The organism is Enterobacter cloacae complex sp. 2024EL-00214 (genome assembly GCF_043945575.1).
Taxonomy (GTDB): Bacteria; Pseudomonadota; Gammaproteobacteria; order Enterobacterales; family Enterobacteriaceae; genus Enterobacter; species Enterobacter cloacae_P.
Window position 1 is genome coordinate 57,180 of the sequence record NZ_JBIMRC010000019.1, and the last position, 42,521, is coordinate 99,700.

A 42,521-nucleotide genomic window follows, 5' to 3' on the forward strand; every position below is an offset into this window, starting at 1 on the left:
CGGCGGAGCTGGCTGACAGTTATCTGCTGATGTCGCGTGGCACCATTATTCAGCGAGGCCGTGGTGAAAATATGGCGCAGGAGGGGGTACGCGGGCTGGTTGCGATTTGAAATGTTATACTATAACATCTATCACTCTTATAAAACGGAGTGAGGGTTTTGTTTTGGTTGCACATATTGGAAAATTTGCCATGACTCTGGGGGCGCTGCTGGCCAGCGGTCAGCTGTTCGCCCATTCGCACGGACATCAGATGACGGCTGCGGAGCAGCAGGCAGCAAACGGTGTGTTTGAGGATAAAGACGTGGAGGACCGGGCGTTGTCTGACTGGGATGGTGTCTGGCAATCCGTTTATCCGTTTTTGCTTGATGGTTCCCTGGATCCGGTCTTTAAAAAGAAAGCGGAGAAGGATGAACATCAATCTTTTGATCAGGTGAAAGCCTATTACCGCACGGGCTATGCGACGGATGTCGATTCTGTCGGCATTGAAAATAACGTCATGGAGTTCCATAAAGGCAACGTGACCAGCCGCTGCCACTACAGCTATAGCGGCTACAAAATCCTGACCTATGCCTCAGGCAAAAAAGGTGTTCGCTACCTGTTCGAGTGTAAGGATGCTGGCAGTAAAGCGCCGAAGTTTGTCCAGTTCAGCGACCATATCATCGGGCCGAAAACCTCCTCGCACTTCCATATCTTTATGGGCAATACCTCCCAGGAGGTGTTGCTGAAAGAGATGAATAACTGGCCGACGTATTATCCGAACGAGATGTACAAAGAGCAGGTGGTGGAAGAGATGTTGCACCATTGACAGGCTTGCTTTTGCCGGGTCAGGCGTAACCGCCACCCGGCACGCAACGCTTACGCCACTTTCGGTTCCTCACACCACGCTTTCACGCTCATTCCACGCAAAATCATCAGCCAGGCAATCACAATGGCGACCATCATGATCACAAACAGCGACCAGTGCGGTAAGTTGGTCAGAATGATACCGGTGATCATCGGGTTGGCCGCAGCCCCCAGCCAGCCCAGCGCCTGTGCTGAGAAATAGCTTGCTTTCATTCCCGGTGGGGCGATGTTGTCAATCAGCATATATTCGCCGGGCGCATAAATAATCTCCCCCAGCGTAAACACGGCTGCCGCGATCCCCCAGTAAATCAGGTTTTCCCCGGAGAACATAAAACCACCCAACCCCAGTATGAAGAAGAGGGTCGCAACGGTCATTAACGGACGGATGTTGGCAGCGGAGATCCTGCGTCCGATTGCGTATTGCAGCGTCACCACCACAGCGGCGTTGACGGGCAGCACCACGGCCACGACTTTTTCGGCAAAATCGCTACCCGCATTCGCCGCCAGGACATATTGCGAAATACAGCTGGCGAACGACCCCCCCACGTATGACGCAAGCAGGCCAGACAGGGTGTACCAGAACAATGCGCGGTCTTTGAGCAAGACCGAAGGTTGCCACGTCGATTTTCCCTCTGCGGTGTCCAGCGCCACGCTTTTCTGGACGAAGAAATGGATAAACCCCAGCGGCAGCGCGGCACAGAAGGCCGCCAGCCAGAACGGCAGTTGCAGGCTGTACATCACCAGCAGCGTGCCGATGGGAGGCCCGACCGTCCAGCCAATGTTCAAAAAACTGTAGTTAAGCGAAAAGACGCGCGCTTTTTCAGTGGGGGTTAAGACGTCAGCAAACCAGGCCTTCAGTACCGTCGAAAAAACGGAATAGGCACAGTTGATCAGGGCAAAGAACAGCACCACCAGCGTCACGTTGTTCACCAGCGGGATGGCGACAAAACCAGCGATAAAAGCCAGAATCGCGATCAGCATGTAGCGCTTCTTATCGAACTTATCGGCCAGGATCCCGAACCCCAGACTGAACACCACGCCAATGGTCAGTGCCACGGTCAGGGCGTAACCAATATTCTCTACGCTCATGTCGTAAACGCGCGTGAGATAGATGGTCATAAACGGCAGCGTTGCCCCGCGACCAATGGTTAACAACAATGACGATGCCAGCAGCGCCGCAGTGGAGCGCCTGATAGATGGTTTCATATTCCTGCCCGACGATGGCTTATGCATTTTTAATGGTGTTCTTTCAGAAGTATCACGACATAAGGGGCTTGTATAGCGCCTGATTTATCCGTAAGTGCTTCGCCTGACTGCCATAATTAATGATCTTCTCGTGGTGCTGTTTTTTCTGTTACCTTGAAGTGTTTACAAAATGTTAATAATTCAGGGGCTGGATATGACGCGTAAAGACGGGCTGCTGGCGCTGCTGGTGGTCGTGGTATGGGGACTGAATTTTGTGGTCATCAAGGTGGGGTTGCACAATATGCCTCCGCTGATGTTGGCCGGTTTACGGTTCTTGCTGGTGGCGTTCCCGGCACTCTTTTTTGTCTCCCGCCCGAATATCCCGTTTAAATGGTTGCTTGGCTACGGCCTGACCATCAGTTTCGGTCAGTTTGCGTTTCTGTTTTGCGCCATCAAGTTCGGTATGCCTGCCGGTCTGGCCTCGCTGGTGTTACAGGCGCAGGCGTTCTTTACCATTATTCTCGGGGCATTTGTCTTTGGTGAGCGGTTGCAGGGCAAACAGCTGGCCGGGATTACGCTTGCGGTGTTTGGCGTGCTGGTGCTGGTTGAAGCCAGCCTGAATGGGCAGCATGTGGCGTTGCTGGGCTTTATGCTGACGCTGGCGGCAGGGCTGAGCTGGGCATGTGGGAACATCTTCAACAAACTGATTATGCAGCATGAGGCGCGTCCGGCGGTGATGTCGCTGGTGGTCTGGAGTGCGTTAATCCCCATCGTGCCGTTTATGGCTGCATCGCTTATCCTGGATGGGCCAGATGTCATGCTGAATAGCCTGGTTAACATCGACCTTACCACCATTTTGTCGCTTATCTATCTGGCGTTTGTGGCTACCATTATTGGTTATGGAATTTGGGGTTCGCTGCTGGGGCGCTATGAAACCTGGCGCGTTGCGCCGCTCTCCCTGCTGGTACCGGTCGTCGGGCTGGCGAGTGCGGCCGTTCTGCTGGATGAAAAACTGAGTGTACTGCAGTTGCTGGGAGCGGTACTGATCATGGCCGGGCTGTATATCAACGTTTTTGGTTTGCGCATGCGTCGGGCGATGCGGGTGAAAGGATAAGGCAGAAAAAAGCCCCACATCGGCGGGGCAAAAAGTGAATCAGAGGCTGTGTTGATTATAATACGGCACGCCCAATTCGTCGGATTTGTCGCTGCCTGAACCCATGTGGTTGAAATCAAACGGCGACTGGTCATGTGCAGACGGCAGGATCATCGCGTCACGATTGTTTTGCTGCGTTGCTCTGGGTGTTTGCTCCGCGAAGGCCTGGCTGGAAAATAGCGCCAGCAAGGCGAGGGCGGCGGAGGCGGTAACGTTCATGAGTTCCTCGGTACGTCTTTAAAGGCGTTGTTTAGCTACAGTGTTTTAACGGATACAGATAACGGGATTCGCCCGGCATGCTGGTGATACGGTACTTATGAGGCGGCACATCGAAATAGTTCTTGAACGTACGCGTCAGGGTTTGTTGCGACTCAAACCCGTACCGCTCCGCCAGATAAAGGATCGGTTCATTGCTTTCTTTCAGTTTCTGGGCAATTTCCGTCAGCTTACGGCTGCGAATATATTGACCTAATGAATGGCCGGTCTCTTTTTTGAACATCCGTTGCAGGTGCCATTTTGAGTAACCTGAACGCTCTGATACTTTTTCAAGGGAGAGCGGCGATTCCAGGTTATCTTCGATCCAGTCCAAAATGCTATGAATGGTGATAGCGTCAGTATTGCGTCTGGACATCGTCATACCTCTTTTTCTGTTTACGGCAGTATTTTCTTAAGCAAAAGCTCAAGCGTTGCCACTTCATCTGCCGTTAAGTTTTTTGTGAGTTCCTGGTGCAGTGTTTGTCCTACTAATTGATGACATTGCTCACACATGGCTGCGCCGTCGCGGGTCAGTTTCACCAGAACACCGCGTTTGTCATTCGGGTTAGGGCTTCGTTCAATCCATCCTTTACAGACGAGACGATCCAGCATGCGGGTTAACGCACCGAGATCGACAGAGAGCACCTTTTTCAGCTCAACCGGTGTGATACACGCTTCGCAGCGGATGGAACACAGCACTTTGAACTGTGTTGCGGTGATATCCAGCGGTGACAGGTAGTCATTGAGCAGGCGATCTTTTTTTTGATTGACCATGTGAATAAGACGACCCAGTGGAATTATGTCGTTAAAGAGATCACTGGTGCTTTTCACGATGATTGCCCTGGCAAGTAGTTTAGTTACGGCAGATATTATTGCTCAGGCAAGTATAAGTCAACTGAATGAATTGGCCGATGCCACGAATTGCTAAAACGTTTCATGCACTTCATTTTGTTGCTTTCAAATCATAAAGATAACGAAGCGTTATCGTTTAGGCGTGAAATAATCATTGTTTTGTACCGATGGCTGAAATGTACGGTTTACCCCTATAATTGCGGTGTTGAATACGGATAAGGACGACGACGCATTATGTTGGAATTGATTAAAGCAATAGGTCTTGGGCTGGTGGTGCTGTTGCCGTTGGCTAACCCATTAACGACGGTTGCGCTCTTTCTGGGGCTGGCAGGGAATATGAACAGCGCGGAGCGTAATCATCAGTCGATGATGGCCTCCGTGTATGTTTTTGCCATCATGATGGTGGCGTATTACGCCGGGCAGCTGGTGATGAATACCTTCGGAATTTCGATTCCTGGCCTGCGTATCGCCGGGGGGCTGATTGTCGCCTTTATCGGTTTTCGCATGCTGTTCCCTGCGCAAAAGGCCCATGAATCGCCGGAAGCGAAAAGTAAATCCGAAGAGCTGGAAAGTGAACCGACTGCGAATATTGCCTTTGTACCGTTAGCCATGCCGAGCACGGCGGGGCCAGGGACGATAGCGATGATTATCAGTTCCGCGTCAACGGTACGCGATGGCTCGACGTTCCCGGACTGGGTTGTGACCGTGGCACCGCCGATCATCTTCGCCCTGATCGGTATTATCGTGTGGGCATCATTGCGCAGTTCAGGGGCCATTATGCGCTGGGTAGGCAAAGGTGGGATTGAAGCCATCTCTCGTCTGATGGGCTTCCTGCTGGTCTGTATGGGCGTGCAGTTTATTATTAACGGTGTGCTGGAAATTATTAAAACCTACCACTAAAACAGTGCCCGGCGGCGCGATGCGTGTACGGGCTATTAACGGAATAACAGGTGGTCAGACAATGCAGGAGATTGATTTTTATCTGGTTGATGCGTTTAGCTCAACCTCGTTTGGCGGAAACCCGGCGGCAGTTTGCCCGCTGAAGGCGTGGCTGCCGGATGAGACATTACTCAGGATGGCGCAACAGCATAATCAGTCGGAAACCGCGTTTTTTGTCTGCAGCCACGGCGGCATTGAATTACGCTGGTTTACCACGCTCACCGAAGTCAATCTCTGCGGCCACGCCACGCTTGCTGCCGCATATGTCCTGTTCAATGAACTGAATTACCCGGATCCCCGGATCCACTTTGATACCGCTTCCGGCAGGCTTACCGTCAGTCGTGAGGGGGACTGGATGACGCTGGATTTCCCGGCCTGTCCGACGCAGGAACAAATCCCGCCACCGGAGATGCTTTCTGCACTGGGTATCCGTCACTATGTTGAAGCCCGTAAAGGGCGTGCCTGGGTAGTGGTACTGGAAAACCGCCAGCAGGTTGAGGCCATCACGCCGAACATTTCGGCGATGACGCCCGGTGAACATAAGGTTGCCGTTACGGCGCGTGGAGACGGGGACTATGATTTTGTCAGTCGCTTTTTCTCACCGGGTGTTGCCGTCTGGGAAGATCCGGTCACCGGCTCCGCGCACACGATGTTGATCCCTTACTGGAGCGAAAAACTGGGGAAAACGGCGATGTTCGCCCGTCAGGTGTCAGCCCGTGGGGGAGACGTGCGTTGCGAGCTGAAGGGGAGCCGCGTTCTGATGAGTGGGCAGGCATCACTTTATTTGAAAGGCACAGTATTTCTGCGCTAAATACTTATAACAACAGAGGAAGAGACTATGCAGGAAATTGACTTTTATCTGGTAGATGCCTTCAGCGACAGAGCGTTTGGCGGTAACGCTGCGGCGGTGTGTCCGCTGGAAGAGTGGCTGCCGGATGAAACATTGCTCAAAATGGCGCAACAGCATAACCAGTCGGAAACGGCGTTTTTTGTTCGTACGGACAGCGGGTTTGAGCTGCGCTGGTTCACCACTCTGGGTGAAATTAATCTGTGCGGCCATGCAACGCTGGCAACGTCCCATGTCATCTTCGAATATCTTGATTACCCGCATACCGAAATCACTTTTTCAACACGCTTCGTGGGCGATTTGACGGTAAAACGCAGTGGCGACTGGCTGACGCTGAATTTCCCGGCGTGGTCGACGGAGGCGGTCGACAATCCACCGGCGTTGCTGTTTAGCGCGCTGGGGATCAGTGAAGCCAAAGAGGTTCGCGTCGGGCGGGATTACATGGTGGTGCTGGAAAGTCAGCAGCAGGTGGAAGCGTTAACCCCGGATATCGCGGCGATGCTGCCGCTGGATAAAATGGTCTGCATCACGGCACCGGGTGAGCAGTACGATTTTGTCAGCCGTTTCTTCTGCCCGGGTGAAGGGGTACCGGAAGATCCGGTGACGGGATCGGCACACAGCATGTTGATTCCCTACTGGGGTGAAAAACTGGGCAAAACGCAGATGAATGCCCGCCAGGTGTCAGCCCGTGGCGGGGATTTACGCTGTGAGCTGAAGGGCGACCGCGTGCTGATTGGCGGACAGGCTACGTTGTATCTGAAAGGGCGTATCTTTCTGCGCTAACGGATATCGGCGTGTGGGAGGCTCCAGGTGCTCCCACACATTCGCCGTGATGCCATGCTCAGGCCCGTCACGGCAGGCGGGCAATGTTATTTTTAATCACGTCAACCGAGTGGCGGAATTTGACCCGTTCCTCTTCCGCCAGTTGTAACTCGATAATTTGCTGAACCCCGCCTTGTGCCAGCACGGCGGGCACGCCGATGGCCACGCCATCAACGCCGTATTCACCGTCCAGGATGCAGGAAATGGCCAGCGCACGGTGGCTGCCGGTAAAGATATTACGGCAAATCTCCGCGATGGTTCCTGCGATGCCGTATTCGGTGCAGCCTTTACGGTTGTAGATTTCAAACCCCAGCTTGCGCACTTTCTCAGCCAGCGCTTCCCGATCCAGCGCCTGCCCGGTATGCCGCAGGTACACTTCACCAATGGGTGAACCGTACACCGACGAATGCGACCACACCGGGAACTGGGTATCACCATGTTCACCGAGGATAAAGGCATCGATGCTCTGCGCACCGATGTCCAGCACCTGTGCCAGCGTGCGGCGCAGACGGGTGGTGTCCAGCCAGACGCCGGTACCAATGACCTGGTGACGTGGCAGACCAGAGAGTTTCCACACCTGCCAGGTGATGATGTCGCACGGGTTGGTGGCTATCAGAAAAATGCCCTTAAATCCGTTCTCCATCATTTGTGGCACAATGCTTTTGACAATACGCGCCGTGTTGGTCAGTTCATCCAGTCGGGTTTGCCCGGGTTTTAGCGCACCGCCTGATACGGTAATGACCGCGATATCCACATCGGCACACTCACTGACCTCGCGGGTTGAAATGGTCATCATGCCCGGCATATACGCGGCTGCGTCGCTGAGATCCTGCGCATGGCCTTCTGCGCGTTCGCGGTTGAGATCGACAAGGAGGATCTCTTCACAAATATTTTGATTCAGCAGGGCGTAAGCCGCAGATGCGCCAACGTTGCCTGCGCCAATGATCATCACTTTACGGGCTTTGGTATTCATCGTTATTCCATGAGGTTTACGGCCAACGCCAACAAAATTACTGCCGGGCGCGGTTGCGCGCAACTGATGACGGAAAGCATAAGTTAATACTATGAAGCGCTGTGACATGGCTGCACGATGTTGACGACCCGTTAAGCCCGTTTATGGAGAAGGCACCGGGTGAAGACGTTCGTTTAGCAGCGCGATAAAAGCTTCAAGTTGACGGGTCATTGCCCCGCGACGCCATACCAGCCAGGTGGTCAGCCAGCGCCAGTTTTCTGCCAGTGGCCAGGCTTCAACCTGGTGATGACCGGGCATACTTTCCAGCATGGAACGTGGCATCAGCGCAATGCCTGCGCCAGCAATGACGCAGGCCAGCATCCCGTGATACGACTCCATTTCGTGAATGCGCCCGGGCGTTGCCCGGTCTGCATGAAACCAGCTCTCCAGATGTCGGCGATAAGAACAGTTGGCGCGAAAGGCATACACATCGCTGCCGCTCACCTGCATGGCCCGCGTCACGTTCGCGTGCCCGGCGGGTGTGACCAGCATCATCTCTTCCCGGTAGACCGGCATTCCTTCCAGTTCCGGGTGCGACAGCGGTCCGTCGACAAATGCAGCGCTTAAGGTTCCCTCCAGTACGCCGTCGATCATCGTCCCGGATGGGCCGGTTGAGAGAGCGAACTGAATACGCGGATAGCGCTGGTTAAACTGCGCCAGACTTTCAGGAATGCGCACGGCGGCGGTACTCTCCAGTGCGCCGAGGGCGAATAACCCCTGAGGTTCATCTCCGGCAACGACCATCCGCGCCTCGTCAACCAGCGCCAGGATCTGCTTGCTGTAGCGCAGGAAGTTGTGCCCGGCTGGCGATAAACGCAGGCGCTGGTTCTCGCGAATAAACAGCTCCACGCCGAGATCGGCTTCAAGCTGGCGGATGCGGGTCGTCAGGTTTGACGGAACACGATGCACTTTTTGCGCGGCCTGGGTGATGCTGCCGGTGAGCGCAACGGCGTTAAACATTTCAAGCTGAGTTAAGTCCATAGCATTCTCGATTCGTGAATAAGGTGGTTAGTATTATTCATTTTTAAGAAATAGCAGAGTGCGCCACAATGAATCAACTGTTATTGCGTGGAGATAACCATGACATATTCCTCTGTTACACATGCTCTGTCTGTTAACCCGGCGACGGGCGTTACGCTGGCCGCTTATCCGTGGGCGACTGCCGAAGAAGTTGAACGCGCGGTTGCGCAGGCCGATGCCGGTTTTCGTCAGTGGCGAAATGAAAGCGTTTCGTACCGGGCGCAGAAACTGCGCGATCTCGGTGCAGCGCTACGTAACCGCGCAGAAGAGATGGCGCAGGAGATGTCCCGTGAGATGGGCAAACCTGTTCTGCAGGCGCGTGCGGAAGTGACGAAATCTGCCAGCCTGTGCGACTGGTATGCCGAACACGGCCCGGCGATGCTGCACGCAGAAGCAACCCTGGTGGAAAACCACAATGCGGTCATCGAGTACCGACCGCTGGGGCCAATTCTGGCGGTCATGCCGTGGAACTTCCCGCTCTGGCAGGTGCTGCGTGGTGCAGTACCCATTCTACTGGCCGGGAACAGCTATCTGCTCAAGCATGCACCAAACGTTCTCGGCTCGGCGGAACTTATCGCGCAGGTTTTTGCGGATGCGGGTTTCCCGCAAGGCGTCTTTGGCTGGGTTAATGCGACAAACGAGGGTGTCAGTCAGGCGATTAACGATCGCCGTATTGCTGCGGTTACCGTGACCGGCAGCGTGCGTGCCGGGGCGGCAATTGGTGCGCAGGCGGGCGCAGCGCTGAAAAAATGCGTGCTGGAACTGGGCGGTTCCGATCCCTTTATCGTTCTGAACGATGCCTCTCTGGAGCTGGCCGTGAAAGCGGCAGTGGCCGGGCGTTACCAGAACACCGGGCAAGTGTGCGCGGCAGCAAAACGTTTCATCGTAGAAGAGGGGATTGCTGATGCCTTCACCCAGCGTTTTGTCGCGGCGGTTGCGGCGCTGAAAATGGGCGAACCCGATCGGGAAGAGAACTATATTGGCCCTATGGCACGTTTTGACCTGCGTGATGAGCTGCATCAGCAGGTGCAGGCCACGCTGGCGGAAGGGGCGACGTTGCTGTTGGGTGGAGAGAAAATTGCCGGTGACGGTAACTATTACGCACCAACCGTGCTGGGTAATGTCACCCCTGATATGACGGCATTTCGTCAGGAGCTGTTTGGCCCGGTGGCGGCCATTACGGTTGCCAGAGATGCAGAGCATGCGTTGCAGCTGGCTAATGATAGTGACTTTGGCCTTTCTGCCACGGTCTTTACTGCGGATACAACGCTTGCGGAGAAATTCTCCCGCGAACTGGAGTGCGGCGGGGTGTTTATCAATGGCTATAGCGCCAGCGATGCGCGGGTGGCTTTTGGTGGCGTGAAGAAGAGCGGCTTTGGTCGTGAACTTTCTCACTTCGGTTTGCACGAATTCTGTAATGTGCAGACGGTGTGGAAAGACCGGGTGTAATTCTCCACCTGGCGGTGCTGCACTTACACGGGCCGACGGTTTTGTCGGCCGGGTAAAATGAAGTCACCACCCGGTAAAGAAGGCCTTCAACACGAAGGCCTTTGTCATTTTTATGCAATGGTTCTGTCATTTTCGTTTCGTAGACTCGCTCGCGTCTAACGTATTGTTACAGAAGAAAATTATGAACCTAACGCAAATTTTTTGCCGTATTGCGCAGCGTATCATCCCACGTCAGTTTGGTCTGCTGGTCGGTATTTTTTGTATTATTGGACTTTTCTCCGCACTGCAACTTTCCTCCTCATTTTTGCTGACCGGCTCCCTGAAAGAAGCTCAACGCAATGAACAACATAATCAACTGGCCTATCAGCAGCAGGGCAAGCTGGATTTGGCGCGTGTTTCCCTGCTGGCGGCCAGCGATTTGCTAAACCGCTCCGGTGTTTATTTTATGCAGGATAAAGAGACCGGCTCTGAGGGGAGCTGGCATAGCCTGATGGACGAGGCGCAAAAAGCCCTGGATGCCTCTCAGCAAGCGTGGAATGCCTGGCTGGCTCTCCATCCACCGAAAGACGATGCGCTGGTAAATAGTTATCAGCTTTTCTACGATGCCATTAAAGAGCAGGCGGAAGGGCTTACCAAAAACAACTCCATTGACACCTTTTTTGCCGTACCCGCTCAGGCCTTTCAGACTGACTTTAACGACAACTATGCGCGGTATCAGCAGCTCAGCGAGAAGCAGGCAATAAAAGGGCGACAGTCGTTACTGGAACAGCTTTCAGGTCTGCAAACGTTATTCCTGTTTGCACCGGTTGTGCTGCTGGCAATTGCCATTATGGTCTGGTTCGGGATGGCAAAATGGGTGATTACACCGCTGCGTCGGTTGATTGCACATATTAACCTGCTGGCTGCAGGCGATCTCTCCGCTACGCCGCCAGGGGTGATGCGCTTTAACCGGGAAATTGGGCAGCTCAGCGCCAGTATTACCACCATGCAGCACGGGTTACAGCAGCTGGTGACGCAGGTCAGCGATGCCACGACCTCGATGGTCGAGAATATTGGTTCTCTCGCGCAGGGTAATCAAAAACTGTATCAGCAGTCGGCACGGCAGGCGAAAGAGCTGGAAGAGGTCACGGCACATATTGCGTCGCTGGAAACCCACGTTGAGGGCAATACCGGTTATGCGAAGCTTGCCAGTTCGCGCGCAGATGAAGCCCGCCAGGCTGCGGCGGGCGGTGACCAGATGATGTCTACCGTGAATGCCTCCATGCAGGCGATCGTTGACCGATCCTCAGAGATGCGTGGGATCGTGGCGATGATCGACAGCGTGGCATTTCAGACCAACATTCTGGCGCTGAATGCGGCAATTGAAGCGGCACACGCGGGGAGCCAGGGGCGCGGGTTTGCCGTCGTCGCCCGGGAAGTCGGTCTGCTTGCCAGAAAGAGCAGTCATTCGACACAGACCATTCAGGAGCTGATTAACCATTCCCTGCAGGGTATTGAAGACGGTTCAAAAGCGGTTAATCGCCTGGAGGATAACCTGCAACAGGTGACCGGGCTGGTGGGTAATTTAAGCAGTTTGCTGAATGATATCTCAACGGCCACCCTGAGCCAGGGCGAGAGCATTCATCAGATGACGCGCCAGCTCCAGGCGTTAAATCAGGTGTCCCGTCAGACCGATGCGCTGGTTTCTGACGCGTCGGATGCGTCTGAACGTCTGCATAAAGAGTCCGATCTTTTGTTGCAGGCTGTTTCGCGTTTTCGCCTTACCGCCTGACGCAACATATAAGCATCTGTTATACTCGCAGCCCGTTTTAGCCTGAGGGCAAGGAGCAAAGTGTGGCTGCGGTCATCCATAATGAGATGCTGGACGAGATTCTGGCGCAGGTTCGTCCATTACTCGGAAAAGGGAAGGTTGCCGACTATATTCCGGCCCTGGCCTCTGTCAGCGGTAATAAGCTGGGCATTGCCATCTGTACGGTAGACGGGCAGCGTTACCAGGCCGGTGACGCGACCGAACGTTTTTCTATTCAGTCCATTTCGAAAGTGCTGAGTCTGGTTGCGGCGATGCGCCAGTATCAGGAAGACGAGATCTGGCTGCGCGTGGGCAAAGATCCCTCCGGTCAGCCATTTAACTCGCTGCTTCAGCTCGAAATGGAGCAGGGTAAACCGCGTAACCCCTTTATCAATGCCGGGGCGCTGGTGGTGTGCGATATGCTGCAAAGCCGTCTCAGCGCTCCTCGTCAGAGAATGCTCGAAATTGTGCGCCAGCTTTCGGGCGTTGCGGATATTGCTTACGATACCGTTGTGGCTCGCTCGGAATTTGAACATTCTGCCCGCAATGCGGCCATCGCGTGGCTGATGAAATCTTTTGGCAATTTCCATAACGATGTCGCGACCGTGTTGCAAAACTACTTCCATTACTGCGCGCTGAAAATGAGCTGTGTTGAACTGGCGCAGACCTTTTTGTTCCTGGCGCATCAGGGGTATGCTCCGCATCTCGGTCAGGAAGTCGTCTCTCCCCTGCAGGCTCGCCAGGTGAATGCCCTGATGGCAACCAGCGGGATGTATCAGAACGCCGGGGAGTTTGCCTGGCGCGTTGGCCTGCCCGCCAAATCGGGCGTCGGTGGTGGAGTGGTTGCGATTGTGCCGCATGAAATGGCGATTGCCGTCTGGAGCCCGGAGCTGGATGAAACGGGAAATTCGCTGGCCGGTGTGACGGTGCTGGAGCAACTGACCCAGCGTCTGGGACGCTCCGTCTACTGATGTCGGCTCTGGAAGCGCTATTTTCCCGCCTGGCACGCTCGACCTTTCGCTCGCGGTTTCGCTTAGGGCACAAGGAACGGCAATACTGCTGGGATAAAGGGGCGGAAACCATTGACCAGCACGCCGCCGATTTTATTGCTCAGCGTCTTGCTCCTGCGCATCCGGCGAATGACGGGAAACAGACACCGATGCGCGGTCACCCGGTATTTATCGCCCAGCATGCCACCGCCACCTGCTGTCGTGGCTGTCTGGCTAAATGGCACAATATCCCGCAGGGCGTCCCGCTCAGTGCACAGCAACAGCATTACATCGTTGGGGTGATCCATCACTGGCTGGTGCTGCAAATGAACACCCAAAATTGATGAGTTATGATCCTGTTGTCAATGTGTTATATATGCATGCTAAATTACGTACATTCACGCTGATGACCGCAAATAATTACCATAAGTAATTATATGGATTGATATTTAATGCGTTCTGCTATCTCTGCCATCAAGCTTTTCCAGCCAGAAAGTCCGCTACGGAATGCGGCGGGTATTTTTCTCCTCACCACCTTGTTTTATTTTGTCGGTGCTGAATTACGGCTGGTGGAAGCGCTGTCTCTCTTCTGGCCGCTGAATGGCGTGATGGCCGGGGTATTTGCCCGTTATGCTTATCTGAATCGTCTGCATTACTATGCCACGTCGTATGTCGCCATGCTGATGTACGACGCGGTCACCACCAGTTGGGGAATAGCCTCGCTGGTCATTAATCTGTCAAATATGGTCTTCATCGTCACTGTCGCGCTACTGGTTTTGCGTGACAAGCGGCGAATGGAAAAGCCCGATCCCCTTAACGCGCTGCGTCTGTTTAATTACTGCCTGATGGCGGCATTGCTGTGTGCGTTGCTGGGGGCGCTGGGCTCGGTGGGTATTGATAACCACACCTTCTGGCCCCTGTTTGCCGACTGGTTTGGCGAGCAGTTCTCGACCGGGGTACTGATTGTGCCGTGTATGCTGACGGTGAGGATGCCCGTGCGGCAAATTACGCTACACCTGGAGCGCCTCTTGCCGATTGCGGCGCTGATTATTTCGGTGGCGGCATCAGTCGTGATTGGCGGGGCGGGGAGCCTGGCATTCCCTCTGCCCGCGCTCATCTGGTGTGCGGTGCGTTATTCCTTGCCTGCGACCTGCCTGTTGACGTTTGTCACCGGGGCCACGGAGATCATCCTGGTTGCTAATTCCATTATTAATATTGCCGTGGCCACGCCTTTGTCGACACCGATGATGTTCTCTGCGCGTCTTGGGATCGCCACAATGGCCATTTGCCCGGTGATGGTGTCCGTGAGTGTGGCGGCAATAAATTCGCTGATCCGCCAGGTTTCATTGCGGGCGGATTATGACTTTCTGACCCATGTCTATTCGCGCTCAGGGCTTTATGAAGCGCTGAAACAGGAAGAATCACACAGGTTTTCCCGTTTTTTGACCGTAATGTTGCTGGATATCGACTATTTTAAAAGTATCAACGATAACTACGGGCATGAGTGTGGCGATCGCGTGCTGGCGGTTTTTGCCCAACAGGTTCAGCAGGTTGTCGGTGAGGACGGGCTGGTGGCACGAATGGGGGGCGAAGAGTTTGCCGTAGTCGTGAACACCGGAGATGCGCAGCACGGCTTTGAACTGGCTGAACGCATCAGAGTCACAATAGCAAATCATCCGTTTATCTGGCGGCAGCAAACGTTGTTTCTGACGGTCAGTATTGGTCTGGGGAGCGGGAAGTCGGAATTCTGGCAACTGACGGAAGTCTTTAACAGGCTGATGGCGGAAGCGGATGATTATCTCTACCGTTCGAAAAAAGCAGGGCGGAATTGTACCCGTGCCCGTTTGCCTGACGAACAAATTGTTGTGACTACCGAAACTGAAACGTAGCGGTGTAAACGTAACCACTTCAGGCTGGGCGCGGTATGGCTGTTAAAAATCAGCAAATAAATTCCTTGCTACGTATTTTTAAGCTCAATAAGATACCGGAAGAAATATATCGGAAAAATCGCAGCATGAATGGAACTGACAAACTCTGTAAAACCCCTCGCGTACCAGGAAGCCGGTTTGTCAAACGTATGTATCTGATGCGTATTCTTGGTACGTTTCTTTGCTTTATCCCCATCCTTTCCGTGTTAATTGAACATCAGCGTTCAGTCTGGTTAATGATTCTGCTGGGTATGAATGCGTTTATCTGGCCGACACTGGCCTGGTATCGTTCGCGAAATTCAGCGCTTCCGCTGGTGACAGAACATCAAAACCTGGTGCTGGACGCCGGGGCCGGTGGTTTCTGGATCGCCATGATGGCGGTGGATCCTCTGCCGTCGGTGGTGATTGCCACAATACTGCTTGCCGACCGCCTTTCCGCAGGGGGTTTTACGTTGATGAAAAAGGCGGCTGTCACGATGTTTGTCACCTTTTTTGCCAGCTGGCTGACGCAGGGAATGGCGGTGGATATGATTGTCTCTCAACGTACGATGTTCGCCACGTTACCCCTGATCACCATTTATCTTATTGCTCTGAGCGTGTTAACGGACAGCATTGCGCTGCGTCTGCGGGTCAAGAGCCGCGAGCTTGAACGGATCGCGATGATGGATCCGCTGCTGGATATCGCTAACCGTCGTCTGCTGGAAAAGCGTATTGACCATGAACTCAAGAAACTTCGCCAGACGTGCCGTGAATCGGCCTTAATGTTTATCGATATCGACAACTTCAAATACGTTAACGATCGTTTTGGTCATAAAGTGGGGGATACAATGCTGGCGGCCGTGTCGCAAATTTTGCATCTGGCAACGCGCCCGACGGATACACCTGCGCGTCTGGGAGGCGATGAGTTTGTGATCCTGTTGCCCAATACCACGATTGAAGAGGCTCATGTCGTCGCAACGCGCATTATGGACGCGGTTGCGGTGATGGAAGATGTGGCGCAGGAGACTGTGCATTGTACGCTCAGTATTGGTATTGCCTGTGCCACGCGTGAAATGGGAAGCGTAACTGACTGGCTGCAGGCGGCTGACAACGCCCTGTACCGCGCCAAGCGGGATGGCAAGAACAGAATATTCGCACACTGACAATGTCTCTGTTTAAGCTACGCTTTTAAGAAAGCTATGCGTCTGGAGGCGTTATGAAATCACCTGTAATTCCTGTGAACGAAGCGAAACGCCTGCTCGCGCTACGCGAATCCGGGCTGTTGGATATTGACGTTTCCCCGACGTTAGACAGGCTGACGCGTCTGGCAAAACGCTTCTTTCAGGTTCCGCTGGTCATGATCAATGTTATTGATGAACATGCGCTGATCGTAAAGTCAGCTGACGGTGAAACCCCCGATGTCATTCCCCGCAACATCTCATTTTGTGGGCATACGATCCTGAGCGATGCGCCGCTGGTAGTGGGCGATATGCAACAGGATGCCCGTTTTTCTGATAACCCGCTGGTGGCTGGAAAACCGGGCGTCAAATTTTATGCCGGTATTCCGCTGCGTTTGCGCGATGGCATGCGTGTGGGGTCAATGTGCCTCATTGATTATGCCCCTCGTGAATTTTCTGCGGCCGATTTGTCGGTGCTGGCTGACCTTAGTGCGCTGGCTGAAGATGCATTTGCTGCAATCAGTGCGGTTACAACGGATGAACTGACCGGGTTGTCTAATCGTCGCGGTTTTAACCAGTTTGCCCGGTTTACCCTCTCCGTGGCCAAACGCCGGGCCGAGCCTCTAACCCTGTGCTGGCTGGATCTGGACCGCTTCAAAGAAATTAACGACCGCTACGGGCAGGAAGAAGGCGACAACGCCCTGAAAGCGATGGCCCAGCTGATGCGTTCCTCCTTCCGTGAGGCTGACCTGCTGGTGCGCTTCGGTGGCGATACATTTGCCGTGCTGTTTGCCGATACGGATGAGCAGGGAGCCTGGATTGCCATGCAGTATCTGATTGAACAGGTAGAAGCATACAACGCGCAAAAGCTGCATCCGTGGTCGTTACGGTTTTCATGGGGATTGAGTGAATTCAATCATAACGACAATGACCTGTCACAGTGGCTAAAAGATGCCGAAGAAAAAATGCATGATATGAAACGCCAGCACCACCCTGCAGGGTGACATAGTAAAAGCCTATGGCAGATATGATTGCGTTACAAAAATGTTAAATGCAAAGTGAGGGAATTCAACGTAAGGAACATCAATGAATACCTCACTGCAAATCAAAAACCTCACCCGGGAAGATATTCTCACTCACATTGATGCACTCGCCGCCATTCTCGAAAACTGTGTAAACGGCGGTGCATCTGTCAGTTTTATGTTGCCCTTTAGCCCGGAGAAAGCCCGTACATTCTGGCGCGGCATTGCCGAGCGTGTAGGGAGTCATGAGCGCTCCGTGCTGGCCTGCATCGATCCGCAGGACGGCGTTATTGGCACAGTGCAGTTGATCACCGAACAGCCGGAAAACCAGCCGCACCGTGCGGATGTGGCAAAACTGCTGGTGCATGAAAAAGCACGACGCAAAGGCGTGGCAATGGCGCTTATGAAAGCGCTAGAAGCCCTGGCCAGAGCCCAGGGTATCTCTGTGCTGGTGCTGGATACCTCTACCGGAAGCGGTGCGGAGGGGTTCTACCAGCGTGCCGGCTGGCAAAAAGTGGGGGAGATCCCCTGTTACGCACTGATGCCAGATGGCGAGATGACAGCAACGTCTGTGTTCTACAAGCTCTTATGATTATTTTTCACAATGATGTCATGAGTTGATCAAAACAGGGGTTCTGGTCGTACAGTTTTGATAAGTTATTACACCAATACCATCAAGATGTATGACCAATAATAAAGGATCTCATTGTGAACACTCTTAACCGTCGTGATTTCCCCGGTGCTCTCTACCCTGAACGTATCATTCAGTTTGGTGAGGGCAATTTCCTGCGAGCGTTTATAGACTGGCAAATCGACCTGTTAAACCAACATACCGATCTTAACGCCGGTGTGGTGGTTGTGCGCCCCATTCAGAGCGACTTTCCGCCGTCGCTGAACGCGCAGGACGGGCTCTACACCACCATCATCCGTGGCCTGAACGAGAAGGGTGAAGCGGTCAGCGATGCGCGTCTTATCCGCTCCGTTAACCGTGAAATCAGCGTCTACAGCCAATACGACGAGTTCCTGAAACTGGCTCACAACCCGGATATGCGCTTTGTTTTCTCGAACACCACGGAAGCGGGTATTAGCTATTATGCAGATGACGCTTTTGATGATGCACCCGCGGTGAGCTACCCGGCGAAACTGACGCGACTGTTGTTTGAGCGCTTCAGTCATTTCAACGGTGCAACGGATAAAGGCTGGGTAATCATTCCGTGTGAACTGATTGACTACAACGGTGATGCACTGCGCGAGCTGGTGCTACGTTATGCGCAGGAGTGGGCGTTACCCGCGGCATTTACCCGGTGGCTGAACGACGCCAACAGCTTCTGTTCGACGCTGGTTGACCGTATTGTGACCGGTTATCCGCGTGATGAAGTGGCTGAACTGGAAACCGCATTGGGTTATCACGATGGGTTCCTTGATACCGCCGAGCACTTCTACCTGTTTGTTATTCAGGGTCCAAAATCCCTTGCCAGTGAACTGCGTCTGGATAAATACCCGCTGAACGTGCTGATTGTCGATGACATCAAACCCTATAAAGAACGCAAAGTGGCCATTCTGAACGGGGCGCACACGGCGCTGGTACCCGTGGCATTCCAGGCGGGTCTGGATACGGTGGGGGAAGCAATGAGCGATGCAGACGTTTGCGCATTTGTGGAAAAAGCCATTTACCAGGAAATTATTCCGGTGCTGGATCTGCCGCGTGACGAGCTGGAGTCTTTTGCCCGCGCGGTAACCGGTCGTTTCTGTAATCCGTACATCAAGCACCAGTTGCTGTCGATTGCCCTGAACGGGATGACCAAATACCGCACACGTATTCTGCCGCAGTTGCTGGCTGGGCAGAAGGCGACCGGTAAATTGCCGGCACGCCTGACGTTTGCTCTGGCTGCGCTAATCGCGTTTTATCGCGGTGAGCGCAACGGTGAAAGCTATCCGGTGCAGGATGACGCGCACTGGCTGGAGCGTTATCAACAGCTGTGGACGCAACATCATGATAAGCAGATCAGCACCAGTGAACTGGTGAGGTCGGTACTGAGCGTGAGCGAGCACTGGGAACACGATCTAACCCAGGTTAACGGATTGGTAGAACACGTTACGCTGGATCTTGATGCCATTCTGCATCAGGGCATGCGTGAAGCGGTTAAACCGCTCTGCTAACGTTCATTTGAGAGTGAGGGGGAAACCTGCGCCGGATTTCCCCTCTGCATTAATCTGTTTGCGCAGTGATTAGTTACAACATACTAACTACTGCGTTTTTAAAAACAACCTGCAACACCGTGCGCGTTACGCCAGCCAGGTCAGGAAATGCAATATCCTATTAACATGCTTGCAACCGTGAAGGGGATCACGTTTAATAGCCGCGCTCTTTACTTTCCTGAAGCTGACTATGATCGTTCGTCCTCAACAGCACTGGCTACAACTCATTTTTGTCTGGCACGGTTCCGTATTACCCAAAATCTATACCCGGCTACTGCTTAACTTCCTGCTTTCCATCGCCGTGATCGTGATGTTGCCGTGGTATACCTCGTTAGGTATCAAATTTACCGTCGCACCGTTTAGTATTCTTGGCGTGGCTATCGCGATTTTTCTTGGCTTCAAAAACAACGCCTGCTATTCGCGCTATGTCGAGGCTCGCCAGCTTTGGGGGCAACTGATGATAGCGGCGCGTTCGCTGTTTCGCGAGGTAAAAAATACGTTACCCGACGATCCGCATCTGGGGGAGTTTGTCCGTCTGCAAATTGCCTTTGCGCACTGTCTGCGCATGACGCTTCGCCGTCAGCCCCAGGCCGACCGGCTTTCCGGTTATCTTTCAGCCGCGCAGTTACGCAAGGTAATGGAGGCCAACTCTCCGGCAAACCGCATTTTGCTGATCATGGGGGAGTGGCTGGCGGTAAGACGTCGCGAAGGCCAGCTGTCCGATATTTTGTTCCACAGCCTGAATAATCGTCTGAATGACATGTCAGCTGTGCTTTCCGGCTGCGAGCGTATCGCCACAACACCGGTACCATTTGCCTACACGCTGATCCTGCACCGCACGGTGTATTTGTTCTGCATCATGCTGCCGTTTGCGCTGGTTGTTGACCTGCACTACATGACGCCGTTCGTCTCTGCGTTGATTTCGTATACTTTTATTTCGCTCGATACGCTGGCAGAAGAGCTGGAAGATCCGTTTGGTACAGAAGATAACGATCTGCCGCTGGACGCCATCTGTAACGCAATGGAACGCGATCTGTTACAGATGAACGATGAAGATGCGATACCTGAGCGACTTATGCCGGATAAGCATTATCAGCTGACATAACGGGCGTTCCACTCTTCACGGGTGATCTCCCAGAGCCCGGAATCCAGCAGTCCGCTCACGTACGCTTTCTTTTCCGTCCTGATGAGCCGCATGCCGCTACTGGCTGAAATACGCTGTGAGCGGCTGTTGGCTACCGCTTTCGGGGCGCGCAACACCGGTTTATTCAGCGTATTAAACCAGTAGTCCGTTGCCGCAATGCTGGCCTCACGCATATATCCCTGCCCCTGAAACTCGGGGGCCAGCCAGAATCCACGGTTGTTATCTTCCACATCGTACAGGCAGATAATCCCCATCAGCACTTCCGGGGCTTCACGCCGCCGGATGCTCCAGAACCAGGCAATACCTTTTGCCATATCCGGCAGTGCAACATTGTTAACGTAATTCTCTGCGCCATTTTCCGGGTAGGGCCAGGGCACGGAGGAGACCATATAGCGGACGATTTCCCAGCGTGGATAGAGTTTCTGGATCTGGACTGCATCTTCAGCAACCAGCGGTTGCAGCAATAAACGTTCTGTCGTTAGTGCAGGTATCGTCATCCGTGGTTCTCCTTTTTTAAGCGTTATGCTTTGGTTTGCCTTCTGCTATTTTCATCATTACCACAAATGTCTCCGGTGTGCTGTCATTCCTTCACGACTAAAATTTGCAGAGGTAACAATGGCGATAACGGTAAGAGCTTTACGCGCAGAAGATTATTCACAGTGGCGTCCGCTTTGGGACGGTTACACCCATTTTTATGACTGTGAACTCGATGAGTCCATCACTGCATCGACATGGGAAAGGGCGCTGGCGACGACTCATTCGTCTCTGTTTTGCCGGGTTGCGGAAATGGACGGCAAGGTTGTGGGTTTCGCCATGTGCATTCTGCACGAAGGTACCTGGTCGACAGCGCCAGTTTGCTATCTGGAAGATCTGTTTGTCGATGCCACAGTACGCGGCGCTGGAGCCGGGCAGGCATTAATCGATGCCCTGATGGCAGAAGGCAAGCGAGAAGGGTGGGCAATACTCTACTGGATGACCCGGCAGAACAATCCCGCACGTAAACTCTATGACAAATTTGCTGAAGCCGACGATTACGTTCGTTACCGCATTTCGCTGTAATGCTTTCCAGCGTATGTAGCCTGACGAAGGTAATGATGACCAGCAGTTGCAGGTCATCCAACAGGATTAAAAACGCCTCATGGCTGACGTTTAGCAATGATAAACAGCCGTGGAAAAGCCAGCAGTATCTGCCCGTTTTCCTGGAGCGGATACTGCTCTTCCAGCAGTTCATGGTAACGCTTCAGAAAATGTTTCTGTTCGCTCTCGTTGAGTTCCTGTAACCACGGACGCAGACCGGTGGCACTGACCCAGTCAATAATGGCCTGATGCGAACTCATTTTGTGAAAATAGGTGGTCCGCCAGATATCCACATCGCAGCCCGCATCCGTAAGAATATCGTAATACGCATGCACCCCAGGCAGAGGTTCGCGGCCGCGATCGGGATAACCTTGTTCATAGGCGACTTCACGCATGGCGATGTGCGTGGGTTCGAGCCAGTTATCGGGCATCTGTATCGCCAGCACGCCGTTTAAGTGGAGCAAAGAAACGAGGTGCGGCAGGAGATCGTAATGGTCAGGAACCCATTGTAGCGACGCGTTGGCGTAAATCAGGCTGAGCGGTTGAGCAGGTTTGTACCGCCGAATGTCTGCCTCGACAAAGTGACAGTCTGGAAAGGTGCGACGTGCTTCTTCGAGCATCGCCGGCGAGTTATCCACGCCAGTAATGTGTGCCGAAGGCCAGCGATGCTTTAACAGTGCAGTACTGTTTCCTGGCCCGCAACCTAAATCAACCAGAGATGACACCTCATCCAGTGAAATCCGGGCGAGCAGTTCAGCGGCAGGGCGTGTACGTTCGGCAGCATATTGAAGGTAAAGAGAAGGATCCCAGTCAGCCATTTTGCCTCTCCATTTTGCATTATTCAGCAAGAATAGCACAGCCAGACACCTGCGCAGTGGCAGGCATCTGAAGTTGTGAAGGTTACAGAATTCCTTTCAGAGCAATATGGTAAAGCAGCATGATGGTCTTACCGTCGACTATCTTACCGGTTTCAATTCCCCGTAATGCTTCTGCCAGCGGTAACTCCAGCACCTGAATATCTTCACCTTCGGCTTTGATGCCTCCTCCGTTACCCGACCGATCCTGCGGATGGTACTCAGCGATATAAAAATAGAGTTTTTCCGTGACGGAGCCAGGGCTCATATAGGCTTCAAAAACCTTTTGAACGCAGGTGACCTTAAAACCGGTTTCTTCTTCTGCTTCCGCTTTAATACGGCTTTCCGGATCCATGTTATCGAGCAGTCCGGCTGCGGCTTCGATCAGATCGTCTTCATGGCCATTGATAAAGACAGGGAAGCGGAACTGGCGAGTGAGGATCACCGTTTTTTGGTCGCGGTTATAGAGCAGAATGGTTGCCCCGTTACCCCGATCATAAACTTCGCGGCTCTGTCGCTGCCATTCACCATCACTGCGTTGCTGGTCGAAGGTATATTTTTTGAGGATGTACCAGTTATCAGACAGTGTTTCATTCGCGATAATGCGTATATCTGCACGTTTTGATTGCACGTTTGTTCCTCCTTTCGTAGAGTAACTATCATAAGCAGCAATATCGTGCATATTCAAGATAAAACATGCAATATCAGGAATACATCATGCTCACCAGCCAGCGAAAGCAGTTAATCCTCGAAAAATTACAGGCAGAAGGTCAGGTTCAGTCGAAAGCGCTCAGCATGCTTTTCACGGTTTCTGAGGATACGATCCGTCGTGACTTACGTGAGCTGGCGGCAGAAGGGCGTTTACAACGTGTACACGGTGGCGCGCTGCCGTCATCTTCGGCGATTGCACCGTTTGCAGAACGGCAGTCTCTGAAAATGGATGCGAAAAAAAGGGTCGCTCGTAAAGGCGCACAGCTTATTTCTCCGGGCCAGGTGGTGATCATTGATGGAGGGACAACCACATCGGAACTGATTACGTTCTTACCCTCTGACCTGAATATTACCGTGGTGACGCACAGCCCGGGTATCGCGCTGGGGTTGGTTAATCATCCTGCCATTGAGGTTATCCTCATTGGTGGGCGTTTATACAAACATTCGATTGTGACGGTTGGTGCGGCGGCCATTGAAGGCATTGGTAATATTCATGCGGATCTCTTTTTCATGGGGGTCACAGGGATCCACCCGGATACCGGACTTACCACCGGTGATTTTGAAGAAGCGTGCATCAAACGCGCATTTTCCGGCAGAGCCGCAGAGACCGTAGTTCTTGCTTCACCGGAAAAAATTAATTCGGCATCATCGTTTGTGATTGGTGATTTGTCGCTGGTTAATACCATTGTTGTGGAAGACGATACCGATAAAGCCTGGATAAACGCGATAACGGGAAAGGGGGTGTCGGTGGTGATGTAAGCCTACCCGTTTTAGTTCCACGCACTGTTGAGATGTGACGTATGATGCCAGGATGTCGGTATGTACGGCGAGGGTGGGGCGGTTCACCAACATCACCTGACTCAACTTGATAGATGCAACCTGAATACGGAGCACCAGATGGTCACTACACACGTTTTTATCGCGGTCAGTCTTGATGGCTACATCGCCCGGCAGGATGGAGATATCGACTGGCTGTTGCAGCGCGATGACCCGGCAGAAGATCACGGTTACGCAGAGTTCATCGCGGACAAAGATTGGATCGTTATGGGCCGGGGAAGCTATGAGAAGGTGCTGACCTTTGCTGAGTGGCCTTATGACCTGCCCGTGCTGGTGCTCTCCCGGCAGCTAACCGATCCCCCCGTGCCCGAGGCGCTTAAGGGAAAAGTGCAGTTCTCCCGCCGCGCACCAAAGGAGGTGATTGAGGATCTGGCGGCACAAAACGTACATCGCGTCTATATCGATGGCGGCCAGTTGATACAGTCGTTCCTGCGTGAGGGGCTGGTCGCTGATATCGTTATCACTACCGTTCCTGTCCTGCTCGGTTCAGGAAAACCGCTGTTCGGAAATCTGCTCCAGGATGTCGATTTGACGTTATTATCAAGCCGCAGCTTCCCTTCGGGTCTGGTGCAGTCGCACTATCGGGTGATGTCATAAACAGACATCCAGAGGATGCTAATTTCCAGTCAAAGCTTCTTTCCGAATTGACTGTCACACACTGATATCTGGACGTTTTTTGGATCAACAACCTTACCGCATGCGGTAACAAAGGCGCTACGCAGCACTTCTCCACTTTCTTTATCAGATAAAACAATATGAGGTGTGTCGTGCAGTATATTTTTATGTCCCCACTCCATCATAGAGATAAGAATTGGGGCAAGACTACGACCTTTTGCTGTAAGAACATACTCATACCGTTCACGTGTACCTTCTTCCTGATAGGGGATTTTACAAAGCAGACCAAGTTAAAATTACCCAGAGTAAGAGAGAAGGGGAATATCAGGTGTGGCGACGCAGCCGTTCGTGCAACATCAATGCGGCGGATGGCTGGAGTGTAAAAAAACCTTACCGCCCGGCAGGAAGGCGATAAGGTCAGGCAAAAAGTGGCATAAACATGAAGAGAGCGAGAAAAGATATCTGAAAAGAGGGCGATGAAACTCTCAGTCAAATGGCTTTACAGGACGTAACGAACACCAAATACAAATTCATTGTTGACCAGACGGCCGCGCAGATTTTCATCCTGCAGACCACGGGCGTTCACAAAGGTGTTACGACCACTTTCAATATTGCCCATATCGACATAGCGATAAGTGGCGTACAGCGTCAGGTCGTCAATCACTTCATAAGAGGTGCCTGCACCCACAGAGTACGTAAAGTTGGTTTGCGTATTACCGGCGAACTCACGGCTGTCATTACCCTGCCAGCCACCCACTTTCACTTTCGCCACACCGGCACCCGCGGTTGCGTACAGGGCGAATTTATCGGTAATCATAAAGTCACGATAAACGTTGAGCATTGCTCGTTCAGAATCAACCTTCATGTGGTTGAAACTGGTCGCAAAAGTGGAAGAGCCGCTGGTGAATTCCGTCTTTTCTTTAAAAACGTATTCAGCTTCGGTACGCCAGTTATTGCCGAACTGATAGCCGACAGCCACGGAACCGTTCTGCTTGTGCTCTTTTTCATCCCCGGCCACAAAAGAACCGATCCCCGGGCGTTCGCTCAGATTCATGCTCTTTGCCTTCTGATGGGTATCAATCAGGTTCAGGGCACCGTAATAGCCTTCTTTAGCGTTTTCAGCTGCCAGTAATGGACTGGAAGCGCACAGTGAAATCACAGAGGCGAATAAAACACGTGGCGTTACTTTCATAATAAGGTCCTTTTTTATTTTCCCAATAAATTGTGAATCGCTTTACTTATTGCAGTTTTTTAATGGCATCGAGTGCACAGGCTTCATCAATATCACCACTCGGAGCGCCGCCAATGCCAATGGCACCGATAGTGGTGTTATTTTCTTTAACCGGTACGCCGCCGGCTAATAATAAGAAGCCAGGAATATCGCCGAGATTTTTCGCTGCCGGATACTTGTTCGAGTTTTCCAGAAGCTGGCTCGTGGCCGCACCGCTGGAGGCAGAGGTGAATGCTTTCTGGTAGCTGGCGGTCAGGGTATGTGGGCCGGCGTTATCCATACGCTGTACCGCGCGGGTGACACCTGCAGCATCAACAACCGTTACGCTGACATTGTACCCTTTAGCACTGCACGATTTAACGGCTTCACTGGCCAGTACAGAAGCCTGTTCCAGAGACAAGGTGGACTGCGTCAGCGATTTGGCGTGAGCGGTCATCGTTAATGCCGTGAGCACAGGCAAAATAAGAAATCTTTTTTTCACAAGGAATACCTTTTAATTAACAGGGGTAAATAATAAAAATAAAACGCCCATGAGGTTGACCAGCAAGAGCATCAGGATAAGAAAACGTATTTCTGTTGTGGTGGTTTCAAATGAATTATTTAACATGGCAACCTTCTTTATTTTAAAAGCGCTGCCATGGTGACAACGGGGTTACTATATAAATTTCATGGTAGTGAAATACATGAGGGCAGGATGATAGGCTTGTAAGGGAAGGACTATAGGCTTGTAGTCCTTGTCGGTGAAAAATGCCGTGCTGGCTCAGGAGCCGGTTGGTACCCGCGTGATGGGCCACCGTGTTGTGGTGTACACCGAAATCGCCTGATTCAGCGCCGCCAGGGTGGTCAGCAGAGTCTGGAGGCGAGGCAGAATTTCAGCCTCAACGGGAAGCGTCACTGTTTTGCATGCGTTTTCAAGGACGCGACACTGTTGCGCTAGCGTATGTGCGCCAATGATATCGGCGGCACCGGCCAGGCGATGTAAGCGATGCGCCAGCGCTGCCCACTTGCCCTGGCACGCCAGCGGGAGGCAAGACTGCATGTCGCGTTGGTTTTCATCTCGTGTGGTGTTAAGCAGGGTGAATAATAAGGGGGGATTGTGGCTGGTTAATGATTGCAGGGTATCCAGATTGATGAACCGGGCAAGACCCTCCGGGTGAGCGAGAACCGGGGATTTGTCCTTTTGGGATAGCCGTTGTAGACCTGCCTCCAGCTGCTTCAGGTGGAGTGGTTTGAAAAGGCAGTCGTCCATCCCGGCGGCAATACAACGGCGACGTTCCTCGGGCTGAGCATTCGCGGTGAGACCAAGAATAATTAACGGTTGTTGCTGCCGTTCTCGTAACAACCGGGTGAGGGTCAGTCCGTCCATCACTGGCATCTGACAATCGGTTATGAGCAGGTCAAAATGCTGTTCGCTACAGCATTCAAGGGCTTGTTCACCGTTTTCCGCCTCGACAACCTCATGTCCCAGTCGGGTCAACTGCTGTCGTAGCAGGAGTCGGTTTGCCGGGTGATCGTCTACAGTCAGTATGCGCAGTGGGTGAGTCGGCGTCATGTTACCCTTTTAGGTCGGATGTTGGCTCAGTCTATTTTGTTGCGTTGGGCGAAATTATAGATGTCTATCGACGTCCGGAGATCGAGCTTTTTCATCATACGGCGTTTATAGGTACTGACGGTTTTATCGCTGACCATCATTTTTACGGCAATCTCGATAACTTTATGCCCTTTTGTCAGAAAGTGCAGAACCTGCAGTTCCTTTTCAGACAGGCTGGCGATTTTATCTTTGTCGTCCAGGGGAATATCGCCAGCGGCGTTCTGGCGGGCGCGATTAATGGGGAAAAAACCGTAGCCACTTTTGATAGCGCGGATAGCGTCATGAAGTTCCGACAGATTATTGCGCTTGCTGATGAAGCCATCGGCACCTGCTCCGGCACAGCGCTTAATATAATGATCGTCATCCTTTCCCGTCAGAAACAGGATCCCACCTTTAAAGTCATTCGCACGTAGTCGCTGGACAACATTAATCCCATTGATTGAGGGAATATCGATATCGACGATAACCAGATCCGGAAGTAACTGGCGTACCTGCTGTACGGCCTTCAGGCCATCATCCGTTTCGCCGATCACCGTCATCCCGTCTTTTTCCAACAACATTCTCACCGCCAGACGGGCAACCGGGTGGTCGTCCACGATTAATACGCTATTCATTTTATCATCCTGTTTTAATGGGCTATGCCTCTTTGCGGCGTCACTTTCAAAAACCGCTCACTGTCTCTCCTTTCCACTATCGTCGTGAGGTGCGTGGTCGATAGTCAAATTGTCGGGACGTTTTTTGCTCAATACAGATAATTACGTTTTGCCAGATCCACCAGTTCAGTTAATTTGGAAATTTTAAATTTCGCCATGATTCGCTTTTTATAGGCGCTGACTCTTTTATTATTTATGTTCATCATCGCAGCAATGACCTGATTGCTGTAGCCAGCAGATATGTAATGCAAGATACAGATGTCAGTATGGGATAACGATAATAAAAATGAGGCGTCTCGTGGGTATTTCTTTCGATGCACTTTCAGTTCATTGCCGTAACAGAACTGGCCAGACACGACCTTATCGATAGTGCTGACAATGTTGTCCAGCGCACTGCTTTTATTGAGATAGCCCGCCGCACCGGCCTTTTTACTCAGTTGAATGTGAAAATCACTGGATGATGAGGATAAAATCAATACCTGTGTAACAGGGATGTTTTGTATTAACTGAGCCAGAGATGAAAAGACATCTGGCTGTTGTTGCAGATGCTCCATAATGACCAGGTCGACATTGAACAATGAAATATTGTCCATCAATTCTTCCATTGTGCCAAACTGCGCGACAACCTGATGGCCTTGTTCTGATAATAAGCCCTGGAGTCCAGCGCGAAGCAGTGGGCTGGAGTCCATGACAATGACTTTTTTGCCTGACATTCCTGATTGTCCTGATTCGGGTAAGGAAAAATTTATTTTCCATCTCGTCAACGCAAATTGGGCTAAGACTTGTCTTTAACTGAAATTTTATTTCCCCCCCATCATTGCAACCCTGTCTGGCCCGCCAGATAGCGGGCCATTCCTTTTATTACTTCTCCTGACAAGCTTATCCAGACCGTTTGCGACAGGTCTTATTAAGCCACAGACGGTCAGACCGGAAGATAGCGTCAGCCAGGGAAAGTATCCCGTATGGAAGTGCGTCTGGCGCGTTGCGCAGACACAGATCGATTATTTACACGAGAATTTAGCGAATGAATCTCAAACCAGTAAATATTGCAGTCGTTGATAAAGACACGATTGTCAAAGCTGACGTTCTGCGCAGTGAAAAAATTGGCAGTGCAGTCAAAATTAAAGCCATCCCGAACGCGAAGTACATTCTTGCGGAAGGCGAGAACGGCGTTGCGCCAGAAAACATTACCCTGAAACGTGTCGGTAAAGACCTGTTCATCATGCTGGAAGGCACCGATGAAGATCAGCCTCAGCTGATTATTGAAGATTATTTCGATAATCCCGGTGAACTGGTGGGTAAAGGTGAAGACGGCCAGTGGCACGAATACATCGCCACTGATGGTGATGACGATCATGAAGCTGCTTTCCTGCTGGACGGTGAATCCTCAGCCCATGCGTTGGGCGCTGGCGCTATTGCCAGTCTTGACGGTCTGGCGGTTGCGGGCACCGCGTTTTCTCCTGCCTTGCTGGCTCTGGGGGCGTTAGCCGCTATTGGCGCGGCGATTGGTATTGGGGCCATTGTTCGTCATAACCGTGGTGGAAAAGAGGGTGGCAATGACGACGATGGCGTGGTCACGCCAGCGCCTGTTCAGACGCCTGAACTGAAAAATGTACACGACGACTTTGGTAGCAAAACCGGCACGATCCCGCAAAACGGCGTGACCGATGACACCACGCCAACCTTCAGCGGTATTGGCCACCCTGGCGATACCGTTGAATTTTGGGAAAACGGCATCAAGCTGGGCGAAACCCGCGTAGATAGCGATGGTAACTGGACGTGGACGCCAGAAAACCCGCTGTCTCAGGGCGATCACAGTATCGTGCTGATCGGCAAAGGTGCCGATGGCCGCACCAGTACGCCGGGCGATCCGTTTGATTTCACCATTGCACCCGATGCACCGGGCAAACCTGTTATTGGTGACGTGGAAGATGACGTTGGTCCTGTTACGGGTCCTATTCATAACGGTGACACCACCGATGACGCCCAGCCTGTGTTTCGTGGCGAAGGCGCTAACCCGGGCGATACCGTTGAACTGATTGTCGACGATGAAGTTGTGGGCACCGCTATCGTCGGCGAAGACGGCAACTGGGAAGTGACCCCGGAAAACCCGCTGCCGGAAGGTTCCCATGAAGGGAAGGTCGTTATTCGCGATCCTGAGGGCAACGCCAGCGAACCGTCCGATCCAATCGAGTTTATCGTCGACCTGACGCCGCCAGAAAAGCCGGTGATTGGCGAGGTAGAAGATGACGTCGGCCCGATTGTTGGCCCAATTCACAATGGTGACACCACCGATGACACCCTGCCTGTTTTCCGCGGCGAAGGTGCTGAGCCGGGCGACACCGTTGAACTGATTATCGACGATAAGGTCGTGGGTACGGCGATCGTGGGTGACGACGGAAAATGGGAAGTAACCCCGGAAAACCCACTGGCAGAGGGCAAGCATGAAGCCGTCGTGGTGATCACCGACCCTGCGGGCAACGCCAGCGAGCCGTCCGATCCTGTCGAGTTTATTGTCGACCTGACGCCGCCAGAAAAGCCGGTGATTGGTGAGGTAGAAGATGACGTCGACCCGATCGTTGGCCCAATTCACAACGGTGACACCACCGATGACACCCAGCCTGTTTTCCGTGGCGAAGGCGCTGTGCCGGGTGAAACCGTTGAGCTGATTATTGACGACGAAGTCGTGGGTACAGCAATCGTAGGTGATGACGGGAAATGGGAAGTAACCCCGGAAAACCCTCTGGCGGAAGGCGAACATGAAGCGGTCGTGGTGATCACCGATCCGGCGGGCAACGCCAGTGAACCGTCCGATCCGATTGGCTTTATTGTCGACACCACGCCTCCGGCCAAACCGACCATCGATACCGTGTTCGATGATGTGGGCGGCAAAACCGGCAACCTGACGCCAGGTGAGATCACGGATGACAGCACCCCGACCTTTAGCGGGACCGCTGAAGAGAACAGTCTGGTGTACATCGTGGTGAACGGCAACGTGGTGGATTCCGTACGCGCAACGGAAAGCGGTACCTGGACCTGGGAACCGTCTCCGGCGCTGGCTAACGGCTCGTATAACGTCAGCGTTATTGCTGAGGATAAGGCAGGTCTGCGTTCTGAACCGTCCGACAGTTTCGACTTTAGCGTGCAGTCCGGTGGTGTGCCAACGGCTCCGGCGATCACTGATGTTATCGACGACGTCGAGTCGCATACCGGCACTGTACAGCATAACGGCGTCACTAACGACGATAAGCCGACCATCACCGGGACCGGTCAGGACGGCACCACCGTTTATCTGTACGACGGCGCGAACCCGAATCCGATCGGCAGCGCGGTGGTGACTGGCGGACGCTGGACCATCGACTTTGATACCCCACTGGCGCAGGGCGAGCACCGCTTCCGTGCTGTCGCGGAAAATGCCACCGGCAACCGCAGCCCGGAGACGGGTGAGTGGGTTATTAACATTGATTCCGTTGCACCAGGTCAGGCGACTGACATTGAGCTGTGGGATGACTTCGGTACGCCGGGGATCATCGCCGATAACGATACCACCGATGACAACACCCCAACCTATCGCGGGAAGGGTGAAGCAGGCGGTACGGCGATTATCGATCTGGGTGATGGTACCACCGTACGCGTACCGATTGATGGCAGCGGTAACTGGAGCTACACCCCGGCCCCTGCGCTGGCAGATGGCGACTACACCTGGAAAGTGTCGATTGAAGACAAAGCGGGTAGCGTCGGCCCGGCGTCTGACCCGATCCACTTCACCGTGGACACCAGCGGTAACGGCATCTCCATCAGCCACGTTGTGGATGATGAAGGTAGCGTTCAGGGCAATCTGGCCAGCGGCAGCCACACCGATGACACGACCCCAACGGTTGTGGGCCGCGCGACGCCTGGCTCCATCGTGAAAGTGTACGTTGACGGCAAGCTGGTTGACAGCGTGATTGCCGACCCGACCACGGGGCAATGGCAGTACACCCTCAACCCGGCGCTGTCCGCTGATGGCACGTATCAGATCACCGCGACCGAAAATACCGGTACGGGTGATAGCGCACCAACGCCCCCGTTTGAACTGACGCTGGATACCCGCGTACCGACCGGCTCGCTGGATGGCGTGACGGATGACGTGGGCCTGGTTCAGGGCGACCTGGCGAACCCGGATGTCACGGACGATACCACCCCGACCCTGCGCGGTACCGGTGTGGCGGGTGATGTCGTGTTTATTTACGACGGCACGACCCTGATTGACTCCGTCACCGTAGGCCCTGGCGGCACCTGGAACTACACGCTGCCGCCACAAAATAACGGTACCGAGCTGGAGATGAACGTGGTGTTCCAGAGCCCGACGGGCGTAAGAAGCGCGCCGGGTGATTCATGGAAAATCACCATTGATACCGAAGCGCCAACGGCCAGTGCAGTTGCTGACAACCTGAGTAAAGACTCCGGCGTAAGCGATGCGGATTTCATCACCAATAACAGTGGTCCTGGCAGCGTGATCACCGGTCATCTCTCGTCTGCGCTGGAAGCGGGTGAAAAGGTCTATGTCTCCGTTGATGGAGGTAAAACCTGGCAGGAAGCGATCGTCGATGGCGATAAGTGGGCCTATGTGGACTCGCAAGGCCACAGCGCCGACTGGACCATTCTGACCCGCGTGGTGGATGCGGCAGGTAACTACACCGAATCATCACAAAAGGTGGTGGTGGATCAGGTTGCGCCAGATGAACCAACCGATGTGGTTCGTAGCGGTAACGATGTCACCGTGACGTTGCCTGGCAGCAATGTCGCGGCAGGGGACACGGTAGTGGTGAAGGTGGGTGATGTCTCTGTGACGCACACGCTGACCGCAGCTGATATCACAAACGGCAACGTGACGGTGAGCCTGCCGCCTGGCGGTTATACCGATATCCCTGTCGGGGCAGCCATTGTTGATGCGGCGGGTAACAGCTCGAATTACCGCACCAGCGATTTCACCAGCACCAACAACTTTGAGTCGGCTGACGAGTTCACGGCGATCGATGCGGGTCAGTGGGTACACGGGATGCGTTTCTCCCACTCACCGGCGAGCGGAACCAATGATTACCAGTTTGCCAATCAGGTATTTGGCGGCAGCAACAGTCTGTATTTGCACGGTACCGAGCAAGATCTGGGAATGAGCGGCAGCATGTTTGTTGATTTCCAGTACGGTGCCAGCGACATCAAATTCGACTTTAACCCGAACTTTGCGGGTAACTCGACGGTGGTGAATTTCTACGACATTAACGGCGAGCTGATTGGTTCTGTGCCTGTTGATGATTTTGCCAACAACCGTAATTTCCCGGTCGCGTTCTCCAGCCCGGATAACCCGGTTTACCGCATGGAAATCCATCACGAGGAGTTCCCGACGGCACGCGGCTTTGGTTTCAGCATCGATAACCTGGTCGTGGGCGGCACGGGCAAAACGGTGACCCCGGGTGACTACCTGGCGGATAACCAGGGCGATGTCTGGTACGGCGATGCGGCAGATAACGTCTACCAGGTGACGGATGTCACCAGCCTGAGCTCGGCCATTATTCAGGGCGGTGAAGGTCTGGATACCCTGAAATTACTGGGCTCGGATCAGCACCTCGATCTGAGCACGCTGGGGAACAAGATCCAGTCAATGGAAGTGATCGACATCACGGGGACGGGTGATAACACCCTGACATTAAATGCCGGTGATGTCCTGGAAAACGCGTCTCAGAACCTGTTCCACGATAACGGGCTCAACCAGATGATGGTGAAAGGGGATGCGGGTGACCAGGTCAACCTGAGTGACCTGTTACCAAACGACATAGACCCGGGCAACTGGACGAATGGTGGCACGGTGAACGTTGGCGGAGTGGAGTATCAGTCCTTCCAGATGGATAGCCTGAATACCGAAATACTCGTTCAGATGGGAGTCACGGTCACGCTACAGAATCACTAATTATCCCCATGAAGTACGAGGCTCCCTGAGGGGGAGCCTCCTTAAAAAACGGTTTTATACCAGAAAACATGACCAGGGCTTTACCTGAACAGTTAAGTAGACCCATTTGGAAACGATTATGAAAAAGACAACTGTTACAAATATGCACACTGAACCTAACGCAATGGCAATGATGGATGTGACGGCGACGCTGCCGCCGCTGCCTTCCGACGTCCTGCTGTGGGCTGACTTCCAGTTTGAACGTGAAATTGCCAATGGCCGCACCACGATTGATAACACCCCAACCTTTAGCGGTAAGGGCGAACCGGGCATGGTGGCGGTAATTGATCTTGGCGGCGGTCAAAGCGTGCGTGTACCGGTGAACGCGAGTGGTTCGTGGACCTGGACGCCTGCGCCTGCACTGGCAGATGGTCGCTACACCTGGTCTGTTGCGCTGGAAAATGCGGCGGGTGAGCGTGGCCCTTCGACTGCACCTGTCACGTTCAATGTGGATACCGTGGGTAACGGCGTGTCGTTTAGCCACGCGGAAGATAACACCGGGCCGCTGACCAACCCGCTGGCCAGCGGCAGCAGCACCGATGATGTAAACCCGGTGATGGTCGGGACGGCAACGCCTGGCTCTCTGGTGACTTTGTACGTTGACGGCGTCGCCGTTGGCTCTCAAACCGCCGATCCTGTGACGGGGCAGTGGTCTATTGAGATCAATCCTGCGCTGGAATCCGGTAAAACCTACAGTATTACGGCGAGTGAATATAACGGCCCTGGCGATAACCCGCCGGATGCGGGTCCGTTCCTGCTGACCATCGATACCGTTGTCCCAACGGGGACGTTCGATCGCGTATCGGATGACGTTGGCCGCTATCAGGGCGATCTGCCAAACCCGGCAGTGACCGATGACACCACACCAACCCTGCACGGTACTGGCCGTCCCGGGGATATCGTCTTCGTGCGTAACGGTAGCGACATTATCGGCTCTGTATCCGTGGGAGCTGACGGCAGCTGGGAATATACCCTGCCTGAGCAGACGAACGGTACCGCGCTGGATGTGAGCGTGGTCTTCCGTGGCCCGACTGGCGTTGAAAGCGCGCCAACCGACCCGTGGAAACTGGTGATTGATACCGAAGCACCAAACAAACCGATTATCGGCGACGTTGACGATGACGTCGGCCCGATTACTGGCCCAATTCATAACGGTGATATCACCGATGATACCCAGCCGGTATTCCGTGGCGAAGGCGCTGTGCCGGGTGAAACCGTTGAACTGATCATCGACGACGAAGTTGTGGGTACCGCAATCGTAGGTGAAGACGGCAAATGGGAAGTGACACCAGAAAACCCACTGGCGGAAGGTGAGCACGAAGCGGTCGTCGTCATCACCGATCCGGCGGGCAACGCCAGCGAACCGTCCGACCCGATCGATTTTATCGTCGACACTACGCCTCCGGCAAAACCGACTATCGACACCGTATTTGACGACGCGGGTCAGCAGACCGGTTACCTCAAAAACGGCGACATTACTGACGACAGCACCCCGACGTTTGCAGGTTCTGCCGAAAAGAACAGCCTGGTCTACATCATTGTTAATGGTGTGCAGGTCGATTCTGTGCGCGCCACCGATGCAGGCACCTGGACCTGGACGCCACCGCTGGGGCTGGCGAACGGTCACTATGACGTGAAAGTGATCGCGGAAGACAAGGCTGGCCTGCGTTCCGAGCCATCTGATGAGTTCGCCTTTGACCTGCTGGCGGGCGGTATTCCGACGGCTCCGGCGATCACCGATGTGATTGACGACGTTGAATCGCACATGGGCACCGTACAGAACGGCGGTATCACCAACGACGATCGTCCAACCATCACCGGTACTGCGCAGAATGGCACTGTTGTTTATCTGTACGACGGCGCGAACCCGAATCCGATCGGCAGCGCGGTGGTAACTGGTGGACGCTGGACCATTGATTTTGACACCCCGCTGGCTCAGGGCGAACACCGCTTCCGTGCAGTTGCGGAAGACGTAACCGGCAACCGCAGCCCGGAAACCGGCGAGTGGGTCATTAACATTGATTCCGTCGCACCTGGTCAGGCAACCGACATTGAGCTGTGGGACGATTTCGGTACCCCTGGGTTTATTCGTAACGACGACACCACCGATGACAACACCCCAACCTACCGTGGTAAGGGGGAAGCAGGCGGTACGGCGATTATCGATCTGGGTGATGGCACCACCGTGCGCGTACCTGTCGATGGCAGCGGTAACTGGAGCTATACCCCGGCCCCTGCGCTGGCAGACGGCGACTACACCTGGAAAGTCTCTATTGAAGACAAAGCGGGCAACGTCGGCCCGGCGTCTGACCCGATCCACTTCATCGTGGATACCAGCGCTAACGGCGTATCCATCAGCCACGTTGTGGATGATGAAGGCGCGATCACCGGCAATCTGGGCAGCGGCAGCCACACTGATGACACGACCCCAACGGTTGTGGGCCACGCGACGCCTGGCGCGCTGGTGAAAGTGTATGTCGATGGTAAATATGTTGATAGCGTACGTGCTGATGCCGTCACCGGTAACTGGCAACTGACGATCACCCCGGCACTGAGTGCAGACGGTACCTACAAGATCACCGCGACGGAAGATCCGGGTACGGGCGAAAGCGCGCCGACGCCTCCGTTTGAGCTGACGCTGGATACCAGCATCCCAACAGGTTCTCTGGATCGTGTTGTTGATGATGTGGGCCTGGTTCAGGGTGACCTGGCGAACCCGGCGGTGACCGATGACACCACGCCGACGCTGCATGGTACAGGACGTGCGGGTGATACCGTGTTGATTTACGACGGCACCACGCTCGTGAATTCTGTCACCGTAGGCAATGACGGTACCTGGAACTACACGCTGCCACCGCAGAACAACGGCGCAGAGCTGTCTCTGAGTGCGGTATTCCAGAGCCCGACCGGGGTGAAAAGCGCACCAACCGCGCCGTGGGATCTGACGATTGATACCCAGGCACCAACCGCGCCAACGATTGTCGGCATGTATGACGATGCGGGTACGCTGATTGCTGACGGGGGTCGTTCACGCGACACAACACCGGAATTACGCGGCACGGCTGAGAAAAACAGCCTGGTGACAATTTATGAGCCGGGCAACAAGGTGCCAGTCGGTTCCGTGTATGCCGATCCAAGCGGTAACTGGACGTGGACATCGCCTGCGCTGACGGATGCGAAGCACGACTTCTACGTAACGTCACAGGATGCGGCGGGTAACGTTTCCGGCCAGTCCAACCACTATGGTCTGGAAGTTGATACCCAGGCTGCTGCCCCGGTCATTCTGGGCGCATACGATGACGTGGAAGGCGGCATCTATAAAGGCCTGGTTCCGGACGGTGGGTTGAGCAACGATGGCAATATGCAACTGCGCGGAACCGCAGAGCCGAACAGCATCGTTTACATCTACAACGCGTACAACAACGCGGTGCTGGATACGGTGAAAACCGATGCCAACGGTAACTGGATCTGGGATCGTGCGGTTGCTGACACCGCGGCGGGTCGTCCGCATATGTTCTACACCATTGCGAAAGACGACCTGGGTAACGTTTCAGGTAAGTCTGCGACTTATTCGATCAACGTGGATACCGTTAATACCGCGCCGGTGATTACGGGAGCTTATGACGATGTCGCGGGTGGCGTTTATAACGGCCTGGTGGGTAATGGTGGCGTGACCAACGACCGTACCCCTGAGTTACGCGGTACGGCGGAAGCCGGCAGCGTGGTGTACATCGTTATTGATAACTATGGCACGGTCGCGGGTTCTGTTACGGCAGGAGCAGACGGTAAGTGGTCGTTCCCAATGACCACCAACTACAACCAGACGTACAACTTCCATGCTTATTCCATTGATAAAGCAGGGAACCGCTCGGGTGATTCTGCGAAATTCGCGCTGACGATTGATACGGTGGTTGCGGCACCAACGGTCACGGTTATCTCTGATAACGTTGCTGGCGGTAAAGTCGGTAATCTGGTTGACGGTGAGAGCACCAACGACAACCGTCCGACCATTACAGGTAATGGCGCAGAAGCGGGCGCGAAGATTGAGATTGTGCTGGCGCTGGGTAATCAGGGATGGGGGAGTAATAACCTCGTTTACACCACTACCGCCCGGGCGGACGGTACCTGGAGTCTGGAGATCCCAACGGCGCTGGCTAACGGCACCTGGTATTTCCGTGCTAAGCAGACGGATATCGCGGGTAACACCAGCGGGTTGGGTAACCAGCATTACGTTGTTGTTGATACCGTCAACGCCGCGCCGGTGATTACCAGCGTGATGGATAACGTCGGTCCGGTGACGGGCAACGTGGCCAATGCTGGTTCAACGGATGACAACACGCCAACGCTGAACGGTACGGCCGAAGCGGGCAGTACGGTGTATATCGCGGTAAATGGCGCAACGTACAGCGTGACCGCCGCCACCAATGGTAGCTGGAGCTTTACACCGTCCGCATTGCCACTGGGGAACAACACCTTCAGCGTGTTCTCCATCGATAAGGCGGGTAACAAGAGCGCGGGCATTTCACGCAGTCTGAACGTGGTTTCACCGAAAGTGACCGAAGACTTTGAATGGGCTGTGGGTCAGCAGGTAGGTATACCGAATGGGACTGCGCTGAAATCCGGGCTGGTGATCAGCTGTTCCTACGGCGGCTATGCCTATCAGCCGATTGTGGGTGGTGGCCACCATGCGTTGATGCGTGCAGACAGAACCGCACCTGTTCGTCTGACCTGGGGCTCCGGGAAGTATGTTGGCTCGGTTGAAATGGACCTGGTGACGCCTGCGGTGAATATTGCTTTTGCCCCAATCACTGTCGTGTATTACGACAAGAGCGGTGCAGTATTATCGACCCAGACATACACCAGTGCGCGCCATATCTCCTATACCGCACCTGCGGGGAAAGAGATTGCCGCTGTTGATATGTATACCGGAACGCGTGGCGGCACCCTTGCCTTTGACAACGTGAGCTGGACGCCAAAATCGAGCGGCGTCATGGGCATGATGAGCATGGGTGAGGATGTACACGACGACAGCAATACCATTGCGTCGCTGGACAGCCACCAGGAAACACACAGCGTACTGGACAAAAATACGCTGACGCTGACGGACAACGAGAAGCCTCTGGACTTCAGCAAGCTGGTCACTAAAACCGATGTGGTTAACCAAATCGATATGGTGAATGGCAAGGCAGATACCCTGAATATCGGGCTTAACGATGTTCTGGCTCACGCGAAAACCAACCTGTTTGTGGACGATGGTTCAAAACAGCTGCTGGTGAAAGGTGAGAAGGGCGATGTACTGAACCTGAACGATCTGCTGCCTGACAACAGCGATCCGGGCAACTGGACCAACGCCGGTAACGTGAAGGTATCGGGCGTCGAATATCAGGTGTTCCACATGGAAAGCCAGGACGTAGAACTGCTGGTGCAAGCTGGCGTGACCGTCAACGTGAATAATCACTAACTTAAACTTTTCCAGGCCTCCTTTCGAGGAGGCCTCTGGAGGATTTATGACTTTTTTCAAGACCTCTCTGTTTGCGGCGCTGTTTACCTCCTCCGCATTTTTCATGCACTCTGCCACCGCTGCGGAGAATTTTGGCAAAGCGTATCAGCCTGTTGCGCCCGTCGGTCAGACGCAGGCACAAATTGTTTATTACCGTGACGCCAGCAACACTGCGGGCGGTGCGGCACATGTTTATGTCGATAATGAATTCCATGACGCACTGTTGCCAGGAGGGTATACCGTTTTCTGCCTGGCACCTGGCAAGCATAATCTGGGTGCGTACCAGAATGATGCGCCGGAATATCGCGGTAAAGATCAGGGCTACAATGTGGAAATGAGCGGCGGGCAGACCTATTTCGTGCGCGTCAACCACACCATGAATGCGGTGCCAGAAGCCCGCACGCGTGAACAGGCGGAAAAAGATCTCGCTGGTCTGCGCGAACAGATCCACGTGCTGTCCCGCGCCTCCAGCGTAGAAGCTTGTAAAAACCTGCCTGCACCTCAGTTCAAAGATTACACCTTATCTGGTGACGTCATGTTCCGCTTTGGCCAGTCCAGTGAGAAGGGTGTTTCCGCACAGGGTCGCCAGGCGGTAAAAGATCTGGTGGCAACGATTAAGCGTGAAAACGTCGAGCTGAAACAGATTCAGGTTATCGGCCACACCGATGCTATCGGTAGCGATCGCGGCAACTACGTGCTGGGCCTGAAGCGTGCACAAACCATTCGTACCATGTTGGCTGAAAACGGCCTCCCAGCACGCCTGATGACGGCAACCAGCGTGGGTAGCAACGAGCCGGTGGTCAACGATTGCGCCGCCTCCAGCAAGAGAGAACGGGTCTCCTGCTATGCCCCGAACCGTCGTGTTGTTGTGCGTGTGAGCGGTGATCAAAACATTCCTGCTACGGCACAAAAGTAATCCTCAACGCATGCTCTGATTATGACGGAGCATGCGTTATCTCTTCCTCTTCATCTTTCCCACATTTCCTGCGTGTTTATCGTAACCACAAAAAAACCGTAACAACATGATGCTGTTACGGTTTTGAGTGGCAGATTGCCCCCCTGTAAAACAGGGGGGCTTTTTTACTGTAATTGGATCTGTATCCCTTGTTGAATCAGGACTTCCGCATCGTGGCTGTCGTTCTGGTAGACGTGATACACCACGCCTCCCACCGTGACATCCTCCTGCGCATTCCATTTTTCAACCCCGTGTTCACCCGCGATGGACTCCAGCGTCACTTTGTCGCCTTTGTCACCCTGAACCATCAACTGTTTAGTACCATCGTCCAGGAACTGGTTTTCCTGTCCCAGCGTCAGAACATCATCAATACGAATGTTTAGCTGGTTCTGACCATGACCTTTGAGCGAAACGGCGTGAAGATCCTGCGCCGCAGTGTGGGACAGTTCAGCCGCTCTGGAAAGGTCGATGCTATCGACGGTGTCTGTCAGCGCCAGGACATGTTCGACCAGGCTGAATGGTGAGTGCGTCGCTTCATCCTCGTTGAAGAGCGCGCTCACCGGTGCGCCCTGACCCCTGACCGTAAAGTTATCCAGAACAATCCATGAACCGACGCCGTTGGTGTCGGTACTGTCAGAAATCGTGATCACCACATTTCCCGAGGTGCTGGCCGTCCAGCTCCCGCCGTAAATGCCGTTAACAACCTGCACGTTATCGACGACCTTTACGCCGTCTACCGTGATGGTCAGGTAGTGTGATGGGTTATCAATAGGGATACCCGTCGTCGCCCACACTATGCTTCTGACGCTAAAGTTATAGGTGTGTCCCGCCTCGACATGGAAGGTGCGCGACATAATATCGCCAGCGGTAGAGTGCCCAGCACTTCTGCCCCCGGAAAGCTGTACCTGCTGACCGTCGAACACACCGACGCCGCTCCAGGCGCTGGCAAACGTCCAGCCCTGTCCGGTGGTATCGTTAAAATCGTTCACGGTTGTCGCAACGTTGAAGGCCTGCGGCGGGCTTGCTGCGCTGGTATTTCCTGCGGCATCCGTCTGTTTCGCCGTGAATTGATAATTACCCTCGCTCAGCGCCGGGCTGGGGTGCCATGTCCAGCTACCATCAGCATTTGCGGAAAACGAGGCCACTGGGGCCGTGCCGTTGTAGATCGTCACCAGCGCGTGAGGTTCCACACTGCCCACGCTTCCTGTCAGGGTAGGGGTGTTATCGGTTAGGGAAAATAACGGTGCTTCTGCAACAGTGTCCAGATCGACGGTAACAGGCGCAGACCTTTCACTTTCGTTACCCGCCGGATCGGTGAAGGTGGCGTTCAGATTATGATTGCCGTCCCCGCCAATAAGATCACCGGATACGCTCCAGCTACCCTCCGCGTTAACAATGGAGGAGCCAATCAGGGTGTTGCCGTCATACAGCTTTACGATGTCTCCTGCTGCGCCATTTTTCCCGGCCATGTTCACATGATCATCGTTGCTTAACCCTTGCAGGATGAGGTCTTTCCCGACGCTGTTTTTCAGTACGTCTGGCACAGGCGCATCTGGGCTGGTGATGTCATAGTCCACAACGACAGGATCGCTTTTCGCACCCGCATTACCCGCCGGATCGCGGAAGCCGACCTGCAGGTTGTGGTCACCTTCCGATGGCAGGGTTATCTCTGCACGCCAGTTGCCGCTGGCATCCACCACCGTGGAGGCAGTCAGTTTATCGCCGTCATAGAGAAGTACCGTATCACCCGGCTCACCTTTGCCGCTCAGCTGTAGCGGATTGGTGTTGGTCACGCCACCAGCGGAGAGATCCCTGGCGTTGTCGTCGGTAATCTCAATAGCGCCAGGGGCATCGGGGGGAGTGATGTCGTAATCCACAGTGACAGGGTCACTTTTCGCACCCACAT

At 53.8% G+C, this 42,521-nt stretch carries 37 protein-coding genes and 1 pseudogene (1 of these 38 only partly in view); 22 read left to right on the forward strand and 16 right to left on the reverse strand.

Annotated features, from left to right (window positions below; all coding sequences use genetic code 11):
* Positions 1-110, forward strand: the final stretch of a protein-coding gene (gene urtE, locus ACHHZ6_RS18920) for an urea ABC transporter ATP-binding subunit UrtE (protein WP_395122868.1). It extends 589 nt beyond the left edge of the window; the window shows 110 of its 699 coding nt (coding positions 590-699); its start codon lies off the left edge, out of view; its stop codon occupies positions 108-110.
* A gap of 53 nt (positions 111-163) precedes the next feature.
* Positions 164-805, forward strand: a complete 642-nt coding sequence (zinT, locus tag ACHHZ6_RS18925) for a metal-binding protein ZinT (protein ID WP_395122869.1) — start codon at positions 164-166, stop codon at positions 803-805.
* Between the two features lie 50 nt (positions 806-855).
* On the opposite strand, the gene ydeE is transcribed toward zinT, so the two are convergent.
* Positions 856-2,049 (reverse strand): efflux MFS transporter YdeE, encoded by a 1,194-nt coding sequence (gene ydeE, locus ACHHZ6_RS18930; RefSeq protein ID WP_232105414.1) that lies wholly within the window; start codon positions 2,047-2,049, stop codon positions 856-858.
* A gap of 193 nt (positions 2,050-2,242) precedes the next feature.
* On the opposite strand from ydeE, the gene eamA reads away from it, so the two are divergent.
* Complete coding sequence (gene eamA, locus ACHHZ6_RS18935) at positions 2,243-3,142, forward strand: O-acetylserine/cysteine exporter (RefSeq protein WP_196391286.1); 900 nt, start codon at positions 2,243-2,245, stop codon at positions 3,140-3,142.
* 39 nt (positions 3,143-3,181) lie between these two features.
* Here eamA and marB read toward each other — a convergent pair whose 3' ends face one another.
* From marB to marR, 3 genes are read right to left on the reverse strand one after another with little or no spacing between them, the layout of a single operon-like run.
* Complete coding sequence (marB, locus tag ACHHZ6_RS18940) at positions 3,182-3,400, reverse strand: multiple antibiotic resistance protein MarB (RefSeq protein ID WP_395122870.1); 219 nt, start codon at positions 3,398-3,400, stop codon at positions 3,182-3,184.
* A gap of 31 nt (positions 3,401-3,431) precedes the next feature.
* Entirely contained in the window at positions 3,432-3,812 is a 381-nt protein-coding gene (marA, locus tag ACHHZ6_RS18945; RefSeq protein ID WP_001303241.1) for an MDR efflux pump AcrAB transcriptional activator MarA, read from the reverse strand.
* A gap of 20 nt (positions 3,813-3,832) precedes the next feature.
* The gene (gene marR / locus ACHHZ6_RS18950) at positions 3,833-4,267 is read right to left on the reverse strand and encodes a multiple antibiotic resistance transcriptional regulator MarR (protein ID WP_182271395.1); all 435 of its coding nucleotides are present in this window, start codon (positions 4,265-4,267) and stop codon (positions 3,833-3,835) included.
* A gap of 255 nt (positions 4,268-4,522) precedes the next feature.
* Between marR and ACHHZ6_RS18955 the strand changes: the two genes are divergently transcribed.
* From ACHHZ6_RS18955 to ACHHZ6_RS18965, 3 genes are all read left to right on the forward strand, one after another.
* Positions 4,523-5,188 (forward strand): MarC family NAAT transporter, encoded by a 666-nt coding sequence (locus ACHHZ6_RS18955; RefSeq protein ID WP_182918334.1) that lies wholly within the window; start codon positions 4,523-4,525, stop codon positions 5,186-5,188.
* Between the two features lie 61 nt (positions 5,189-5,249).
* Positions 5,250-6,038 (forward strand): PhzF family phenazine biosynthesis protein, encoded by a 789-nt coding sequence (locus ACHHZ6_RS18960; protein ID WP_395122871.1) that lies wholly within the window; start codon positions 5,250-5,252, stop codon positions 6,036-6,038.
* A gap of 27 nt (positions 6,039-6,065) precedes the next feature.
* Positions 6,066-6,857 carry a PhzF family phenazine biosynthesis protein gene (locus tag ACHHZ6_RS18965; protein ID WP_395122872.1) on the forward strand — a complete coding sequence of 264 codons (792 nt, stop codon included), beginning with the start codon at positions 6,066-6,068 and terminating at the stop codon, positions 6,855-6,857.
* A 67-nt stretch (positions 6,858-6,924) separates the two neighbouring features.
* On the opposite strand, the gene ACHHZ6_RS18970 is transcribed toward ACHHZ6_RS18965, so the two are convergent.
* The gene (locus ACHHZ6_RS18970; protein ID WP_182918337.1) at positions 6,925-7,869 is read right to left on the reverse strand and encodes an L-lactate dehydrogenase; all 945 of its coding nucleotides are present in this window, start codon (positions 7,867-7,869) and stop codon (positions 6,925-6,927) included.
* 141 nt (positions 7,870-8,010) lie between these two features.
* A complete protein-coding gene (locus ACHHZ6_RS18975; protein WP_182271400.1) occupies positions 8,011-8,889 on the reverse strand; it encodes a LysR family transcriptional regulator in 879 nt (292 codons plus the stop codon).
* 99 nt (positions 8,890-8,988) lie between these two features.
* On the opposite strand from ACHHZ6_RS18975, the gene sad reads away from it, so the two are divergent.
* The 10 genes from sad to ACHHZ6_RS19025 all read left to right on the forward strand — a co-directional run bounded on the left by sad (position 8,989) and on the right by ACHHZ6_RS19025 (position 20,566).
* Positions 8,989-10,377: a succinate-semialdehyde dehydrogenase gene (gene sad / locus ACHHZ6_RS18980; protein ID WP_182271401.1), complete on the forward strand. Its 1,389-nt coding sequence runs from the start codon at positions 8,989-8,991 to the stop codon at positions 10,375-10,377.
* Between the two features lie 181 nt (positions 10,378-10,558).
* Positions 10,559-12,148, forward strand: a complete 1,590-nt coding sequence (locus tag ACHHZ6_RS18985; protein ID WP_395122873.1) for a methyl-accepting chemotaxis protein — start codon at positions 10,559-10,561, stop codon at positions 12,146-12,148.
* 62 nt (positions 12,149-12,210) lie between these two features.
* Entirely contained in the window at positions 12,211-13,137 is a 927-nt protein-coding gene (gene glsB, locus ACHHZ6_RS18990; RefSeq protein ID WP_182271403.1) for a glutaminase B, read from the forward strand.
* A complete protein-coding gene (locus ACHHZ6_RS18995; RefSeq protein ID WP_182918339.1) occupies positions 13,137-13,499 on the forward strand; it encodes a DUF4186 domain-containing protein in 363 nt (120 codons plus the stop codon). Before glsB ends, ACHHZ6_RS18995 begins: the two co-directional genes overlap by 1 nt.
* Positions 13,500-13,607: 108 nt before the next feature.
* A complete protein-coding gene (locus ACHHZ6_RS19000) occupies positions 13,608-15,044 on the forward strand; it encodes a GGDEF domain-containing protein (protein ID WP_395122874.1) in 1,437 nt (478 codons plus the stop codon).
* Between the two features lie 188 nt (positions 15,045-15,232).
* On the forward strand, positions 15,233-16,225 hold the full coding sequence (locus ACHHZ6_RS19005; RefSeq protein ID WP_395122883.1) for a diguanylate cyclase: 993 nt from the start codon (positions 15,233-15,235) through the stop codon (positions 16,223-16,225).
* Between the two features lie 53 nt (positions 16,226-16,278).
* Positions 16,279-17,244, forward strand: coding sequence for a sensor domain-containing diguanylate cyclase (locus tag ACHHZ6_RS19010; RefSeq protein WP_196391291.1), 966 nt, complete (start codon positions 16,279-16,281; stop codon positions 17,242-17,244).
* A gap of 82 nt (positions 17,245-17,326) precedes the next feature.
* The gene (locus ACHHZ6_RS19015) at positions 17,327-17,854 is read left to right on the forward strand and encodes a GNAT family N-acetyltransferase (protein ID WP_196391292.1); all 528 of its coding nucleotides are present in this window, start codon (positions 17,327-17,329) and stop codon (positions 17,852-17,854) included.
* A gap of 116 nt (positions 17,855-17,970) precedes the next feature.
* Positions 17,971-19,422, forward strand: coding sequence for a tagaturonate reductase (locus tag ACHHZ6_RS19020; RefSeq protein ID WP_395122875.1), 1,452 nt, complete (start codon positions 17,971-17,973; stop codon positions 19,420-19,422).
* Positions 19,423-19,651: 229 nt separating this feature from the next.
* The gene (locus tag ACHHZ6_RS19025) at positions 19,652-20,566 is read left to right on the forward strand and encodes a bestrophin family protein (protein WP_182271409.1); all 915 of its coding nucleotides are present in this window, start codon (positions 19,652-19,654) and stop codon (positions 20,564-20,566) included.
* On the opposite strand, the gene ACHHZ6_RS19030 is transcribed toward ACHHZ6_RS19025, so the two are convergent.
* Entirely contained in the window at positions 20,554-21,102 is a 549-nt protein-coding gene (locus tag ACHHZ6_RS19030) for a GNAT family N-acetyltransferase (RefSeq protein WP_182271410.1), read from the reverse strand. The genes ACHHZ6_RS19025 and ACHHZ6_RS19030 overlap by 13 nt on opposite strands.
* 118 nt (positions 21,103-21,220) lie before the next feature.
* Between ACHHZ6_RS19030 and ACHHZ6_RS19035 the strand changes: the two genes are divergently transcribed.
* The gene (locus tag ACHHZ6_RS19035; RefSeq protein ID WP_395122876.1) at positions 21,221-21,664 is read left to right on the forward strand and encodes a GNAT family N-acetyltransferase; all 444 of its coding nucleotides are present in this window, start codon (positions 21,221-21,223) and stop codon (positions 21,662-21,664) included.
* 77 nt (positions 21,665-21,741) lie between these two features.
* Here ACHHZ6_RS19035 and tam read toward each other — a convergent pair whose 3' ends face one another.
* Together tam and ACHHZ6_RS19045 are read right to left on the reverse strand one after the other, a co-directional pair.
* Complete coding sequence (tam, locus tag ACHHZ6_RS19040; RefSeq protein WP_182918345.1) at positions 21,742-22,500, reverse strand: trans-aconitate 2-methyltransferase; 759 nt, start codon at positions 22,498-22,500, stop codon at positions 21,742-21,744.
* An 82-nt stretch (positions 22,501-22,582) separates the two neighbouring features.
* On the reverse strand, positions 22,583-23,167 hold the full coding sequence (locus ACHHZ6_RS19045) for a GDP-mannose pyrophosphatase (RefSeq protein WP_182271413.1): 585 nt from the start codon (positions 23,165-23,167) through the stop codon (positions 22,583-22,585).
* An 86-nt stretch (positions 23,168-23,253) separates the two neighbouring features.
* Here ACHHZ6_RS19045 and ACHHZ6_RS19050 point away from each other — a divergent pair, with 86 nt between their 5' ends.
* Both ACHHZ6_RS19050 and ACHHZ6_RS19055 read left to right on the forward strand, forming a co-directional pair.
* Complete coding sequence (locus ACHHZ6_RS19050) at positions 23,254-24,006, forward strand: DeoR/GlpR family DNA-binding transcription regulator (RefSeq protein WP_182920030.1); 753 nt, start codon at positions 23,254-23,256, stop codon at positions 24,004-24,006.
* Between the two features lie 138 nt (positions 24,007-24,144).
* Positions 24,145-24,681 (forward strand): dihydrofolate reductase family protein, encoded by a 537-nt coding sequence (locus tag ACHHZ6_RS19055; protein ID WP_395122884.1) that lies wholly within the window; start codon positions 24,145-24,147, stop codon positions 24,679-24,681.
* A gap of 29 nt (positions 24,682-24,710) precedes the next feature.
* Here ACHHZ6_RS19055 and ACHHZ6_RS19060 read toward each other — a convergent pair.
* From ACHHZ6_RS19060 to ACHHZ6_RS19085, 6 genes and pseudogenes are all read right to left on the reverse strand, one after another.
* Positions 24,711-24,989: pseudogene (locus ACHHZ6_RS19060) on the reverse strand (winged helix-turn-helix transcriptional regulator); the annotation flags it as partial.
* 209 nt (positions 24,990-25,198) lie between these two features.
* Complete coding sequence (locus tag ACHHZ6_RS19065; protein WP_182918346.1) at positions 25,199-25,891, reverse strand: outer membrane protein; 693 nt, start codon at positions 25,889-25,891, stop codon at positions 25,199-25,201.
* A gap of 46 nt (positions 25,892-25,937) precedes the next feature.
* Positions 25,938-26,411, reverse strand: coding sequence for a heme-binding protein (locus ACHHZ6_RS19070; RefSeq protein ID WP_182918347.1), 474 nt, complete (start codon positions 26,409-26,411; stop codon positions 25,938-25,940).
* A 279-nt stretch (positions 26,412-26,690) separates the two neighbouring features.
* Complete coding sequence (locus tag ACHHZ6_RS19075) at positions 26,691-27,482, reverse strand: response regulator (RefSeq protein WP_395122877.1); 792 nt, start codon at positions 27,480-27,482, stop codon at positions 26,691-26,693.
* A gap of 26 nt (positions 27,483-27,508) precedes the next feature.
* On the reverse strand, positions 27,509-28,135 hold the full coding sequence (locus ACHHZ6_RS19080) for a response regulator (protein WP_182918349.1): 627 nt from the start codon (positions 28,133-28,135) through the stop codon (positions 27,509-27,511).
* 128 nt (positions 28,136-28,263) lie between these two features.
* Positions 28,264-28,887 (reverse strand): response regulator transcription factor, encoded by a 624-nt coding sequence (locus tag ACHHZ6_RS19085; RefSeq protein ID WP_182918350.1) that lies wholly within the window; start codon positions 28,885-28,887, stop codon positions 28,264-28,266.
* Positions 28,888-29,198: 311 nt separating this feature from the next.
* Here ACHHZ6_RS19085 and ACHHZ6_RS19090 point away from each other — a divergent pair, with 311 nt between their 5' ends.
* The 3 genes from ACHHZ6_RS19090 (at position 29,199) to ACHHZ6_RS19100 (ending at position 40,576) form a co-directional block, all read left to right on the forward strand.
* Positions 29,199-34,121: an Ig-like domain-containing protein gene (locus tag ACHHZ6_RS19090; protein WP_395122878.1), complete on the forward strand. Its 4,923-nt coding sequence runs from the start codon at positions 29,199-29,201 to the stop codon at positions 34,119-34,121.
* Between the two features lie 118 nt (positions 34,122-34,239).
* Complete coding sequence (locus ACHHZ6_RS19095; RefSeq protein ID WP_395122879.1) at positions 34,240-39,621, forward strand: Ig-like domain-containing protein; 5,382 nt, start codon at positions 34,240-34,242, stop codon at positions 39,619-39,621.
* 46 nt (positions 39,622-39,667) lie between these two features.
* Positions 39,668-40,576 carry an OmpA family protein gene (locus ACHHZ6_RS19100; protein WP_395122880.1) on the forward strand — a complete coding sequence of 303 codons (909 nt, stop codon included), beginning with the start codon at positions 39,668-39,670 and terminating at the stop codon, positions 40,574-40,576.
* Positions 40,577-40,740: 164 nt separating this feature from the next.
* Here the strand turns inward: ACHHZ6_RS19100 and ACHHZ6_RS19105 are convergent.
* The coding region (locus ACHHZ6_RS19105) for an Ig-like domain-containing protein (protein ID WP_395122881.1) at positions 40,741-42,521 on the reverse strand (1,781 nt) is incomplete at its 5' end.

Bases quoted from the DNA above. Each gene is read 5' to 3' on its own strand.
- ydeE (WP_232105414.1), bottom strand. From the start codon at position 2,049: ATGAAACCATCTATCAGGCGCTCCACTGCGGCGCTGCTGGCATCGTCA.
- eamA (WP_196391286.1), top strand. From the start codon at position 2,243: ATGACGCGTAAAGACGGGCTGCTGGCGCTGCTGGTGGTCGTGGTATGG.
- marB (WP_395122870.1), bottom strand. From the start codon at position 3,400: ATGAACGTTACCGCCTCCGCCGCCCTCGCCTTGCTGGCGCTATTTTCC.
- marA (WP_001303241.1), bottom strand. From the start codon at position 3,812: ATGTCCAGACGCAATACTGACGCTATCACCATTCATAGCATTTTGGAC.
- ACHHZ6_RS18955 (WP_182918334.1), top strand. From the start codon at position 4,523: ATGTTGGAATTGATTAAAGCAATAGGTCTTGGGCTGGTGGTGCTGTTG.
- ACHHZ6_RS18960 (WP_395122871.1), top strand. From the start codon at position 5,250: ATGCAGGAGATTGATTTTTATCTGGTTGATGCGTTTAGCTCAACCTCG.
- ACHHZ6_RS18965 (WP_395122872.1), top strand. From the start codon at position 6,066: ATGCAGGAAATTGACTTTTATCTGGTAGATGCCTTCAGCGACAGAGCG.
- ACHHZ6_RS18970 (WP_182918337.1), bottom strand. From the start codon at position 7,869: ATGAATACCAAAGCCCGTAAAGTGATGATCATTGGCGCAGGCAACGTT.
- ACHHZ6_RS18975 (WP_182271400.1), bottom strand. From the start codon at position 8,889: ATGGACTTAACTCAGCTTGAAATGTTTAACGCCGTTGCGCTCACCGGC.
- sad (WP_182271401.1), top strand. From the start codon at position 8,989: ATGACATATTCCTCTGTTACACATGCTCTGTCTGTTAACCCGGCGACG.
- ACHHZ6_RS18985 (WP_395122873.1), top strand. From the start codon at position 10,559: ATGAACCTAACGCAAATTTTTTGCCGTATTGCGCAGCGTATCATCCCA.
- ACHHZ6_RS18995 (WP_182918339.1), top strand. From the start codon at position 13,137: ATGTCGGCTCTGGAAGCGCTATTTTCCCGCCTGGCACGCTCGACCTTT.
- ACHHZ6_RS19000 (WP_395122874.1), top strand. From the start codon at position 13,608: ATGCGTTCTGCTATCTCTGCCATCAAGCTTTTCCAGCCAGAAAGTCCG.
- ACHHZ6_RS19005 (WP_395122883.1), top strand. From the start codon at position 15,233: ATGTATCTGATGCGTATTCTTGGTACGTTTCTTTGCTTTATCCCCATC.
- ACHHZ6_RS19010 (WP_196391291.1), top strand. From the start codon at position 16,279: ATGAAATCACCTGTAATTCCTGTGAACGAAGCGAAACGCCTGCTCGCG.
- ACHHZ6_RS19015 (WP_196391292.1), top strand. From the start codon at position 17,327: ATGAATACCTCACTGCAAATCAAAAACCTCACCCGGGAAGATATTCTC.
- ACHHZ6_RS19025 (WP_182271409.1), top strand. From the start codon at position 19,652: ATGATCGTTCGTCCTCAACAGCACTGGCTACAACTCATTTTTGTCTGG.
- ACHHZ6_RS19030 (WP_182271410.1), bottom strand. From the start codon at position 21,102: ATGACGATACCTGCACTAACGACAGAACGTTTATTGCTGCAACCGCTG.
- ACHHZ6_RS19035 (WP_395122876.1), top strand. From the start codon at position 21,221: ATGGCGATAACGGTAAGAGCTTTACGCGCAGAAGATTATTCACAGTGG.
- tam (WP_182918345.1), bottom strand. From the start codon at position 22,500: ATGGCTGACTGGGATCCTTCTCTTTACCTTCAATATGCTGCCGAACGT.
- ACHHZ6_RS19050 (WP_182920030.1), top strand. From the start codon at position 23,254: ATGCTCACCAGCCAGCGAAAGCAGTTAATCCTCGAAAAATTACAGGCA.
- ACHHZ6_RS19055 (WP_395122884.1), top strand. From the start codon at position 24,145: ATGGTCACTACACACGTTTTTATCGCGGTCAGTCTTGATGGCTACATC.
- ACHHZ6_RS19065 (WP_182918346.1), bottom strand. From the start codon at position 25,891: ATGAAAGTAACGCCACGTGTTTTATTCGCCTCTGTGATTTCACTGTGC.
- ACHHZ6_RS19075 (WP_395122877.1), bottom strand. From the start codon at position 27,482: ATGACGCCGACTCACCCACTGCGCATACTGACTGTAGACGATCACCCG.
- ACHHZ6_RS19080 (WP_182918349.1), bottom strand. From the start codon at position 28,135: ATGAATAGCGTATTAATCGTGGACGACCACCCGGTTGCCCGTCTGGCG.
- ACHHZ6_RS19085 (WP_182918350.1), bottom strand. From the start codon at position 28,887: ATGTCAGGCAAAAAAGTCATTGTCATGGACTCCAGCCCACTGCTTCGC.
- ACHHZ6_RS19090 (WP_395122878.1), top strand. From the start codon at position 29,199: ATGAATCTCAAACCAGTAAATATTGCAGTCGTTGATAAAGACACGATT.
- ACHHZ6_RS19095 (WP_395122879.1), top strand. From the start codon at position 34,240: ATGAAAAAGACAACTGTTACAAATATGCACACTGAACCTAACGCAATG.
- ACHHZ6_RS19100 (WP_395122880.1), top strand. From the start codon at position 39,668: ATGACTTTTTTCAAGACCTCTCTGTTTGCGGCGCTGTTTACCTCCTCC.